This is a genomic window from Gemmatimonadaceae bacterium (assembly GCA_036003045.1).
Lineage (GTDB): Bacteria > Gemmatimonadota > Gemmatimonadetes > Gemmatimonadales > Gemmatimonadaceae > JAQBQB01.
Genome location: DASYSS010000037.1, coordinates 57,672 through 106,904, shown reverse-complemented (window position 1 = coordinate 106,904; position 49,233 = coordinate 57,672). Strand labels below are relative to the sequence as shown.

General features: G+C 66.0%; 41 protein-coding genes (1 of these 41 cut by a window edge). 17 read left to right on the top strand and 24 right to left on the bottom strand.

Annotated elements, in window-relative coordinates:
- Positions 1-590 (top strand): penicillin-binding transpeptidase domain-containing protein (locus VGQ44_09380; protein HEV8447023.1); only part of this gene is annotated, 590 nt, incomplete at its 5' end.
- Positions 591-816: 226 nt separating this feature from the next.
- On the opposite strand, the gene VGQ44_09375 is transcribed toward VGQ44_09380, so the two are convergent.
- Positions 817-1,785, bottom strand: coding sequence for a hypothetical protein (locus VGQ44_09375; protein HEV8447022.1), 969 nt, complete (start codon positions 1,783-1,785; stop codon positions 817-819).
- 274 nt (positions 1,786-2,059) lie between these two features.
- Here VGQ44_09375 and VGQ44_09370 point away from each other — a divergent pair, with 274 nt between their 5' ends.
- The 8 genes from VGQ44_09370 to VGQ44_09335 are packed head-to-tail and all read left to right on the top strand — an operon-like array spanning position 2,060 to position 13,089.
- Complete coding sequence (locus VGQ44_09370; protein HEV8447021.1) at positions 2,060-2,917, top strand: fatty acid desaturase; 858 nt, start codon at positions 2,060-2,062, stop codon at positions 2,915-2,917.
- A gap of 12 nt (positions 2,918-2,929) precedes the next feature.
- A complete protein-coding gene (locus tag VGQ44_09365) occupies positions 2,930-3,514 on the top strand; it encodes a CDP-archaeol synthase (protein ID HEV8447020.1) in 585 nt (194 codons plus the stop codon).
- Positions 3,511-6,126, top strand: a complete 2,616-nt coding sequence (locus VGQ44_09360; GenBank protein ID HEV8447019.1) for a PEP/pyruvate-binding domain-containing protein — start codon at positions 3,511-3,513, stop codon at positions 6,124-6,126. The genes VGQ44_09365 and VGQ44_09360 overlap by 4 nt, the downstream gene beginning before the upstream one ends.
- Entirely contained in the window at positions 6,113-6,772 is a 660-nt protein-coding gene (locus VGQ44_09355; protein ID HEV8447018.1) for a hypothetical protein, read from the top strand. Before VGQ44_09360 ends, VGQ44_09355 begins: the two co-directional genes overlap by 14 nt.
- On the top strand, positions 6,712-7,755 hold the full coding sequence (locus tag VGQ44_09350) for a class I SAM-dependent methyltransferase (GenBank protein ID HEV8447017.1): 1,044 nt from the start codon (positions 6,712-6,714) through the stop codon (positions 7,753-7,755). The genes VGQ44_09355 and VGQ44_09350 overlap by 61 nt, the downstream gene beginning before the upstream one ends.
- Complete coding sequence (locus VGQ44_09345) at positions 7,752-8,543, top strand: lysophospholipid acyltransferase family protein (GenBank protein HEV8447016.1); 792 nt, start codon at positions 7,752-7,754, stop codon at positions 8,541-8,543. The genes VGQ44_09350 and VGQ44_09345 overlap by 4 nt, the downstream gene beginning before the upstream one ends.
- A complete protein-coding gene (locus VGQ44_09340) occupies positions 8,540-10,390 on the top strand; it encodes a fatty acyl-AMP ligase (protein HEV8447015.1) in 1,851 nt (616 codons plus the stop codon). Before VGQ44_09345 ends, VGQ44_09340 begins: the two co-directional genes overlap by 4 nt.
- A complete protein-coding gene (locus VGQ44_09335) occupies positions 10,387-13,089 on the top strand; it encodes a thioester reductase domain-containing protein (protein ID HEV8447014.1) in 2,703 nt (900 codons plus the stop codon). The genes VGQ44_09340 and VGQ44_09335 overlap by 4 nt, the downstream gene beginning before the upstream one ends.
- Here the strand turns inward: VGQ44_09335 and VGQ44_09330 are convergent.
- The 4 genes from VGQ44_09330 to VGQ44_09315 form a co-directional block, all read right to left on the bottom strand.
- Positions 13,057-15,771, bottom strand: coding sequence for an ADOP family duplicated permease (locus VGQ44_09330; protein ID HEV8447013.1), 2,715 nt, complete (start codon positions 15,769-15,771; stop codon positions 13,057-13,059). The genes VGQ44_09335 and VGQ44_09330 overlap by 33 nt on opposite strands.
- Before the next feature lie 3 nt (positions 15,772-15,774).
- Positions 15,775-16,134 carry a PadR family transcriptional regulator gene (locus VGQ44_09325; GenBank protein ID HEV8447012.1) on the bottom strand — a complete coding sequence of 120 codons (360 nt, stop codon included), beginning with the start codon at positions 16,132-16,134 and terminating at the stop codon, positions 15,775-15,777.
- A 177-nt stretch (positions 16,135-16,311) separates the two neighbouring features.
- Entirely contained in the window at positions 16,312-17,619 is a 1,308-nt protein-coding gene (locus VGQ44_09320) for a DUF1501 domain-containing protein (GenBank protein HEV8447011.1), read from the bottom strand.
- A 34-nt stretch (positions 17,620-17,653) separates the two neighbouring features.
- Positions 17,654-19,534, bottom strand: coding sequence for a DUF1800 domain-containing protein (locus tag VGQ44_09315; GenBank protein HEV8447010.1), 1,881 nt, complete (start codon positions 19,532-19,534; stop codon positions 17,654-17,656).
- Positions 19,535-19,711: 177 nt separating this feature from the next.
- Here VGQ44_09315 and VGQ44_09310 point away from each other — a divergent pair, with 177 nt between their 5' ends.
- Together VGQ44_09310 and VGQ44_09305 are read left to right on the top strand one after the other, a co-directional pair.
- Positions 19,712-22,798: an AAA family ATPase gene (locus VGQ44_09310; protein ID HEV8447009.1), complete on the top strand. Its 3,087-nt coding sequence runs from the start codon at positions 19,712-19,714 to the stop codon at positions 22,796-22,798.
- Positions 22,799-22,952: 154 nt separating this feature from the next.
- Positions 22,953-23,630: a hypothetical protein gene (locus tag VGQ44_09305; protein HEV8447008.1), complete on the top strand. Its 678-nt coding sequence runs from the start codon at positions 22,953-22,955 to the stop codon at positions 23,628-23,630.
- Between the two features lie 62 nt (positions 23,631-23,692).
- Here VGQ44_09305 and VGQ44_09300 read toward each other — a convergent pair whose 3' ends face one another.
- Positions 23,693-24,403, bottom strand: a complete 711-nt coding sequence (locus tag VGQ44_09300) for a response regulator transcription factor (GenBank protein ID HEV8447007.1) — start codon at positions 24,401-24,403, stop codon at positions 23,693-23,695.
- Positions 24,404-24,507: 104 nt separating this feature from the next.
- Between VGQ44_09300 and VGQ44_09295 the strand changes: the two genes are divergently transcribed.
- The gene (locus tag VGQ44_09295) at positions 24,508-25,020 is read left to right on the top strand and encodes a hypothetical protein (GenBank protein HEV8447006.1); all 513 of its coding nucleotides are present in this window, start codon (positions 24,508-24,510) and stop codon (positions 25,018-25,020) included.
- A gap of 187 nt (positions 25,021-25,207) precedes the next feature.
- Complete coding sequence (locus VGQ44_09290; protein ID HEV8447005.1) at positions 25,208-25,747, top strand: hypothetical protein; 540 nt, start codon at positions 25,208-25,210, stop codon at positions 25,745-25,747.
- 147 nt (positions 25,748-25,894) lie between these two features.
- Here VGQ44_09290 and VGQ44_09285 read toward each other — a convergent pair whose 3' ends face one another.
- Complete coding sequence (locus VGQ44_09285) at positions 25,895-26,290, bottom strand: VOC family protein (protein ID HEV8447004.1); 396 nt, start codon at positions 26,288-26,290, stop codon at positions 25,895-25,897.
- 170 nt (positions 26,291-26,460) lie between these two features.
- Between VGQ44_09285 and VGQ44_09280 the strand changes: the two genes are divergently transcribed.
- Entirely contained in the window at positions 26,461-26,709 is a 249-nt protein-coding gene (locus tag VGQ44_09280; protein HEV8447003.1) for a hypothetical protein, read from the top strand.
- 36 nt (positions 26,710-26,745) lie between these two features.
- Positions 26,746-28,854 carry an elongation factor G gene (gene fusA / locus VGQ44_09275; GenBank protein HEV8447002.1) on the top strand — a complete coding sequence of 703 codons (2,109 nt, stop codon included), beginning with the start codon at positions 26,746-26,748 and terminating at the stop codon, positions 28,852-28,854.
- 36 nt (positions 28,855-28,890) lie between these two features.
- Here the strand turns inward: fusA and VGQ44_09270 are convergent, their stop codons facing one another.
- Genes VGQ44_09270 through VGQ44_09255 form a run of 4 tightly spaced genes read right to left on the bottom strand, consistent with a single transcriptional unit; the run spans position 28,891 to position 34,339 of the window.
- A complete protein-coding gene (locus VGQ44_09270) occupies positions 28,891-32,616 on the bottom strand; it encodes a carboxypeptidase-like regulatory domain-containing protein (GenBank protein ID HEV8447001.1) in 3,726 nt (1,241 codons plus the stop codon).
- Positions 32,617-32,655: 39 nt separating this feature from the next.
- Positions 32,656-33,432, bottom strand: coding sequence for a PDZ domain-containing protein (locus VGQ44_09265; protein ID HEV8447000.1), 777 nt, complete (start codon positions 33,430-33,432; stop codon positions 32,656-32,658).
- Positions 33,423-33,785, bottom strand: coding sequence for a hypothetical protein (locus VGQ44_09260; GenBank protein ID HEV8446999.1), 363 nt, complete (start codon positions 33,783-33,785; stop codon positions 33,423-33,425). The genes VGQ44_09265 and VGQ44_09260 overlap by 10 nt, the downstream gene beginning before the upstream one ends.
- Complete coding sequence (locus VGQ44_09255; GenBank protein HEV8446998.1) at positions 33,782-34,339, bottom strand: RNA polymerase sigma factor; 558 nt, start codon at positions 34,337-34,339, stop codon at positions 33,782-33,784. Before VGQ44_09255 ends, VGQ44_09260 begins: the two co-directional genes overlap by 4 nt.
- Before the next feature lie 325 nt (positions 34,340-34,664).
- Between VGQ44_09255 and VGQ44_09250 the strand changes: the two genes are divergently transcribed.
- Positions 34,665-35,711 carry a hypothetical protein gene (locus tag VGQ44_09250; GenBank protein ID HEV8446997.1) on the top strand — a complete coding sequence of 349 codons (1,047 nt, stop codon included), beginning with the start codon at positions 34,665-34,667 and terminating at the stop codon, positions 35,709-35,711.
- A 90-nt stretch (positions 35,712-35,801) separates the two neighbouring features.
- Here VGQ44_09250 and VGQ44_09245 read toward each other — a convergent pair whose 3' ends face one another.
- The 13 genes from VGQ44_09245 to VGQ44_09185 all read right to left on the bottom strand — a co-directional run bounded on the left by VGQ44_09245 (position 35,802) and on the right by VGQ44_09185 (position 48,605).
- A complete protein-coding gene (locus tag VGQ44_09245; GenBank protein ID HEV8446996.1) occupies positions 35,802-36,992 on the bottom strand; it encodes a KamA family radical SAM protein in 1,191 nt (396 codons plus the stop codon).
- On the bottom strand, positions 36,985-37,566 hold the full coding sequence (locus VGQ44_09240; GenBank protein ID HEV8446995.1) for a GNAT family N-acetyltransferase: 582 nt from the start codon (positions 37,564-37,566) through the stop codon (positions 36,985-36,987). Before VGQ44_09240 ends, VGQ44_09245 begins: the two co-directional genes overlap by 8 nt.
- A gap of 1 nt (position 37,567) precedes the next feature.
- Positions 37,568-38,650, bottom strand: coding sequence for a hypothetical protein (locus VGQ44_09235; GenBank protein ID HEV8446994.1), 1,083 nt, complete (start codon positions 38,648-38,650; stop codon positions 37,568-37,570).
- Positions 38,647-39,813, bottom strand: coding sequence for a hypothetical protein (locus VGQ44_09230; GenBank protein ID HEV8446993.1), 1,167 nt, complete (start codon positions 39,811-39,813; stop codon positions 38,647-38,649). Before VGQ44_09230 ends, VGQ44_09235 begins: the two co-directional genes overlap by 4 nt.
- A gap of 173 nt (positions 39,814-39,986) precedes the next feature.
- A complete protein-coding gene (thyX, locus tag VGQ44_09225; GenBank protein ID HEV8446992.1) occupies positions 39,987-40,745 on the bottom strand; it encodes an FAD-dependent thymidylate synthase in 759 nt (252 codons plus the stop codon).
- A gap of 57 nt (positions 40,746-40,802) precedes the next feature.
- Positions 40,803-42,344 carry an FAD-binding oxidoreductase gene (locus VGQ44_09220; GenBank protein HEV8446991.1) on the bottom strand — a complete coding sequence of 514 codons (1,542 nt, stop codon included), beginning with the start codon at positions 42,342-42,344 and terminating at the stop codon, positions 40,803-40,805.
- A 102-nt stretch (positions 42,345-42,446) separates the two neighbouring features.
- On the bottom strand, positions 42,447-43,298 hold the full coding sequence (locus tag VGQ44_09215; GenBank protein ID HEV8446990.1) for a hypothetical protein: 852 nt from the start codon (positions 43,296-43,298) through the stop codon (positions 42,447-42,449).
- A 187-nt stretch (positions 43,299-43,485) separates the two neighbouring features.
- Positions 43,486-44,682 carry a hypothetical protein gene (locus VGQ44_09210; GenBank protein ID HEV8446989.1) on the bottom strand — a complete coding sequence of 399 codons (1,197 nt, stop codon included), beginning with the start codon at positions 44,680-44,682 and terminating at the stop codon, positions 43,486-43,488.
- Between the two features lie 808 nt (positions 44,683-45,490).
- Positions 45,491-45,673 (bottom strand): hypothetical protein, encoded by a 183-nt coding sequence (locus tag VGQ44_09205; GenBank protein HEV8446988.1) that lies wholly within the window; start codon positions 45,671-45,673, stop codon positions 45,491-45,493.
- Positions 45,670-46,236 carry a ribonuclease H gene (locus tag VGQ44_09200; GenBank protein ID HEV8446987.1) on the bottom strand — a complete coding sequence of 189 codons (567 nt, stop codon included), beginning with the start codon at positions 46,234-46,236 and terminating at the stop codon, positions 45,670-45,672. Before VGQ44_09200 ends, VGQ44_09205 begins: the two co-directional genes overlap by 4 nt.
- A 34-nt stretch (positions 46,237-46,270) precedes the next feature.
- Positions 46,271-46,492 carry a hypothetical protein gene (locus VGQ44_09195; protein HEV8446986.1) on the bottom strand — a complete coding sequence of 74 codons (222 nt, stop codon included), beginning with the start codon at positions 46,490-46,492 and terminating at the stop codon, positions 46,271-46,273.
- A complete protein-coding gene (locus VGQ44_09190) occupies positions 46,489-47,646 on the bottom strand; it encodes an ArgE/DapE family deacylase (GenBank protein HEV8446985.1) in 1,158 nt (385 codons plus the stop codon). Before VGQ44_09190 ends, VGQ44_09195 begins: the two co-directional genes overlap by 4 nt.
- The gene (locus VGQ44_09185) at positions 47,637-48,605 is read right to left on the bottom strand and encodes a hypothetical protein (protein HEV8446984.1); all 969 of its coding nucleotides are present in this window, start codon (positions 48,603-48,605) and stop codon (positions 47,637-47,639) included. The genes VGQ44_09190 and VGQ44_09185 overlap by 10 nt, the downstream gene beginning before the upstream one ends.
- A gap of 110 nt (positions 48,606-48,715) precedes the next feature.
- On the opposite strand from VGQ44_09185, the gene VGQ44_09180 reads away from it, so the two are divergent.
- On the top strand, positions 48,716-49,233 hold the 5' portion of the coding sequence (locus tag VGQ44_09180) for a trehalose-6-phosphate synthase (protein ID HEV8446983.1). 970 nt of this gene lie beyond the right edge of the window; 518 of the gene's 1,488 nt are visible here — the first part of the coding sequence; the start codon lies at positions 48,716-48,718; its stop codon lies beyond the right edge, outside the window.

The window sequence follows — 49,233 nt, the reverse complement described above, 5'->3', positions numbered from 1 at the left end:
CGCAGGAGTCGGCGGCGACGATTCCGGCGATGGATCCGCGTGACGCGTTCGAGCTGACGGAGATGTTGCAGGGCGTCGTGAACTACGGCACGGGCAAGGGAATCCGCGACTATGGGATCACCGGTCCGATCGCCGGCAAGACCGGCACGACGAACGATGGCATGGACGTGTGGTTCGTGGGATACACGCCGACGCTGATCCAAGGCGTGTGGTTCGGCTACGACATGCCGCAGCAGATCGGCATCAATGCGAGCGGCGGCCGTCTCGCCGCTCCGGCGTGGGCGGAGATCTACCAAGCCGGCTGGCGCGAGCCTCGCGGCGCCGATTTCGCCGTGCCTGCCGGAATGATCTCGAAGGTCGTCGATCCGACGACCGGTCAGCTCGCGACGCCGTGGTGCCCGGTCCGCACGACGCAATGGTTTCGCATCGGCGCCGAACCTGCCGAGACGTGTGCCGTGCATACGGGTCCGCCGCCGGGACAAATCGCGATCGACGCGAATGGGAACATCATCAACGTGCCTAGCCAGAATCCGCTCGAGCAGGCGGGGCGGAGTATCACCAATCTGCTCAAACGAATCATTCGTTGGTGATCGAGCTCGTGTGGCGTAGTGGCTTGGTTCCGGCCTGTCAGTACTTACGACTAGGGAACTGCAATTTCGCGGAAAAAGCCGGATTGACGCGGATACTGCAAAAAGCTGGGAATTGAAGAGCAACCGCAGACAAGATTGGAGAGATCGACGGCCTCAGCAGAGGTTGTCGATCTTTCCGTTTGTTTCCGCGCAATCCGGCTTTTCTTCCGCGAAATCCGCGGCAGTATCAGGGCTTCACCACTTCGAACGCGCTCGAAGGGACGCGCGCCAGTGTCGCCAACTCGTCGTCGCTCCAGCGAGAATCGGGAGCGCCGCTCACGTACCAGCCGGAGCCGTTGTCAGCGACGAGCATGCCGTAGCGCATCATCGCCCGCAGGATCACGCGGACGTTCGGTGAGAACGAGGTCGTGTCGAAGTTCGACTTGAGGCGGACGCGCATGCCCATGGGAGGGAGCGCGCTGCTCGTGTCGCTGCTGGCGTAGTGGCGCGCGGGTGAGACGTACGCTTTGCGTGTGCGCGGGCAGGTGAAACGGAGGGCGTGGTCGATGTGGCCCTGCGTGACGGCTTCGTCGTAGCGCACGAGGCCGGGGAAGATCGGCAGTCCGGCGGCGTCGGCGGACGTCCAACCGGCGGGGCGAAGGGCGTCGGAGCTGAGATCGAAGATGGCACCCGATCCCGCCGTCCAACTCCTGCCGCCATTGACCGGGTGCGCATCGTAGAGCTCGTAGAGCTTCCACGCGTCGATGTCGATCACGAGCACATGGCGGTCGCCGCTCGACGATGAGCCGCCTTCGATCGGCGCGTCGGGTGGAATCGGATATGGGCCAGGGTCGCTCTCGTCGGAGTAGTCGAACGAGACGGGCACTTTCGCCTGCGACGAATGCACGACGATGTACGGAATGCCGTTCGGCGCGCCGTCCCAAACGGTGCCGAAATCCGGATGAAGATTTCGCACGCCGCACGCCGCGATGAGCGTCGACGAATTCGGGTCGACCGTCGCGCTGGTGACAACGGTGTTCCAGGCGTTGTCGTCCGGGAACGGCCGCTTTCCGTTGAGCGACTCACCGCCGGTCGCCGGCGGGGACTGCGAGCCCCCCGGATCGGTGGAGGTCATGGTCCCCGGAGTCTCCGACGCGCTACACGCGAGGAGTGTGAGCGCGGCGAGCAGGCGCGTCGTGCCGAGGCGGTGGTGCATGGGGAAGTCTCGCAAAGAGCGGCACTTAGCTCCGTGCCCCCGGTCACCGCTCATCTGCCAAAGATTGCGGCGAAGTCTCCTACGCATACGTTAACTGACGTATTCGCCTGCGCGCCGTCGCTGCCTAATCTGGCTTCTGCTCATCGAAGCGCCGGAGGCCGCCGTGCATCACGCTGCCGCAGTCGCTGCACCTCCAAAACCGAGCGAGCTGACACACCTACGGCCCTCGAACGTCGCGGGTGCGTTGTGTTTCGCTGCGTGCGCGGGCATCACCGTGGCTGGATTTTGGCTCTCGCTCAACGGTTCGGTTTGGACTTGGGCGATCGGGCAGATCGTGCTCGCGCTCTCGTTCGTGCAGTGGTTCGCCGTGCTGCACGAGTGCGGGCACGAGACGATGTTCCGCACCAAGCGCCTTCACGCGGTGCTCGGCCAGGTCGCCGGATTTTTCTCGATCATCCCGTTCTACAACTGGAAGCGGGTGCACGGACGCCACCACAAGTGGACCGGGTGGCAGGACGTCGACCCGACGACGGCGGCGCTCGTGCCGCGCGAGCTCGGGACGTTGGAGCGAATTCTCGTCAACGTCTGCTGGCGATTCTGGATTCCGTTGTTCTCGGTGCTCTACCGGGTGAACAACTTCTGGAATTGGCCGCGGCTGCTCGAGCTGTTTCCGAAGCGTGAGGATCGTCGCAAGCTCGCATTGAGCTCGCTCGCGCTGGTCGCCGCGTATGTCGCGATCGTGGTCGTCGTCGGACCGATGACCGTGCTGCGGACTGCCGGCGTCGCGCTGCTGCTGACGCTCGTCGCCGAAGACCTGTTGCTGCTCAGCCAGCACACGCACATCCCGCAGAATCTGAGTCACGGCGAACAGGTGCGCCCGTTCCCGACGATCGAGCAGGAAGTGTTCACGCGATCGCTGGTCTTCCCGCGGTGGCTGTCGTCGCTGCTGCTCCACATCGACGCGCACGAGCTGCACCACATGTACCCGTACGTGCCGGGCTATCGCCTGGGCGAAGTGCGGTACGAGACGGAAAACGAGATCGGATTGTGGGCGTGGATTCGCGGCGCGCGGGCGCTGCCGGGCGAGCTCTTTCTCTTCCACAACCGGCTCGAAACGGGCGCCGACATCTAGGCGGCGCGATACATGACCCTCGATCCACTGAGCTGCGCGCTCTTTCTCACCGTCGCGTTCATCGTCGCCGGCCTCGCCCACTCGGCGTGGCTGCGCACGTCCGCTTCGCGCCGGCTTCTCCTTCCGATCGACGGCGGCGCGCGATTCCGCGGCAAGCGTGTATTCGGTGAGAACAAGACGGTGCGCGGGTTCGTTGTGATGGTGCCAGCGACGGCCGCGTCGTTCGCGCTGTTTCACGGTGTCGTCTCGCGCGTCGCGCCGGCGATCGCGAGCGATTTATGGCGGCTCGACACGGTCGGCTACGCGGCGCTCGGTGCGTGGGCGGGGCTCGGCTTCATGCTCGGCGAGCTGCCGAATTCGTTCGTGAAGCGGCAGCTCGACATCGCGCCGGGGATGGCGCCGCCGAGTCGAGTTGGGACGGCGGCGGTGTTCGTCATCGATCGGGTGGATTCGATCGTCGGGATGCTGGCCACGATCTCGCTCGTGGTGCCGACGCCGTGGATGACGTGGGCCTACGTGCTGCTGATCGGGCCAGGCATCCATCTGGCCTTCAGCGCCCTGTTGTACCGGATGGGCGTCAAGGCTCGGCCGGCATGACGACCATGTCCGTGACGCCGGTGAGCGGCGTTGACCGCGTGACCGAGCTGTGTGTGCCGCTCAGTGCGGCGACGGATGAGAGTCTCGTCGGGGCGAAGGCGTGCGCGCTCGGGCGTTTGATGCGGGCGGGCGTCGCGGTGCCTGAGGGATTCGTGCTCACGACCGGCGCGCTCGATGAGCATCTCCGTTCGGCAGGTGAAAAGCAAACTACCTCAACGCCGAGACGCGGAGACGCAGAGGAACGGCGACAACGAGAGAGTTTGTTGGGACTGCCTCTCGGGGTGGAGTTGGTCGAGGCGTTGCGGGCAAATGGAGCGGGGCTCTTGGCGCTTGGTGGGGAGCCCGTGGTCGTTCGGAGCTCGGCGATTGGGGAGGATGGCGCTGCCGAATCGTTCGCGGGTCAGTTGGAGTCGGTGTTGGATGTCGCCGATGAGGAACAGCTCGAGCGAGCGGTTCGGAAGGTCTGGGCTTCGCTCTGGTCGGAGCGGGTCGTGGCGTATCGAGCGGCGCGTGGTGTACCGGTGCGCGGGATGGGTGTCATCGTGCAGCGGCAGATCGACGCGCGCGTCGCCGGGGTGATGTTCACGACCACGTCGACCGGTGAGATGCTCGTCGAGTACGGCGCCGGCGTCGCGGACAAGCTGGTCGCCGGCGACGTCGATCCAGGGCGGGTGGCGATCGATCGAGCGAGCGGTATGGCGCGCGTGTCGAGACACAGCGCGGAGTGCGCGCTCGACGACCGTGAGATCGACCGCCTGCGTGTGGTTGGACTCGCGATCGAGACGGAGTTCGGCGCGGCGCAGGACGTGGAGTGGGCGATCGGCCGGAGCGGCGTGCTCTACGTGGTGCAGTCACGGCCGATCACCGCCCCGGTGACGATGCCCGGGCCGGCGATCAAAGGGCGACGTATTTCGTGGTCGAACGCGAACGTCAACGAGAACTTTCCGCGGCCTATCTCGCCGCTGCTCTACTCGATCGCAGCCGTAGGATACACCGAGTATTTCCGGAATCTGGCAGTGGCGTGCGGCGTGTCGGCCGCGCGGGTGCGTGCGATGGAGCGGGCGTTTCAGCGGATCATCGGCGTGCACGGCGCGCGGATGTATTACAACCTGACGTCGATTCATTCGGTGCTTCGCCTCGCGCCGTTCGGCGACGCGCTCACGAGCAGCTTCGACGCGTTCGTCGGCGCCGATGGTGGATCGGTCGAGACAAGCGACGTCGCGCGGCGCGGCAAGATTCGGCAGGCCGGCGAGGTCGCGGTCATCGTTGCGCGGGCGACGACGCTGCTGTTGCAGCTCGGGCGACGGATCGAGCGGTTCGAGAGAACAGCAGCCGACTTCGCGGCGCGCTCGGAGCCATCCCGCCTAGAGCAATTATCGCTGCTCGACCTTCGCGAGTTGCTGGCGGAGTTCATCGAGATCCGCTGCCACAAGTGGTTGGATGCGTCGCTCGCGGACGGCGCGGCGATGATCAGCTATGGCGCGCTCGAGCGACTTCTGCGCGGCGCCGGAATGGACGCGTCGGTCCACACGTCGCTGCTCAAGGCGATCCCGGATGTCGTGAGCGGCGGACCGGTCCTCCGTCTGTGGGATCTGTCTCGGCTCGCGCGGCAGGATCCCGCGCTGAGCGCGCTCCTCGAAGACGGCGACGCGCGCGCCGTGCTCCATACCGTCGACATCGATCCACGCTTCGCCGAGTTTCGCGCGGGGCTACAGCGATTTCTCGACGAGTGGGGGTTCCGGTGTTCGGAGGAGCTCATGCTCACGACGCCGAGCTTCCAGGAGGATCCGGCGCCGGTCGTGGACGTGCTGCGGGCGTACGCGAATTCCGAAGGTGAGTCGCCACGCGACACGATTCGTGCGCAGGCGCAGGCAAGAGAGCGGGAAACGCGCGCTGTGGCGTCGCGGCTCGGGTTCGTGCGCGGCACAATCCTCCAGGTTCTCCTTCCACGCGTTCACGCCGCCATCCGGTATCGCGAGCGCGCGCGGCTCAAGCAGGCGCTGCTCTACAGCCGGTGCCGGCGAATCGCGTTGGCGATGGGAAGGGAGCTCCGACGACGCGGGACAATCGCCGAGCGTGACGACGTGTTCTTCTTCACGTGGCAGGAATTGCTCGAGCTGACGGGAGGCAGCGCGATGTTCCCGGGCTCGGTGCGTGCTCTGATCACGGCGCGAACGGCGGAACACGCGCGTCTCTCGGCGACGCATCCACCGGATGCGTTCACGTTGGAAGAGGGTGAGTACTTCGACGATGCCGTCGGCGGCACCGACGGGTCGACAGGTGAACCAGGCGCCGCTTTGGCCGGGACGAGCGCGTGCGGCGGTCGCGTCACCGGTCGCGCGACGGTTCTCGAGAGCGTGACCCAGGCGTCACAGCTGACGCGCGGCGACGTGCTCGTGACGAAGCAGACGGATCCGGGGTGGGGAGCCGTGTTCCCGCTCATTTCTGGCCTCGTGATCGAGCGAGGCGGGATGCTGTCACACGGCGCGATCATCGCTCGCGAGTTCGGCATTCCGTGCATCGTCGGCGTGAAGGACGCGATGAGCCGAATTCCGTCGGGCGCCACGGTCACGGTAGACGCCGATCGAGGAGAGGTTCATGTCTTGGCGTGAGCTGATCGTCCGGTACGCGCGAGAGCGTGGGCGCTTGGGCGGGTTTGTTCTGCTCGCGGTAATCATGGCGGCCGTTGGTCGGTGGACCGGTGGCCCGGTGGAGCGGTGGACCGGTAACGGCTCGGCGTTCGAGTTGGCCGTAGGGACGCTTGCGGCGCTCGTGTTCATGCTTGCGTTCCGCATCTGGGATGACTTGGAGGATCGGCCGCGCGACGCGCGCGACCATCCGACGCGCGTGACCGTGGTCGCGGATTCACCCAAGCCGCTCGCTGCGCTGGCGATCGGGCTGGCGGTGGTGGGCATGTCGCTCGTCGTGATCGGACCGCGCGCTCTTGGGCGGCTTGCCGCGTTGGTCGCGGCTGCGATGCTGCTGGGTGCGTGGTATCGATGGCGGGGGACGCGCACGAGTGCGGTCGTGAACGGACACGTCGTGCTGCTCAAATACCCGTTGATCGCGTTTGCCGCGACGGCGTCGCCGTCGTTCGCCGCCCTTGCGTCGCTGTATCTGGCGCTCTGCATCTATGAGGTCGTCGACGATCCCGCGCTGCGCGCTTCCATCGTCGCGCGGCGGATCGCGATCTCGGAATGCGCGATCGTGTCCGCGATCGTCGTGACAGCGGCGTTGCTCGGCGGAAGGACTCCGTGACGGCGATCGCGTCGACGGCCCACGAGCGGCCGACGCTCACGCCCCCAACCGCCGACCAGTTCGAGCGGGTGAGCTGCTATCTGTGCGGCGCCGCGGACTCGTCGCCGTTCATCACCGCGGAAGACGATCTCACGGGCAAGCCGGGGCGCTTCACGTTCGTCACGTGCGTGAGATGCGGGCTGTGCTATCAGAATCCGCGCCTCACGGTGGAGCACATCAAGTCGTACTACGACGACGAGTACATCGCGCACCGCAAGAAGACCGACTGGGGTCCGCTCACCGGCTTCTTCAACTGGGCGATGGACCGTCACGATCGGCAGAAGGACAAGATCGTGAGCCGGTACGTGCGACTCGACGACGAGAGCGAGGTGCTCGACGTCGGGTGCGCCGTGGGGACGTTCCTTCAAAAGATGCGCGCGCGTTATGGGGCGCGCGCCACGGGCGTCGACTTCAAGGACCTGAGTGCCAGTCCGATGCTCGACGGCGTCGAATTCCGGTGCGGGTTGTTCTACGAGCAAGACTTCCGCGGCAAACGGTTCGATCTCGTGACGATGTGGCACTTCCTCGAGCACGACTACGACCCGATGCGCACGTTGGCGACGGCGCGCGATCTGTTGAAGCCCGACGGCCGGTTGATCATCGAGGTGCCGAGGCTGGACAGCACGACGTTCCGCGTCTATCGAGATCGTTGGCCCGGGCTCCAGGCGCCGCAGCACACGGTGCTCTACGACCGCACGACCTTCCTGCTCGCGATGGACAAGGCCGGGCTCGACGTCGTCGAGTATCTGCCCTACGGCGCGTTCCCGGCGTTCTTCTATTTCTTCGCGGGCGCGGCGTTCAAGGTGCTGCGCGGAAAGGGACTCAACCTGTCGCGCGCCATCTATCCCTATTTCCTGGGACAGATCCTCTTCTCGCCCGTGCTTGCGTTCGAGAAGCAGCTCAACTTCGCGATGCAGACCGTCGTGTGCCGGAAACGCACATGAGCAAGCTCGGCACGCAACTGCGCCTTGCCGCCACGTTTCTCTTTGTCACGCTAGGCGCGCTGGTGATGCTCCTCGTCGCCGTCCCGACGTTGTTCATCGCACGTCGGTTCTACTCCGAGGTCATGGCACGCTGGCTGGGTGAGATGGCGCTTCGCATCTGGGGTGTGCGCTATCGCGTGCACGGCGAGCCGCAGCCGGCCGACGTCCAAACGATCTACGTGTCCAACCACACGTCCACGCTCGATTTGTTCGTGCTGATCGCGCTCGCGCTGCCGCGCACGCGATTCTTCCTGAGCGGTTTTCTCAAGACGCTGCCGCCCATCGGCATCGTCGGGACGCTGATCCGGATCTTCTGGACGGTGCCGCAGGAATACCCGGAAAAACGAGTCGCGATCTTCAAGCGCGCCGACCGCATTTTGCGCGCGACGGGCGACTCCGTGTATCTGAGCCCGGAGGGCATGCGCATCACGAGCGGCGAGATCGGGCACTTCAACAAAGGGTCGTTCCATCTCGCGACGAGTCTGCACGCGCAAATCGTGCCCATCTACTTCTCGATTCCACGCGAGATCAATCCGGGGATGGGCTACGACGCCAAGCCCGGCCTGATCGACGTCTACTTCCTTCCGCCGATCGACACGTCGCGCTGGGCGATCGGCGATCTCGAACGAAATCGCGACGCCGTCCGCGATCTGTTCGTGCGCGTGCACGACGCGATGCGCGCGACGGGCCGGCTGCCCGAGTCGCTGGCGATCGAAGCGGACGCGCCTTTGCCGGCGGTCCTCGTATGAGCGCAACGCACCGCACGCTCGTCGACCTCCTTCGCGCACGTTCGGCGGAGCAGGGCGGCGACGTCGCATTCACTTTTCTCGTCGACGGCGAACACGAGGGAACGCGCTACACATTCGCCGAGCTCGACGCGCGCGCCCGCGCGGTCGCGGTGGCGCTGCGTGAGCGCGGCGTGGTTCCGGGCGAACGTGCGCTGCTGCTCTATCCGCCGGGGTTGGACTTCATCCCAGCGTTCTTCGGCTGCCTCTACGCCGGCGTGATCGCGGTGCCGGCCTATCCACCGCAGCCGTCGCAGGCGTCGCGCACACTGCCACGGCTGCTGAGCATCGTGTCCGACGCCGACGTCGCGATCGTGCTGGCGAACGCCGCCGTCGTCGACGCGGGCGCGCGCATGATGCGCGAGGCGCCCGGACTCGGCGCGATTCCGTGGCTCGCGACCGACACGCTGTCCGATGATTGCGCGGATGACTGGCGTCAGTGTGAAATCGGTCACGATAGTCTCGCGTTCCTCCAGTACACGTCGGGCTCCACCGCGTCGCCGCGCGGCGTGATGGTCTCGCACGCCAACCTGCTCCACAACCTCGCGTACGCCAGTCACGCGGCGGATCGCGATCGCTCGACGCGGTCGGTGTCGTGGCTTCCGGTAATCCACGACATGGGGCTCATCGAGGGCGTGCTCGGTCCCGTGTTCGGCGGATACTCCGCGTACCTGATGGCGCCGGCGTCGTTTCTGCATCGCCCGATTCGCTGGCTCCGCGCAATCACGCGATACCGCGCGTCGACGAGCGGCGGACCCAATTTCGCCTACGACCTTTGCGTGCGGAAAATCAACGACGCGCAGCGCGCGGAGCTGGATCTCAGCTCGTGGCGCGCGGCGTATAACGGCGCCGAGCCGATTCGCGCCGAAACGCTCGATGCGTTCCACGCGCGCTTCAAGGACGTCGGCTTCCGATGGCGGTCGTTCTATCCCGTGTACGGCCTCGCCGAGTCGACGCTGCTCGTGTCGACCGGCGGGCGAGACTACGAACCGGTGATCCACGACGTCTCGAGCGATGCATTGGCGCGCGGGCAGCTCAAGCCGGCGCGGACACGATCGAGCGCGCAGACGCGTCCACTCGTGTCGAGCGGGCCGGTGTCGTTCGGAACGCGCGTTCTCATCGTCGACTCGGCGACACGTCAGCAGTGCGGCGACGGCCGCGTCGGCGAGATCTGGGTTGCATCGCCGAGCGTCGCGCACGGATACTGGCGCCGCGACAGCGAGACGCGCGAGACATTCCATGCTCGTCTCGCATCCGGCGAGGGTCCGTTCCTCCGCAGCGGCGACCTGGGCGCGCTGCACGCCGGGGAGCTGTTCGTCGCGGGCCGGCTCAAGGATCTGCTGATCGTCCGCGGCTTCAAGCACTACCCGCAGGACCTCGAGCACACCGCCGAACGACAACATGCGGCGATTCGTCCCGGCTGCTCGGCGGCCTTCTCGATCGACAGCGATGGCGGCGAGGCGGTGGTGCTCGCGTTGGAAGTCGATCGCCGCCAAGCGCCACAGCTCGATGAGCCGGCAGAGCGCGACGCGTTCCTCGCGTCGCTCGTCGACCGCGTTCGATCCGCGATCGTGGAGCATCACGGCATCCAGCTCGCGGCGGTCAGCGTGTTGTCGCACGGCGCGGTGCCAAAGACCTCGAGCGGCAAGCTTCGCCGGCGCGCGTGTCGCGACGCGTTCTGCAACGGCTCGCTGGACGAGATCGCGCGCTGGGTCGCCGATCCACAGCTGGCTAGCCCGCTTCTAGCCGGCCGTTCGGCGAATCTCAGGTCGTACGAGCGAAGCGGCGTCGCGATGGAGACCGGCACGTGACGACCGGCGTCGCATCGCGGACCGAGCTTCGCGATCGCTTGGCGGCGGTCGTCGGTGCGACGTTGCGCGTGAACGTCGGGCACATCGGCCCGTTCGACTCGTTGTCCTCCCTCGGAATGGACTCACTCGCGGCGGTCGAGCTGACGGCGGCGATCGAGGACGAGCTTGGGATCGAGCTGTCGCTGACGGTCGTTCATGAGCATCCGAACCTCGACGCGCTGTGCCGGTTCATCGAAGGGGACGACAGCGACTCGCCGCGCGAGCGCGAGATGGATCGTATGCGAGGCGACGCGATCCTGCCGCCGGACATCGTACCTTGTCGAGGCGGTTGCCCGGCGATGCGTGACGCGCGTCGTATTCTCTTGACCGGAGCGACCGGATTCCTCGGCGCGCATCTCCTGCGTATGCTGCTCGACGAAACGCCGGCGACCGTGTATTGCCTGGTTCGTTCCGGCGCGGGGGCAGGCGATGGCCTCGATCGGGTTCGGCGCAACCTCGCGGCTTACGACCTGTGGTCCGATTCGGAGGCAGCTCGTGTGCGTGTCGTGTCGGGAGATCTGCGCCGGCCGCTGTTGGGACACGATCCACGCTCATTCCACGAGATGGCGATCGAGATCGACGCGATCGTGCATGCGGGCGCCGAGGTGAACTGGGTACGCGGATACGAGAGTCTGCGCGACGCGAACGTGTACGGCACGCGCGAGCTGTTGCGATTGGCCTGCGACGGAACGGCGAAACCGCTGCACTTCGTTTCGAGCGTGAGCGTCTGCCATTCGACCGCGGGGCCGCCGATCGTCGACGAGGGCACCGAGGTCTTCGCCGGGTTGGGCGGCCTTTGGCTCGGCTACGCGCAGAGCAAGTGCGTCGCCGAGTCTTTAGTCCGCGAGGCGGGAGCGCGTGGCTTGTCGGTGACGATCGTGCGTCCGTCGCTCATTACCGGCGACGCGTCGCGCGGAGGACGATCGAACGTGGATGACCTCACGTCGCGCTTCATCGCGGGCTGTATTCGGATGGGTGCGGCGCCCGATCTCGATTGGCGGATGGACTGCGTGCCGGCCGACGACGCGTCGCGCGCGATCGTGCGGCTCGCGCTTTCTCACGACGCCGGAGCCGCGGTTCATCACGTGGCGTCGTCGCGTCCGCGGCATTGGCGCGAGTGTGTTCTCTGGATGAGGCTTCGCGGCTACGAGGTCGAGCTCTTGCCGTACGCCGAATGGGTGGAGCGCCTCCGCGTCACGGTCGACGCGACGCATCCGCTATCCGGACTGCGTCCGTTCTTCATGCGGCGGCTTTCCACCGAGAACGGTCTCACGCTGCCCGAGCTGTTCGAGGAGTCACGCCGGTCGCGCGTCGACAGCACGAAGTCAAAAATGGCCCTTGATGCGCTCGGGGTGCGCGTGCACGACGTGGACTCGCAACTCCTGTCTCACTATTTCGACGACTTCGTTCGCCGTGGCACCGTCCCAGAGGCCGGCTCCTCTCGAGTTGCTCGACCGGCGGATGAATCACCTGTTCTCGTTCCCGGTGAAGCGTTGGAGAAAGGCCTGAGTGATTGGCTCGGCGAACGTGTTCGCGTGGAAGGAGTGTCGATTTCACCCGTCGCGACCGAAGAAAGCATCGTCGCCGAACTGACCGCGTGGCGCTCAGGTACGCAGGCCGGGCTCTTTCACGCGACTGTCAACACGCGCACCGATGATGACACGCCGCGAAACGTTCGGCTTTTCGTCAAGGCCAAATCGCCGGATACGGAATCGATCGACGTGGCGGTCGCGCTCGCGGGTCTCGCGTCGCCGACGCTCAGGGAGGAAGTCCGGCGCTTCAGCGCGGATCTGGGGCTTACGCGTTCCCACCTCCGCGAACTGGCCATCTATCAGCTCGACGATCCGCGGATTCGGGCACACACGCCCCGCTGCGTTCTCATCGACCGCGACGACGCGCGCCGGCGCTGGGTCGTCGTGCTCGAATCCATCGATGACGTGGCGCTGATCAACGCCAACGACCCTTCCGCCTGGAACGACGCCTCGATCGACGCCGCGCTGAGCGGCCTCGCGAGCATTCACTCCGCCTGGCTCGCCCGAAGGTCGGAGCTGCTGCACGAGCCCTGGCTCGCGCCGCCTCGCGATAACAGGAAGTGGGTCGAGATGTCGCCGCTCTGGCACGCGTTGGCCGAGCATGCGCACTCGCGATCGCCGGCGTTCGCGGTCAGAGGGCTCCGCCGCGTTCATCGAGAGATTTTGGAGGACATCGCGTCGTGGACCGATGCGATCGCCGCGGCACCGCGAACGTTGATCCACAACGATTTCAACCCGCGCAACGTCGCGCTTCGCCGCGACGCGAACGGGCCGCGACTGTGCGCCTTCGATTGGGAGCTGGCGACGATCGGTGCGCCGCAGCGGGACCTCGCCGAGTTTCTGTCGTTCGTTATGCCGCCGGACGCGCCGCAAGAGGCCATAGCGCGCTGGATCGAGCGATATCGATTGCTGTTGACCGTCGGGTCGGGCACCGTGTTGCCGCGCGCGGAATGGGAGGCCGGCTTTCGCGCCGCGATGTGCGAGCTACTGGTCGACCGCCTCGCGTTTTACGCCATGATCGACCGCGTGCGGCCGCAGTCTTTTTTACCACGCGTCGTGCGCAGCTGGATGAACGTGTTCGGCGGCGCCCGGCCATCACTCCGCGCCGAGCAAGGACGTGAGGGATAGTCGCCCGAACCGTCGCACCGGCGCCCACGCGGCGATGCCGGCCGTGCACAACACGGCGGCGCACACTGCCGCGTAGGCGAGCGGCCACCGAGCCTCGACACCGAACAAGAATTGCGTCAACTCGACGGACGCCACGTATGCCGATGCCGCGCCGACGAAAACGCCTATCGTCGCGGCGACCAGCACATCGCGCGATGCGGCGCGGGCCAATCGACTCATGGTCGCCCCGAGTGCAGCGCGAATCGCCAGCTCGTGGCGCCGCTCGGTTACGACTCGGGCGACGACGACGACGAGGCCGACGACGGTGAGCAGCAGGGCGATCGAGGCGAAGGAGAACGTCGCTAGCGTGTAGAAGCGTCGGTTCGCCACTTTCGCGTCGACGATGCGATCCACCGTCGTGAGCTTCATGGCCGGAGCGTCGGCGTCGACGTCGTGGAACGCCCGCCGAATCGACGGCGCCACCGCGGAGACGCCGATCCGCGATCGGGCGACGATGCACAGGAGCCGGATGGGATTCTGGGCGAGCGGTACGTACACCGCGGGCATCGGATCCTTCTCCGCAGCGACGTAGCGAACATCCGCGACGACACCGACGACTTCCACCCGCTCATCGGCCGCGAGGAGCTTCCCGACAGGGTCGACGTCGCCGAACTGCTTTTTCGCGTACGACTCCGACACGACCGCGACGAGCGGCGCGCCGAGCCGATCCGCGTCCGCGATCAACCGACCGCGTAGGAGCGGGACGCGCAACACCCCGAAATAGCCGGGATCTACGAATCGCTGATTCGCGAAGATGGGTCCCGTCGTTTTGGTCCCGAAGACGCGCACGAAGTCCGTGCCGCGAAACGGCACCGCCGACGTCAACGAGGCTTCGGTGATGCCGGGAATCGCGCGCACGCTCGAGACCAGATCCGTTTGAATTCGCTCGAGCTTCGCGGTGTCGCGGTATTCGGGACCAAGCAGTCTCGTTTCGACGGCGATGACTTGGCTACCGTCGAAGCCGAGTGGAACGCGACCGAGCCGCCAGAGACTCGTGAGTAGCAGGAGCGCCGAGACGAGCAGCATGGTTGCGATCGCCGTCTGTGCGCCGACGAGTCCCTGCCGCCAACGCACCGTTCCGCGCGCGGCCGTCGCGCGCATCGACGCGCGGATCAATGAACTCCCCGCGTCGTCGCGCGTGCCGCCGAGGGCCGGCGCCACCGCCGCGAGCAGGGTCGAGACGCAGGCCATCAAGATGCCGAATCCGATCGTCGATGCGTCCACGCCGATCTCGCCGATTCTCGGCACGCTTTCCGGAAGAAGGCGTCGCAGGACCGGCTGAAGCGCGATCGCGAGGCAGGTCCCCAGCACGGCACCGGCGAGCGACAGCACGGCACCTTCCGTGAGCAGCTGACGCACCAGCCGACCGCGACCCGCTCCCATCGCCGTGCGGACGGCAAGTTCCTGACGTCGCTCGGCGGCGCGGGCCAGCAGGCCATTGGCGATGGTGACACAGGTGACCAGCAGGAGCATCGCCGCCACCGCGCCCAGAAGACGAAGCGACGGGCGCGTATCCGCGACGATCCAGTCGTGAATCGGCTCGAGCGCAATCGCCGGACGATCTTCCGGCTTCTGGTTCGGAAACTCCAAGCCCGTGCGGAACAGACTCGCGCGTTGCTGGGCTTGGGCGACCGTGATTCCCGCTTTGAGACGCGTGACCGAGACGAACGCGATCTCGTTGCGCCCGTAACGTTCGACGAGCGACCACGGCATCATCGCCCACGCTTCGGTCTCTTCCGGGTACGTGAAGTGAAACTCCGGCGGGAGAACGCCGGCGACGACGAAGCGTCGCGGCGCTCGATCCTGCGAACCGACCGTGAGCGTGATCGAACGTCCGACGAGGCCGGTGTCCGCTCCGAACGATCGCTGCCACAGTGAATGGCTCAATACGATGATTGCCGACGCGTTCGACTCGTCGGTCGCGTTGAACAAGCGTCCCCGTTCCGCGCGCACCCCGAGAATGTCGAAGAAATTCGACGTCACGAGCGCGCCGTTCAGACGCTCGGTTCGTCCATCGCCGACCAAATCGAACGCCGCTTCGGAATTGTTCTCCCACGAGACAGCCGCGGCGACATCGCCGAGCTCCGCTGTCATTTCCTTCCGCCAGCCCATGAGCTCTTCGGTCGTCAGCAGGCCGCGGTATCGTTTCGATCTGACTTGTCCGGGTGTCGGTTTCTCGTTTGGGTAGACTCGCCAGAGCATTGCCAGCGCCGAGGGGTCGCGATATGGCAGCGGTTGCAACAAGGTCGCGCGCAGAATGCTGAACACCGCGCTGTTGGCACCGATCCCCAGTGCCAACACCAACGCGGACGCGGCGTAGAAGCGCGGCGAGCGGCGAAACAGGCGGGCAGTGAGTCGCAGGTCGGTCGCCACGCTGGCGAATCGCTCGCGTCGGTCCATGCGGGCCTCCCGGTTGCGGGCTGAGACATAGATGCGCTCGAGGGCGCCGTTCCAATCGCCGAACCTCGCGCGCGCTTCCTCTTCGGCGCGATCGCGCGGTAGTCCTCGCGAGACGAGGTAGTCGACGGCGAGAGTGAGGTGCGCCTCGATCTCCTCGCGCACCTGCGACTCGAGCGCGGCGCGCGATCTCGCGCGCAAGCGGAACCAACGCGCGCCTCGGCGTGGAATTTCGTCCGACGCCATGCCTTAGCCCGAGGCTGGGCGCGGGTCCACAGTCATGATCGCGGTGACGACCTCGCTGTAACGAAGCCAGACGTCGGTCTCTCGAGCGAGGCGTGATCGGCCCGCGCGGGTGAGCTTGTAGACACGCGCGCGCCGGTTGTTTTCGGTCACGGTCCACTCGGCGTCGACGAGCCCGCGCCCTTCGAGGCGATGCAGGACCTGGTAGGTGAAGCTGTCGTCGAGGCCGAGCTGTCCGCTGGAGCGCGACTCGAGCCAGAGGGCGATGCCGAAGCCGTGCATCGGTCCGCCGCTCAGGGCTTTCAGAACCATCATGTCGAGCGTGCCCTTCAGGAAGGCGAGCGGCTCAGCGGACGGTTTAGCCACGCGACGACTCTCCCCGTGTAGTGTACGGGGAGCAAGCTACGGCCAGGGCGCCGGATCCGCCAGATCGAGGTGACGGTCGGGCTCGCCTGTGCGGCCCGTCGCCCAAAACGAGAAATCGGACGTCTGATTTCTGACATCAGACGTCCGATTCCTTGCGTTACCGGCGTTTGCCGCCGTTTAGATGAGGCCCAACCACTTCGACTGATCCCCTTTGAATCCCGGGAACACCGCGTCCATCTTGGCCGCGCCGAGGTGCTTGAAGGCGACCTCGGAGAACACGGAGCGGAAATCGGTCGTGAGCGCGAGGTCGCGGCCCTCGTTCAACTGCTCCGGCTCGAGTCCCGGCCACTTGCCGTGGACCTTCTTTCCCTTGACGTCACCGCCGATCACGAACATCGATGTCGCGTGGCCATGGTCGGTGCCGGCGTTGCCGTTCTGGCGTGCCGTGCGGCCGAATTCCGACATCGTGAGGATCGTGACGTCGGCCATGCGGTTGCCGAGGTCCTGCACCATCGCGGCGATCGACTTGGAGAAATCGTCGAGCCTCTGCGCGAGTTGTCCCGTCGCGCCGCCCTGGTTCACATGGGTGTCCCAGCCGCCGACGTCGGCGAACGCGATCTCCAGGCCGACGTCCGCCTTGATCAGCTGCGCGATCTGCTTGAGGTGCTGACCGAACGGCGAGCGCGGATAGTCTGCCGAGTTTTCGGCGACGTACTGCTGCGGGTTCGCCGCCTTGAGGATCTTCATCGCCTCGAACATCTCGCCGCCCGCCGCGTGGACGACGTCGGCGCTGCCGGTGCGATAGAGCGCTTCGATGCGTTCCGCTTGCGTGCCGTTCGTTCGGATCGTGAACTCGTCGATGCTGTTCATCGCGACGGTCGGCGAGTCGCCCTCGAGAATTCGCGGCGTTTGCGGCGTCATTGCGACCGCCTGGAAGGGCGACCCCTTCGCCGGCGCCGCGCCATTCTGCGTGTCGTCGTGCAGCTTGCACTCGTCGCACGTGCCTTTCACGGCGAGATACCGGTTCAGCCACCCGTCGCGCGTGCCTTTGTTGTCGGGCGTGCCGCTCTCCATGTAGTCCTGCGCGTCGAAGTGCGACCGGGAGTTGCTCGGCGATCCGACGGCGTGCACGGGAGCGAGAATGCCGTCGTCCCACAACCGCTTGAACGGCGAGAGCGACGGGTGCAGACCGAAGAACCCGTCGAGATCGATCGCGGTGTTGGCGGCGCCGGAAACCGGACGCGGAATCGCGATCGTCGGGCGCATCGCGTAGTAGGCGCGCTCACCGTGCGGAACGACGACGTTCAACGCGTCGGCCGCGCCGCGCTGGAAGAGAACCACGAGCACCTTGCCGCGTCCGTTCCCTCGCAACGCGGCTCCCTTGAGCAGGTCCTGCGCGAACACCGTACGCCGCAGGAAGCTGGGATTCAGTCCCATCGTGGCCAGCGCCATGGCGCCCGACTTCATGAAAACTCGACGATTCATATCTCTATCCTCTGATGCTCCAATGCTCTCGGGCCTATCGCCGCTGGAATTCGGGGGCGCCGAGCGCGAGACCGACGACTTGTGGCAAACCCTGGAGATTCACCGGACGACCGAAGCCGGGAATCTGCGCACCCGGGCCGCGCGGGAATCCTTTTCCGTCCGGCTTCGCCTGCTGTTGAGCGCCACGCCCCCCGCCGGCGCCCCTGCGCCCAAAGTTCATCGCCGAGCTGTCGGCCATCGCGTTCGCGTCGGCCGTCGACAACATGGGATTTTCGCCGCTCATGAGAACCTGGCGCGTCTCGGACGACACCTGTCCGCCGAGCATCGACTTCACGACCGCGTCCACCTGCTGCGTGCGCGGCTGCGTGCGCAGCGATGAGAAGTCCGACCAGTTCGTGAGTGGCGCGCCGGGAATCTGACCGGCCGCGAGGGCGAGGCCGAAGTTGATTCGGTTGAGAATCGCGCCGGTATTCATCCACGCGTCGCCGCGATCGGGCCATCCATCGGGCGTCTGCCGGCCGAAGATCGGTTGACCGAGCCGTGCCACGAGCTGCGCCGTACGAGGCGTGGGATCCGGCGACGCGTTCACCGCGCGCAACGCGCTGGCCACGACTTCGAACGGCGTCTTCACCTTGGCGCGATACGCCGAGCGGCTGAAGAATTCCGGGCTCGTGACGACGCAGCGAAGCGTCTCGCGGATGTCGCCGGCTGTCTTGCTGAACGTGCTCGCACAGCGATCGACCAGCGACTTGGGCGGATCGTCGCTCACGAAATGGCGCGCCAGCTTCGTGACGATGAAGTGCGCCGTCGACGGATGACTCGCCACGATGTCGAGGACGCGCTCGCCTTCGTCTTCGCCGCGTCCCGCCGGGAATTTCTGCCCAAGGATGGTCTTTTCGCCGGCGTCGTGGATCATGGGATTGAACAGGAACTCACCGGACTGTCGGTTGAACGTCCACCCCGTGAGCGCGCGCGCCACTTCCTGGACGTCTTTCTGTGTGTAGCCGCCGTCGACGCCCAGCGTGTGCAGCTCCATCAGCTCGCGGGCGTAGTTCTCGTTCAACCCGCGCCGCGCGCGCTGCTGCTGTTGCTGCGGCACGGGACGCGGTGGAGGCGCGAAGATGCCGAATCTCCCCGGACGACGCATCGCCATCGGTCGGCGGGCCTGAGCGAGCGTCGGCTGCGTGCTGTCCGCGGCGCTTTGCCAATTGTCGAGGAAAAAGAGCATCGCCGGGCTGTGCGCCACCGCGCCCAGCAAGTCGCGGAATTTCCCGAGCGCGTGCGGACGAATGACGTCGCGGTCGTACTGCGCGAGATACAAACGCGTCTGGCCCTTTCCGGCGAAGACGCTGAAGTGATTCTCCCAGAAATCGACCATGATCTCGTTGAGCTGCCGCTCGGTCGAGATGGCGCGCGCGAGCTGCGCCGATTGGATCTGGCCGACCATTTGTTGATTGCGTTGCGCGGCCTGCATGAGCTGCGGATTCTGCGCGAGCACTTCACGACGCTCTTGCTGCTTGTTCATCGTCGTGTCGTTGCCCGCGTCGCGCTTTGCTTGCCGCTGCAGCCGCTGAAGCTCCTCGAACTGGCGCACCATGTCGCCGGTCGGCGTCGAGAAAACGGAGTAGCTCTTCAGAACATCGTCGCCCGATGGATCAGGAATTCGGTCGGGATTGAGCTGAAGGTCGATCCACTTGTCGATGCCTATCGCGCGGACTCTCTCGGCATCGCCGGGGCGCGGACCGAAGGTCAATCGATTGAGGACCTGCTGGATTTGTTCGTCGGGGAGCAACTCACCTTGCGGCGCTGAAATGGAATTGGGACTTCCTGGCGCGGCAGGACTCTGACTTCGCGGCGCCTGGGCGGCTGCCACGGAGGCGATCAGGGCGGACGACAGCAATACGAGGTGGCGCATAGGTAATCCCGGAACGGTAAGCCGCTTGGGTAGACGCCGGCCGACCCGCCTCGTTAACCATACCCGCGATCCTGGTTTGGTGCCCCAACTTCTGGTGCAAAAAGATCTTGCGGGGTTCGTTCCCGCTTCCTACGGTTGAGAACCCCCGGTTCGCCCACTCGTCCTCCTAGGAACAGAATGTCGCAGCTGTACCTGGACGCCAACGAGCTCGACGCTGCCGCCAGAACCGTCGTGGCCGAGGCAGGGCGTCGTGGCGGGGGCCCCGGCCCGGTGGCGGTATTGGTCGCCGAGATCGACGTCGAGCCGCCGCCCAAGCCGGCTGCCGATGGCGAGCCCTGGTCGCCCGATCACCTCGACGCGCTGAACCGAGAGGTGTTCGAGCTGATCGGCGCTTCGGTCCGCGGTGCGGACCTGGTCGGGCGCATCGGCGAGCGCGTGGTGGTCGTCCTCAACAACGCAAGCGCGGACGATGGACGGTCGGTCGGCGACCGCATCTGCGCCGCGGTCCGAACGCACCGTTTCTCGAACGGCTTTGGCGCCAGGACGCTTTCGATTGGTGCGGCAGCCGCACCGGATCACGGGGTATCGTACGAAGCGGTTCTCGACGCGGCGGCCGCGGCCCTCGCTCGCATTCAGTCGCAGGGGCGCGACGGTGCGGCGGCGATGCCTCCCGCGCATCACGAAGCGCTTCGCCGTCCACTCTCCATCGACCGGTTCGCCGGGCGCGTTCAGGAGCTCGCCTCGCTGAGACAATGGCTCGACGAAGTTGGCGCTGGACAGCCGAGGGTGGTGGCCGTGACGGGCGCGTCGGGTACTGGCACGGCCACGCTGCTCAGGCAGCTCGAGTCTGAGGCGAGGCTGCGCGGCGGGCTGTTCGCGTCGGTCGCGGCGCCCAAACGCACTCTGCCCAAAGCGTACGGCGTCTGGCGCGCGCTGCTTCGCGCGACGCACGTCTTCCAGCCCGCGCCCGAGCGGGAGTGGGCCGAGCTTCAGCACCTCGAGCCGGCACTCGGCGAGCTAGCGGTCGTGGCGCGCCCCGGAAGCCAGTTCCGCTTGCTCGGAGAGCTTGCCGACTATGTGCGTCTGCTCGCATCGGACCGGCCGTTCGTGCTCGTGCTCGACGAGATGCAGTGGGCGGATTCGTGGTCGTGGGACGCGCTCGAACATTTGATCGGCCAGCTCGACCGCGACCGCATCATGATCTGCCTGGCGTTCCGGACGGAGACGAGCGGTCTTGGGAGCGGCCCGCATGACAGCACCTGGATGCGACGAGCGAGCTCGCGACCCGAGCTCGCTCGACAGATCAGCATCGCGAATCTCACGCGCGATGAAGTGAAGCAGTGGCTCGACGCGGCTTTCCACCGGCAGGCAGTCGGACGCGAGCTGCTCGCGTTCATCTACCGCCACACCGAGGGGAATCCGCTCTTCATCACGCACCTGCTCCGATCGCTCGTCGAAGACGGGTACGTCTGGCACAACGGCATGCGATGGGAATGGACGCCGGTGTCGGAGCTGCGAATCCCCGCCGGGCGTCCGGCGCTGATCGGACACCGACTCGAGCGATTCTCCGCGAGCACATACGGCGTGTTGTGGACCGCCGCCATCGTCGGGCGCGAATTCGACGTTCGGCTGTTGGTCGCCGCGGGCGCCGGCAGCGAGCCCGCCGTCCGGCTCGCGCTGTCGGAGGCGTTGAGCGCGGGGCTGGTTCACCCGACGCGCGAGCGGAATCGCGGCAGCTACGCATTCACGCACGACGACGTGGCCGAGGTGTTGATCGACGGACTTCCGTCGCAGCAGCGACGACAGCTCCATCTGCGCGTCGCGCAGGCGTTGGAAAGGCTGCGACCCGATTCGACCGACGACATCGCCTTGCACTACGACGCGGCCGGCGAGCAGGCGGACGCCTACTGCTGGGGTCAGTTCGCGGCAAAGACAGCCGAGCGAGTGTACGCGTCCGGCGCGGCGAGCTCGTACCTGCAGCTTGCGGCGCGCAACGCGACGAGTCCGGGCGAGCTGGCCGAGATTCGCGTCGCGTTGGCGCATTTGTCGGAGACGCGCGGCCGTTTCGACGAAGTCGAAGAGCTCTGCGATCTCGCCATCGAGTGGTTCGACGGTCAGGGCGACGAGCGCCGGTCGCTCACGCTGCGCCGTCTGCGCGAGCGCGCGCGGATGGAGCTCGGCCAGCCGGCGCTCGTGACGCTCGAAGCGCTCAAGGTGCTCGAGGCGGAAGCGAAGCGGCTCCGCTTCGACCACGAGCACGTGGCGGTGCTGCTCATGATGTCGCAGACCTATGGCCGCCTTGGCGATCGCCGGACGTCCGAGCGCTTCGCCGCGGAAGGAGTGGCGATGGCGGAGCAGGTCGGCGACACGCTTCTCCTCGCCGACGCGGTGAATCGCTTGGGCGGCGCGATGTTCAGCGAGTCGCCGAGCCGGGCGTATTCGATTCTCGAGCGCGCGCTGTCGTTGTACGAGACGGTGGGCGATGCGCGCGGACAGGCGAGGACGTACGGCAACATGGGAGTCGTCGCGCAATTCGAGTCGCGTCTCGACGTCGCGTTCGAAGCGTACTCGAAGGCGATCACCGTCGGTCGCGCCGGCGGAATTCCCGACCTGTGGGGCGCCGCCGCTCTGAACCTCGGCGTGTTGTTGCAGCGTTGCGGCGATTACGAAAAGGCGCGCGATCTGTTCAGCGAAGCGCTCGGGTTGTTCGTCGCGGTGAAGCACAGCGAGTATCAGCTGGCCGCGCTGTTCAACATGGCGCACGCGGAGCGAGAGGTCGGACGCTGGGAATCGGCGACGCAGCTCTACGAGACGACGGTCTCGCTCGCGCAGCGGATCGGGCAAGCAGACATCGAGGCCGGGGCGACGGCCGGTGCCGGTCTCTGCGCGCTCGAGCTCGGGAAGGAGGATGAGGCTCGTTCGGCGATACGCGCTCTGCGAAGCCGCACCAAAGATCGAACCGACTGGTTCGTGGGGCGCGAGGTCGTGGAAGCCCTCCAAATTCGCGGTTACGCGGGTGATGACGAACAGCGCGATCGCGCGGTTGAACGGTTAGCCCGGTCGGTTGAGCTGGCCGAATCCACGGACATGTATTGCGCCGCCTGGCTCATCACCTCGTGTGCTGAGGCCGTCGGCCGAATCGACCGAACTCGTGTTGGCGAACTGCTGCGAGCGTATGGGGATCGAGTCAAAAAGCTCGGATACCCGGAGATGACGAGACGATTTGACGTATTGGAAGCCAGCCTGGAGCGACCACAGCAGTAGCTTTGACGCTAGCACATCCGTAGCACCGAGCTTAGCTTCGACTAACGCTCCGCCGACGGACGTGTTTGCTGGTTGTTCTAAAAAGAGATGGCTGGTGCTTATGCGGCGCTTCCCGAGGACGCTCCCGATTGCGGGAGCCGCAGTACTCGCGGTCATGTCGATCAGCTGCGATCAATCGACGACTGCGCCGAGCGCGTCAAGGCTCATAACGGTCGCGACCGATAAGCCTTCGCTCGACTTCAATTCCGGCTCGTCTTTCACCGGACTCCGCACGACATCGTTTACGGTGACGTCGGCCGGCGGGACGTTCCAGATTGGCGGGCTGTACGCTCTGAGCTTCCCGGCGAATTCCATCTGTGATCCGGCGACGAGCTCGTACGGTCCCGGCACGTGGAACGACCCGTGCTCGACGCTGGCCGACGGACAGTCGGTCACGATCACGGCGACGTACGGATTCACGAGCACCGGCTTCACGATCGACTTCTCGCCGGCGCTGCGATTCAATCCGAATACAAAAGTTCTCATCGCGACGAGCGTGTACGCGAACGCGATCACGTCGAATGCCGACTATTATTCGGCGAATCCGTCGGCGCTCCACTATCTCGGCATCTATTACCGCCCGGGTCTCGACGCGTCGTCGCAAACGGATGCCGGTTTCGACGGCAGCCTGGTCACCCATGTGAACCTCAAGAACGGCGTTGTCTGGCGGCGGATCAAACATTTCAGCGGCTACAACGTCTACACGGGTTTGCCCTGCGACCCGTCACCCGACGATCCGGACTGCATCGACGATGGCGGCCCCGACATCGACGGCGGCACCGGCGGACCCTGAGTAACGACACGAAACACGACGGCCCCGGCTCGAAAGCCGGGGCCGTCGCGTTTTCGCCGTGATCATCCGTGGGTCGCCGGAGCGCGGAGCATGTAGCCGACGCCGCGCAGCGTGTGCAGCATCGGTTCTTCGCCGTCGGCGTCGAGCTTCTTGCGCAGGTACGCGACGTACACGTCGACGATGTTGCTGTCCCCGCCCTCCACGGTCTCGTGCCAGACGTAGCGCGCGATCGCGTTGCGGCCCAGCGGCTGGCTGGGGTGCCGCATGAAGCACTCGAGCAGCTCGAACTCGCGCTGCGTCAGGGCGAGCGGCCGCGTACCGCGTTCGGCCGTCCGCGCGACGGGATCGAGAACCACGTCGCCGACGCGCAGGATGGGCGCACGCTCCGGCGTGGCGGCGCGCCGCAAGAGCGCGCGCACGCGGGCGACCAGCTCGTCCACGTCGAACGGTTTGATGAGATAGTCGTCGGCTCCCGCCTCGAGGCCGGTGACGCGGTCGGCGACTTCGCGCCGGGCGGTGAGCATGAGCATCGGTGTGCGAATGCCGTGACGGCGCAGCTCCTTCACGACGTCAAAGCCGTTTCGTCGCGGCAGTCCGACGTCGAGGATGATCAGATCCGCGGCGTTCTCGAGCGCGCTTTCGAGTCCGGCGTCGCCGTCTCGGGCCGAGCGGACGTGGTACCCCTGCTCGCGAAGGGCGCGGTCGAGCATGGCGACCAGTCGCGAGTTGTCCTCGATGATCAGAATGGAGTGGTGGTGAGCCGAGTCCGGCATCGTGGACTCAAGATCCGTGTTCGAGTGGACGCGAGCAAGCGCTGCCGCGAGGAGTGGCGCGACGCCACTTGAGTCGATGACGGGGGCCCGCTTGCTTTGGGTGCGTGAACGATCCAGTCGCGATACAAAGCCCGACGTCTCGACGTGTCGTCGCGCCGACGATCGTGGCGGGTGGTCTCGCGGCCTCGGCGTCGACCGGCGCGCTGATCGCCATCGGGCGCCGCCTCGGAAGCGTCCGACTTCCCTTCGCCGCCATCGGCGCGACGCTTGCTCATACAACTATTTCGAGTGGGTCGACGTCGCTGGTCATCGTCGGTTTGGTGGGCCATGTCCTGCTGAGCTTCGTGTGGGCGATCGCGTTTGTGGCGCTGGTCACACGAGGCTGGCGGTTGGCCGCGGCAGGAATCGTAGTCGGGTGTGCCGAGTTCGCGCTGTCGTGGATCACCGCGAGCGTGACCGGAAACGGTCTCGCATCGGTTGTGCAGCTAGGCGATTGCGTGGTGCTGGCGATCGTGATCGCGGTGTCCCTGGTGGTCGGAATTCGAGTGGCGGTCGGGCAAAACGCGTTCGATTCTCGCGCAATGCACAATTCATCGCAGGGCGAAACGCGAATGTGACCGACCGTGGTACGCCACGGTTGTAGAAGGAACATCGGATCGCGAATCGGGTTCGATTTCTTGAAGGGCCCGATGACTCGTTTGAAACTCGGAAGCACCTCGAGGCGTCGGGAAGGTGGGAGCAGTGGATTCGGAGGACAGCGGGGCAGTCCCGCAGCACCCGAAGTACCAATACCAGGAGGGGGAAATGGACATCCTCGTGATGCTCGAGGAGAACCCCGATCACTCGCCGGTATTGGCGCACGTGAACTCCGTTCCGTCGCCGTTGCATTCGTCAGAGCGGCCGTCGCGGGACATTGTGACGCTGTACGGAGAACCCAATCCGGAGTCGCTTGCGCTGGCTCTAGCGGCAGCAGTTGAGTCGCACCGAACGAGCGATGGACAGGTCGACGCAGTCCGCCATCTCGGCGTGTGGCCTGAACGGGGAGCAGTTGGAGATGCGGCATGGAGGGACCCTTCGGGGAGACTCGTAACGAGCGATCTCGAGATTCCGCTCGAGACGCTCCACTCGACGGCGAGGCAGTTGTTGGCTGAGTGCGGTCAGTTGATCCGGCGGTTGGTAGCGGGGCTGTCGATGCCGGATTGGCCGGAAGGAGCCCGACGGGCGATCAGTATCTCGATCGGGCCGATCGTTGGAATCACAGGACCGGTGTTCACCCCGCTCGAGTCGATGATCGAGCGACTCAGACTGGCAGACGCACTGGCGTTCGAGACCGAAGGAGATTGAGACAAGACCCTACCTTGTCAGAATGAAGCGGGGCGGCCCAATGGGCCGCCCCGCTTCGCGTTTGGGCGGAGGAGTACGGAGGCGGGGTGCGGCGAACTGGAACGAGCGCGGGGGCGGCTCTTCACACCCCGCCACGCACCCGCGCTCTCAACTCTTCATCTGCACCAAGTCCCACAAGTTTCCATAGAGATCCTGGAAGACGGCGACCGTCCCGTACTCTTCCTCCCTCGGTGACCTCACGAACACGACGCCCTTCGCGATGTACGCGTTGTAGTCGCGCCAGAAATCATCCGTGCGCAGGAAGAGAAACACGCGGCCGCCCGTCTGGTTGCCGATGCGCGACGTCTGTTCCGGACCGACGCCGCGCGCGAGCAGCAGGCGCGATTCCGCGGCGCCCGGCGGAGCCACGACCACCCAACGTTTTTTCTGCTCGGGCACGGGCCGGTCTTCGACGACCGAAAAGCCGAGCACTCCTACATAGAAGGCGAGTGCCTCGTCGTACTCGCGAACGACCAGAGCGACCAGCCCGATCGATTGCCGCATTGCGGGGTACCCATATGAAAGGGGCGTGTCCGTTCAATTTCGACGGGCCCTAGCCACCTCGGCAGGTCAAAAGTTGACAGTTGAGAGCGCCGCGGTACGGAGGGCAGCCTGACCCCCTTGACGCGCCCGGTCTCCGGGAAGCAGTGTCACGGAAACAGGTCCGTCACGGAATGACCAGGCTGTCCGCCAAGAGCACCCCCCAGCGCCCGAGTAGTACCGTCCGCGTGTTCGCCGACGCGATTGGAAGACTATGGAGCGCTGCCGCGAGCGGCGGTGTCCTCGTCTTCAACTGCGCCACTGAAACGCGCCAAGCGGCTCGGGCCATCGCCGTGGAGCTCTCGACGCTCGACGACTCGATCACCGACGACGCCCTGCGAGCGTGGCTCGACCAAGCCCCGCGCATCGGAACATTGTTGTAGCCCACCGCGCTGCGGTGGGCGGGAGACTCGACGCGTATGAGGGAATACAAAGGGTCGGAGATCCGCAACATCGCGGTCGTGGGACACGGGGCGAGCGGCAAGACCAGTTTGGTCGATGCGCTCGCCTTCGTGTCAGGAAGCTCGAAACGGCACGGTTCGGTGAAAGACGGCACCGCTCTCACCGATCACGCCGCCGAAGAGATCGAGCGCGGCTACTCGATCAACCTGGGCCCGGCGTTCGCCGAGTGGCAGGACACCAAGATCAATCTGATCGACACGCCAGGATACCTCGACTTCCAGGGCGATGCGGTCGCCGGCCTGGCCGCCGCCGACGGCGCGCTCGTCGTCGTCTCCGCCACGTCGGGCGTCGAAGTCGGCACCGAGAAGATGTTCCGCGAGGCGGTCGCGCGGCGCGATCCGGTGCTCTTCGTCGTCTCGATGATGGACAAGGAGCACGCCGACTTCGACCGCATCTACCAGCAGATCAAGACCCGCCTCTCCAACAAGGTCATTCCGGTCGAAGTGCCGGTCGGCCAGGCGCACACCTTTCACGGCGTCGTCAACCTCTTCACCAAAAAGGCGCATCAGTTCAAGAAGGGCCTCAAGACCGGCGAGTACGAGGAAACGGAAGTTCCGGACGAAGCCAAGGAGATCTTCGACCGCTACTACGCCGAGCTGATCGAATCCATTTCGGCCACCGACGACACGCTGCTCGAGCACTATCTCGAGGGCACCGAGATCGCGCGCGAGGAAGCGATCGTCGCGATGAAGGAAGCGATGAAGCGGATGGAGCTCTTCCCGCTCTTCGTCGTGTCCAACGAATTGAACTACGGAATGCAGGCGATCCTCTCGACGATCGTCGAGCTGATGCCGAATGCGTTCGAGATGGAAGAGCTGCACGCGTTCAAGGGCGCCGAGGGCGACGCGACCGTCGAGATCCACGCCACCGATACGCTGACTCCCGTCGCGCACGTGTTCAAGACGATGTCCGAGCCGCACGTCGGCGACGTGACCTTCTTCCGTCTCTTCTCGGGCGTGATCAACAACGGCGACGAGTTGTACAACGCCACGCGGAGCGGGGTCGAGAAGCTGAATCACCTCTCGATCGCGCAGGGAAAGGAGCGCATCGAGATCCAGACGCTGCACGCCGGCGACATCGGCTGCGTCGCCAAGCTCCGGAACACGCACACCAACGACACGCTGTCGACGCGCCAGCATCCGGTACGCCTTCCGCTGGTCGCGTTCCCCGAGGGCGTGATCTCGATGGCAGTCCATGCCGCCAACCGCGCGGATGAAGAAAAGCTTCAAGCCGGTCTGCATCGACTCCACGACGAGGACCCGACCTTCGAGGTGCACTACAATGCCGAGACGCACGAGACGATCGTGTCGGGACTCGGCGAGCGGCATCTCGAGGTGGGGATGTCGAAGCTCAAGCGGAAATTCAGCGTGACCGCGGAGCTGTCGAAGCCTCGCATCGCCTATCGCGAGACGATCAAGGGCAAGGGCGAAGGGCAGGGGCGCCACAAGAAGCAGTCCGGCGGCCGCGGCCAGTTCGGCGACTGCTGGGTGCGATTCGCGCCGCTGCCGCGCGGCTCAGGCTACCAGTTCGTCGACGAGATCGTCGGCGGCTCGATTCCGAGGCAGTACATCCCGGCGGTCGACAGGGGTATTCAAGAGGCGTCCGTCCGCGGGATCCTCGCCGGATACCCGTTGGTGGACTTCCAGGTCGAGGTGTTCGATGGCTCGTATCACACCGTCGACTCGAACGAAATGTCGTTCAAGATGGCGGGCATCCTCGCGTTCAAGGCGGTGGCGCCCAAGTGCAAGCCGACGCTGCTCGAGCCGCTCGACGAGCTCGAGATCGATACGCCCGACGACTACATGGGCGACGTGCTGGGCGATCTCTCGTCGCGGCGCGGACACATTCTCGGCACGGAGCCGGCCGACGGCGGTACACGAATCCGCGCGATCGTGCCGCAGGCAGAGTTGCACGGCTACGCGAGCTCGATGTCGTCGATGACGCAGGGACGCGCGACGTTCAGGCGGCGGTTCAAGGGGTACGAGGAAGCGCCGCACGAGACGCAGCAGAAGATCATCGAGGAGTCGGCGAAGGTGAAAGACGAGGAGTTGGCGACGGCGCATTAGTCGGTGGACCGGTGGACCGGTGGACCGGTCCACCGGTCAGTAATTCGGGAAAAATCCCGCCACCGGCCGGATCGTCTTCAATCGATTGATGTCGAACGCCGAGCGCAGCGCCGGCGGGAACTCGTTGATCTGCTCCGGACTCAAGATCTTTCCCGCATCGCGCATCCCCTCGAGCGCGATGTCGAACATCTTCACCTGAACGTCGAGCACGCGCGCCATCACCTCCGACCGGCTGTACGACCCCGGCAGCGCGGCCAGGTACTGCACCAGCGGATTCAAAATCGAATCGCCCTGCGCCGTCACGCGGCGATCGAGCGCCGTGAGTTGCTTGAGCTGGTCGTTCGACAGGAACGAGAGCGAGTCCTTCGCCTGAAGCACGCCGTGCACCGCGTTGAACACGCCGTTCGAGACGCGATTCCGGATCTGCTGCGGCGTCAACTTATCGCCGCCGTTCGACCGACCCGGTGAGAGCACCTGGTCGACGATTTGTTCCAACCCGGGGCGGCCGAGCTGCAACCGCGCCTCGAGCGTGATCAGGAATGGCGCGCGGACCCCGGTGCGGCTCGGCCGCGTGTCGCCGAAACGAGGATTCACGCTGTAGAGATACCGCTGCTGCGCCGGATCGAACCCGCGGACGAAGAGCAGCGTCGGATCGGACGCTGCCGGCTGTCCCCAGCCCTGCAGATGCCCGGAACCGTGCAGCAGCTCGTCGAGACCCGCCGGAACGTTGGTCAGCGAGAGCGAGATCTGTGCGCGGTTCTGCAATCGGAAGAGCTCAGGATTGAGCGAGGCCACGGCGTTCATCGTCGCCGTCCAGGGACCTTCACAGCTGTTCCGCCCCGCGATCGCGCCCGCTTGGCGCAGCAAGCAGTCGCGAACGCGACTCGGCGCGCCGGCCAAGAGCGACGCCATGCCGTGCTGCACCGCGGTGTCGCTCGTCGCCGAAGGGAACACGAACGCACGGTCGTTCGCGAAGCCATCGCCGTTGATGTCGGCGCTGACCACCGGTGTGAACGGCAGTCCCGACGTAAGCCTCGCCGTCGTCGCGACCGAGAACAACGACCCGACTCGAGTCGAGATGGACGCCGTGATCTGGTGCCGGAAATCGCTCGTCGCGCGGCCCCAGGCGAGATCGCGCGGATCACCGGCTGTCGATCCGTTGAATCCGCGACTCTGCTCGCGAACCGACTGAAAGACGTACGTCACGTTCCACTGCGTGAAGCGTCCGAGCTGATCGCCCGGCGCCGGATAGACGTTGAACACGATCTGGCTCGAGTGCGACCGCAAATCGGTGCGCAGCGCGGATACGGACCCGAATCCCGTGTTCAGTCGAGAATCGTGGTTCGTCAGCTCGCCGGAGGGCGGGACGATGCTCGAGGCGTTCGCGTAGACCGGCCGTCCTGCTTCGCTCGCCAACGTGAATCCCTGCGCGCCGGAGAAGTTTCGGTCGAGCACACCCTGTTGGCCGAGGTTGAGCGAATAGAGTCCCTCGAGGCCGAAGCGGACGAGCTTCGGGATCAGGAACGTGTTGATTCCCAGACTGCCTCGCCACGCGTGTTGTGGCGAGAATCCGCGGTCGACGAACCAGACGTTCGGCTTGCTCGCCGCGAAGGGCGATTGCGCACTCGTGTCCGCGCACTGGCTCGGGATCGTCGCCGCGTTGGTCTCGAACGAGCTCCAATCCGGAGCGGGTACGGCGGATCCCACGCACTGAACCTGATGGACCGCGTCGGCCGAGCCGTTCGCGAGCAGCGCCGGCGCGATCAGAGTCGGCGCGACGTCGTTTCGGAAAAGACCGATGCCGCCGTGCACGTTGCCGCGCGGAGCGCCGAAGCCGGGAATTCCGGTCGTTCCGTTGTAGCCGAACTGTCGGAAGAACCCGATGCGCGGGCTGATGTCTATAGGAGTGGGCGCATAATCGGTTCTAGCACCGAACGCCGAATCGATCGCGGGATTGTAGGGCGCATGGTCGAGGAACTGGTTCGCGTCGACGCGAATGCCGTACATGATCGTGGCGCGCGGAACCGGACGCCAATCGTCGCCGATCGAGAATGCCTGCGTCAGTGCGCGGCCCGACGCTTCCTGATTCACGAACGAACGGGTGAAGCTGCTCGGCCGGTTTGCGCCGAGGTCGGCGATCGAATTGTAGAAGTACGTCCCGCGAGAGTTGCCGTACTGCTCCTGGCTGAAGCCGTCCTCGCGCGCGTCGACCGTCACGCGAACGTGGTGCGTTCGGTCGACCGACAACCAGGTCAGCAGATCGTAGAACTCGGCCCCTGACGTTCTCACGTGTCGGGGCAGGGCGGAGTTCGCTCCGAATTGGAGAGTGCTCAATCCCTCGGTTCCGTCGGCGAACTGCGACGTGACGAGGACGCGCGCATCCGGAATCGTGAGGTAGGGCGTACTGGACGTCGTGTTGAGGTGTGCTCCCAGGCGCGCGTTGTTCAGAAAGTTGTTCGGGAGGTACGCCGCGAACTCGGCGAGCACGTCGCCACCGTTCGTCGCGATGTCGCCGCCGTGGCCAGGCGCCGCCGTTGGGCCGAGAAACGCCGCCGCCGAGTTGTTGTGACGTGCCGAAACGATCAGGTCGGCGCTCCGATCGGGCGGCCCCTGGGCGCTGGTCGAAAGCCAGTCGATGCGTCCGAGTCCGGAGACGTTGTCGATGGTTCGCTGCGAGGGCACGAGCGACACGGAGACGGGAAGCTGAAGGGCGCTCGCGGCGCGGAGCGCCTGCGACACCGAATCCTGCGCGACGCCGATGCGCTCCCATGCCAGGGGGTCGCTCGTGAGAAGCGACTGCAAGTCGCTCGTCTTTCGGCCGACCTGGAGCGACGTGCTGTAGAACAGGTGATCCACGACGATCGGACCGGCGGCGGCTCCGCTGATCTGCGTGTTCGCGTATGGCGCACCCAGCCTCCGGCCGGCGGCGTCCGTGAACTGGAACGACCGTTCGTCGAGCGTCGCATGGAGCAATCGCGTGTGGAAGTTGCCGCCGGGGTAGGTGAGGACGGACAGTTGTCCGCCGCTGAAGCCGCCGCGGGATACATCGTACGTGATCGGCGTGACACGGACGTCGGCGATCGCATCGCGCGGTACGTCGCCACCGCCGAAGCTCAACCCGTTCATCGTGACGCGATTCTGATCGCCGGACAAACCCAGTACGGAGAAGCTGGGGATGCCGGTCGTGGCATCGGTCGAAAGCGTAATGCCTGGAATCGACGAAGCCATTGCCGCAAGATTGCCCTGATCGGCAACGGCAATCGCACCGCCGAAACCGTCGATGAAGCGGTCCGCCTGCGCACCGGCGCGGTCCTGCGCGACCAGCTCCGGCGCGGCGCGGGGTCGTTGCCGGGCGACGACCTTCATCGTGTCGAGCACCGCGGGATTCGCGACGAGCGTGACGTCGACGATGATCGGCTTGCGAGGCTCACCGCGCTTCGCGGTCGTCTCGGCGGGCTTCATGCCGATCGCCGTCACACGAATCGCATAGTTGCCGGTGCCTTCCTGAACGGCGAGCAGCCACCGTCCCTCGACATCGGTCCGCGCGTTCTGCGGGGGCGTGCCCTGCGGCGCTCCCACGTTCGTCACGCTCACAACCGCGCCGCGCACCGGGCCGGCGGGTCCGGTGACGTGGCCGGCAAGGACGTCGCGCTGGATGTCCTGTGCACGGAGAGACGTCGCGAAGAGCGTCGCGACGGCGGTTCCGGCGACGATTCGAGTGACTCGTCGAGTCGCGTCGACGAAAGCGTGGCGTGTGATCACGGGTGTGCCCTGAGAGAAGATCGAATATCAGATCGCGCTTCAGTTCGTCGGAGGCGTGCCTCCCAGCCGGCCGCGACCTCTGCGCAGGATGCCGACGGGTGAGTCTCCGGAAAGGCGGATGACCGTGTTGCCAACTCTCAGAATCGTCGCGCCGGTGGAGTCGGTCGATTCCACGACGCGCGCGTCGCTCCACACGTCGACGCGGGTATCCCGAGCACGCGTCGTGAAGTTGGGTGCGTTGGCCGCGGGCGGCTCGACGAGACTGCCGCCGCGTCCTCCGCCCCGACCCACGACGATATTCACGTCGACCGTCTTGCCGGCGCGATCGAGAGAGAAGCTCGCAGTGTCGCCCGCGCGGAGCTCGCTGAATCGCCGCGAGCCTTCGTCGGTCGTGATCGACATTCCGTCGACGGCGAGGAGCACGTCGCCTTCGCGAATTCCCGCGCGGTCGGCGGCGCCTCCCGGCACGACGGCCGCGACGCGCGGGTATTCGTCGTAACGCCAGACGGCCAATCCACCGCCGCGCGCGGCGCCGACGAATTCACCGCGCCCGCGTCCCGCGGTCCCCCCCTCCCCCGAGCCCCCGCCACTCATTCCGCCGCCGCGGCCGACGGCGCCGCATCGCGTACACTCCAAAGCAAAACCAAAGAGCATCGGTCGCGGTCCGGCGGACCGCGCGGCGCCGCTTTCGAAGATGCCCCGCCCCCCCCAGCCTGCCTGGCCGCCGCCGCCACCACCCCGACCATTCTGCGCCGAAGACGTCGTCGCGACACCGGCGATGAGCACGCCGATCGAGATGCCTCGTGTCAGTACCATACGACGTGCCTCGTCGCCGGAGCGGGCTGTGGTATCGAGTCGATCGGCGCGGCACCCCGATTCGCGGCAAACGAGACGGGAATCGTCGTAGCCGGCACCGGTTTGCGCTCGGCCGCCGAGTATCCGACCGCCGCACCGGCGGCGAAGACGGCTGCCGCGGCGACCAAACCGCCCACGACCAAACCCGTCGACGGCGTGCGACGTCCGAAATATCCGCGCTCGCGAAGCACCCGCACGGTTCGTCGCTTGAGCTCAGCCGGAGGAATCCGGTGCGCGCTCAGCGCCGCGAATCGCGCGCACTCCTCGGCGGTCCATTCGTTCTCGTCGAACGGTCGATCCTCATTGTCGATCATGTCGTCTCCTCGATCCTCGGCGACAGCCGCGCGCGTACGGCGCGTCTCGCCTTGAACAGCTGTGCCTTCGATGTCCCGGCGGCGATTTGCAGGCGCTCGCCGATTTCTTCGTGCGTGAATCCTTCGATGTCGTGCAGCACCAATACGGTCCGGTAGCCGTTGGGCAGCGACGCGATGGCCGTCTCCAGATCCAACCACACAGCGGCGTCGTCGTTCTCGTCGAGCGCGACGTCCACGTTCGCGTCGAAGTCGAGCCGCCGCTGCTTGCGGACGATGTCGATCGCGACGTGCGCCGCGATGCTTCTCAGCCACGATCCGAAGTCGCCTCCGCTCACGCGGGTGTCGAGCGACGCGATGGCACGGACCCACGTCTCCTGCACCGCGTCCTCGACGTCGGCGCGAGAGCCGCCGAGTATTCGCCACGCGGTCTGGTACGCCCGCGGCGTGTGCCGGTCGTACAGAATCCCGAACGCGCGCTCGGCGCCTTCGCGCCCGCGCCGGACGGCGCGAGCGAGATCGTCGTCAGTGACCGATCTGCCGAGGTCTTCGAGCATCGTTGTCAGATAGTCGCTGGGCGGCGCGAAAGGGTTTGCCGGCTCCCACCGCCCGCCTCAGAAGGTCCATGGCGGGCGCGCGATGGGCCAAGGTAGCCACCGCTGACCCGGCCGACGTGACGCCGCGCGATTCCCGCCACCGTCGCGTGTGGTTCGGAGAGAAGAATGTTCTGTCGTCTCGCGATCGCCCAGCATTAGAGGATCTTGTCTCTTCGTGCCAGGCAAGCCCGGAGTGATGTCGGCTTTGGAAACCCAGCGCCGTGCTACGGAGTGATCCCGTTGCGAACCTGACTCACCGCGGGGCACGACTGCCTGGAGGATTTCCGTGAAACTCGAGCCTGGATTCAATTTCGTCGACCTCAGCTCAGTGGGTCAGCCGATCGGCCAGTCAGCAGCGACCGCGATCAACGACGACGGTCTAGTCGTCGGATCGTACACGGTCGGGGGAATTTTCTCCGGCTTTGTGTGGGACACGAAAGCCGGAGGCGACCCGATCGTTGGAATCGGCTACAACGATCCCGCCGCGCAGAAACTCCTGAGCAACAGCGCGTACCTCGGCACCCGCCTCCTCGACGTCAATCACGAGCGAATCGTCGGCCGAATCGACTTCAAAGGCAATCCGATGGTCAGCTTCGCCTTCTGGATCTCGGTCGCGGCCGCGCAGAATGGGTCGGGCACGGCCGATTTCAACGTTCTCAAGCCGCACCCGGCCGACCTACCGACTTCACTCGACAACTTCTTCCACGCGCACGGCGTGAACGACAAGAACCAGATCGTCGGCATCTACAAGGACATGGCGTTTCTTGGAGCGAACGGAAAACCCCCGGGCACGGTGGGCTTCGTGTTCACTCCGGAGGCGAATAGCGCCGAGCCTTGGGGCGGAACGTTTCAGGCGATAGCGCCTGTGCAGGGCGGCCAGTTTACCCAGCTCTTTGGAATCAACAACCAGGGCGAGTTGATCGGCGACAGCGGGGTGTTCGCGAACGACGGCAGCATGAGGACGTTCGCCTACGTGTGGCCGGCGCAGAATGGCAACGCGATTCGAGCTCCCGAACTGCTGCCAGTTGTTCTCGCTGCGGGAGGAGCGCCGTTTGCCATCGGACACAAGATCAGCAACAATCACCGAGCGGTGGGCGAGGCGAATCAGGCCGTTGGCAACGCCGGCGGGCCGGCGAGTGGTTGGCAGGCGTCGCTCAAGCCACCGCCACAGGCTATCGTCGCCGGCTTCCAGGCGATCAAGGACGGGGTGGCGTATGGGAGTACGAGCGCCCTCGGGCTGAACGATCCCGGTTTGATCGTCGGATCCGCAACGCTGAATCCGGATCCCGCCAACCCGGGCAACGGATCGGAAGCGTTCGTCTACGTGCCGTAGTTGAAAGCGGTAGCGGCCTCTCCGGGGGTGGCCCGGCGAAAAAAAACGCGGCGAGCATCGCTCGCCGCGTTTCTTCGATCGAGATTCGACTCAGGTGCCCGTTTTTCGCTTTCTCGCGATCTTGCCGACGCGCTTGACCGCGTGCTTCCGCTTCTTCGTGCCGACCTGGATCGGGACGATGTCGGATTGGGCCGCCGCCGCGTCGCCACATGCCGACGCCGCGATCGCCGGTTGGCGCGGCTGTTTGTACACGTATCGCTCGCCGGCATAGTTCCGGAAAACGACTTCGTCCTCGTTGATCTCCTCGACGTATTCCGGTAGGAGCGGCACCTTGCCGCCGCCGCCCGGCGCGTCGATCACGAAGTGCGGCACCGCGAGGCCCGACGTCCAGCCGCGGAGTGCCTTCACGATCTCGAGACCCTTCTCGACCGTCGTACGGAAATGCTCGCCGCCCGCCACCTGGTCCGCCATATAGATGTAGTAGGGTCGGACCCGCGCCTTGAGCAGCTTCTGCATCAGCTCTTTCATGATTGCCGGGTCGTCGTTGACGCCGCGCAGCAGCACGGTCTGACATCCCAGCGGCACGCCCGCGTCCGCCAACCTGGCCAGCGCCGCGATCGTCTCGGGCGTCAGCTCGGCCGGATGGTTGAAGTGGGTGTTCATGTACACAGGATGGTACTTCTTGACCATCTCGCAGAACTCGGGGGTGATGCGCTGCGGCAGGTGCGACGTGATCCGGCTGCCGATGCGGATGATCTCGACGTGCGGGATCTCGCGCAGTCGCTCGAAGAGGTACTCCAGCCGCCGATCAGAAAGCATCATCGGGTCGCCGCCCGACATGATCACGTCGCGGATTTCGGTGTGCTGCCGGATGTATTCGAACGCCGACTCGTATTGGTTGAGCGGGATCTTCTCGGGGTCGCCGACCTTTCGTCGCCGAGTGCAGAACCGGCAATACGATGCGCAGACCGGGCTGACGAGGAACAACACGCGGTCCGGGTAGCGGTGCGTGATATTCGGGACCGGCGAGTCGCCGTCCTCGTCAAGCGAGTCGATCACGCCGTCCACGACGTCGAGCTCCGCGACCGTGGGCACGTATTGCTGCCACATCGCGTCGCCGACTTCCCCGATCGTCGCCAGCGAGTTCGGCGTGATCCGCATCTGGAAGTTGTCGAAGGCGGGCTTCAGGCCGTCGACGTCGATGACGTCATCCCCGAATCGCTCGGCGAGCTTGTCGAGCGTGTCCACGCCTGCGTGGAGAATCTTTTGCCAGTCACTCATTGCGCGACGACTCCAAGGCTCGGTCGTGAAAGTGCGCTGCCCGTTCGTGCTGTGGCTGCGTGAGACGCTTCGTGTAGATCACGCGAGAATCGCCGGGTGCGTAGAAGTCGGCGATTCTCGCGACGACGGTGTAGCCGTGCGCGTCGTAAAAGCGTCGGGTGGGCGCGTAATCGTCGCGAGACGAGGTTTCGACGACCAGCAATCGCGCTTCCCGTTGACGTAGACGGCGTTCCACTTCGTCAAGTAACTGCGATCCACCGCCGCTTCCCTGAAAATCGGGGTGCATGGCGATCCAATAGAGGTCGTACGTGCGATCCGTTCCCGGCGTCGATCCATAGCACACGTAGCCGACGAGTTGTCCCCCTCCGTCCGCCGCGAACGATCCGACGAATTCGTAATCCGCGACGCCGTCGCCCACGTCGTACGGCGCGCGTGTCTGACCGACGGCGAACGTTTCGTCGAACAACTCGAGTGCCACCGCGACCTCTTCTTCACGAAAGACCGTCGTCGCGTAGAGAATGTCGCGAATGCGATTCCGATGCCCGCGCTGAAGAGCGCCGAGTCTCACGCGCATGTCAGTGCGGGTCGCTGGCCGTGAATGCCGAGCCGACGTCGCCGAAGAGATCCAACTCGGTCGGTTCCGGCTCGAGCCCAGACAACTGATTGACGAGCGCCCAATTCTCCTGCGCGACCTTCACGCGTGACCGCTCCAGCCCCAGCTCGCAGACGGTGCGGATCAGGGCGGGGTATTCCATCCCCGCGACCTGCGCCATCGTCGCGAACCCCGCGTTGTGCATGATGTCCGGGTTCGCGTTCACCTCGAGGATCCACGGGCGGCCGTCCTGGTCGATCCGCATGTCGACGCGTCCGTACCCGAACCCGTCCACGATCTTCCACGCCGCGGCGGCGACTCGCCGAACCTCGTTCGCGACCTTGGCCGGCATCTTCGCCGGGCATCGCGGAACGGCGGCGAGGTCGTCTTCGCTCCCCGTGACCCACTTCGACTTGTACGTGACGATGCGCCAGCGGCCCGGCGGCGTCTTTCGGAAGTCGATCTCGGAGATCGGCAGCACCGTTTTGCCGAGGATGCCGACGTTCACCTCTCGGCCGTCGATGTAACGCTGGACGATGACCTCGGGCCACAGCTCGAGCATCGCCTCCACGCGTTCGGCGAGCTGGCGCGTGTTCCGCACGACGGATCGCTGTTCGACGCCGAGCGATGCGTCTTCGGCGGCGGGCTTCACGATGGCTGGGAATCCGACGCTGACCAGCGGGTCGCCGCGCGAGATCGTCGCGAATCGCGGGATCGGCAGCCCGGATTTCTCGAGGATCGCGTTGATGAGGGGTTTTCGGAGGCAGATCGACGTCGTGTAGCTCGACGCGCCGGTGAACGGGATCTTGAACAGCTCGAGCACCGAGATCACGGAGGATTCGAGCGTGGCGACGCCGTCGATGCCCTCGCACATATTGAAGGCGAGGTCGAACTTGCCCCGGCGCACTTTGTCGATCCACTTGCCGTCCTGGTAGACGGGGATCCAAGTGACGGTATTGCCCTCGGCGACGAGCGATCGCTCGATGTCCTCGGCGGTGCCGATGATCAGGCGGTCGGGGTTGGCCGCATACGCCGATGCACCGTCGAGGAGGAGGGCGACTTTCATGCGACCAGGGTTGCGGTTCGCACCGGCGTCCGGACTGACACCGGTGCGTCGAGGTGGACGCCGGTCCGGTCCGCCGCTGCCGCGAGCGCGCTCTGAATGAGCGCGTCGTAGCTGAGTCCCGCCGCGCGCGCCGCTTTCGGCAGGCACGAATTGTCGGCGGGGTTGGGGAGGATGCCGGGGAGCGGATTCACCTCGACGATGTTCGGGGTGCCGTGCTGGTCGAGCCGTACATCGATGCGCGACCAGTCACGACAACCCAGGATGCGATAGGCTCGGAGCACCACGTCTTCGACCGCGTGCTGGAGCCGCAGGTCGACCCGGGCCGGACACTCGAACATGTCGAGCGGGCGGTCCGGCGTGTCCCAGACCCATTTGGCTTCATATCCATAGATAGGAAGCGCGCCGGCGGGGAGAGACCCGAAGTTCATGCCGACCAACGGGAGGACGCGCGCCGTTCGGCCGTTGCCGAGGACGCCGCACGTGAACTCGGCGCCGGGTAGGAAGGCTTCGGCGATGACGGGTTGGTCGTAGGTCGAAAGGAGGAATCGCGCCGTGGCTTCGAGCTCGTCGCGCGTCCGGACCAGGTTTCGCTCGGTGATTCCTTTGGACGACCCCTCTTGCACCGGCTTCAGGAACATCGGCGCGTCCGTGGTCGGTCGCGGCGCCAGCGGTGACTCATGGGAAAGCAGCGACGCCAAGTCGCTCTCCGATTCGATCATCGCGAACGGAGCTGTCGCGACGCCGTGCGCACGGAGGACGTCCTTGGTTCGGGCCTTGTGGAGACAGAGAGACAGGGTGAACGGGTCGCTGCCGGAGTAGGGGACGCCGAAGAACTCGCAGATCGCCGGGACGTGCGCTTCGCGGTTGGGACCGTGGAGTCCCTCCGCGATGTTGAAGACGATGTCGGGGCGTTCGGTGCGGAGGCGGTGGGGAAGGTCTTCGTTCGCTTCGATGCGAATCACGTCGCCGAAAGGCGAGAGCGCGTTAGCGACGGCGTCGATGGTTTCTGCAGCGTCCCATTCCGCATAGACGTCATCGTGCGCCGGAATGGGACTGGGAGGGTCGTCGCTCGAGCGCGACTCGTGACGAGGCGCGCCGGCGATCCTTCCTCCTACGGTTGCCTTCTCAGGTTTTTGGTTGTACGCGAACCCGATGCGCGTCATCCCGTCCCTGGTTGTCGTCCTCTGGCGTCGTGCAGGCCAGACTCTCGACCGGCGAGAAGTGCGTCGTGTGTTTCGCTTTCCTGACCGACGCGAGGGCGCAAGACAGATGCCGACAATTCCTCGTCAGTGAAAATAGGAGCACATTTTTTTTCGCGCAATGTTTTTTTTCGCGATCAGACCTTGTGATACGCGATGCGCGCCGCTTCTCGACGATCGTCGGCGGCGTAGATCTCGAAGTCGGAGAAGAATCCGGGCGCTTCCGTCCGCAGCAATCGCAGGAGCGCGACCGCGCACCGACGGATCTCCAACTCCGCGCCCTCGCTCGATCGCAGCTCGAGCATCGTACGCCATGCGCGCGCGTTGGCGGTGACGACGATCTTGGTCTCGGTCGCGTTCGGAAGCACGGACCGCGCCGCTTCACGCGCCATTTTGCGTCGATGCACCTTGTCGGCGACCCATCCGTATCGCTCCATCAACTGCGCCACGAGCTCCACGTAGCGCTTCTGCGCGGCCTCGGTCTGCTCCCGCCACGCGCTCTCGAGCGCCGCCTCGCCGATGATCGCCGGTGGAACGACGAAGCTCGCTTCCGACTCGTCGACGTACCGCTGCGAGAGCTGCGAATACGCGAATCCCGCTCGGTGACGCACCAACTCGTGGGTCAGCGAACGGCTCACGCCCTCGAGGAGAATCGAGTAGTTCGCGTGCTCCAGCACGCTCCCGTGTCCCTGCTTCTTGATGTTCTCGAGGTACTCGCGCGTCTCCCGCTTGGCCGGATTGTGCTGACTCATGTAGCACAGTCGGCCGGCGAACTCGGCGAGTTGTTCGCCGCCGGTGCTCTCGCCGATCCAATTGATGGGAAGATGGTCCGGCATCGTAAACGCCGGACGGGCGAGAAGGGTGACGACGGGTTCGGCGTAGTAGCGGGTCGGCATGATGAGCGCGAAATCAACGGGATCTCGCCGCTCGAAACAAGCCGCAGCGTTCGTCGGTTACGCGCCGCCGAGTAGATCGAGACGCGACCGCGCGTACGCGCGCCGGGCGTCGACCGTTTCGAGCGCCGAACGTGCCCGTGTCGTCAGCGGCGCGAGATTCGGATCGTATTTGATGTCGCCCCCCCCGAGCGGCGATTCGCCCGCGACGGGCACTTTCACTCCCGGATTCAGGATGCCCGCCGGATCGAACGCGCGCTTGACTTCGCCGAATCGACGAAGCGCCTCCGTGCTCCACACGCGGGGCATCAACGGCGTACGCAAACGGCCGTCGCCATGCTCTCCGGTCAGCGTTCCGCCGAGCGAGGCGGTCAGATCGGTGACCGCGTCGAGAATTCGCGCGACCCGATCGCGCCAGTCGGAACGACGCACGTCGACGAGCGGATTGACGTGAACGTGCGCATCGCCCGCATGTCCGAAGATGACGCCCCGCGTATCGTTGTCCGCCAAGATGCGCCGAACTCCGCGAACGTACGCCGGAAGCGCCGACGGCGGGACAGCGCAATCTTCGATGAACTGCATCGATTTTAGATTCGGATCGAGGCGCGAGAGAATCGGGCTCGCGGCGTGGCGCAGCTCCCAAAGCTCGGTCTCGGTCGGCCGGTCGAGCGCAACACGGACGCCGATCGCGCGCGATTCTCGGAAGAGTTGCTCCACTCTTCGCGCCGACGATCCCGCCGTTTCGGCATTGGTTCCCTCGATTTCCGCCAAGAGGGCGGCTTCAGCGTCCGCAGGAACCGCATTCGCACCGATTCCAGCGCCGGTTGCTACGACGTCGAGGAAGGTTCGGTCGAGCAACTCACACGCGACGGCACCGGCGTCGCGCGCGCGGATCGCCGCCGTCACCGCGTCGTCGAGCGTCGAAAATGCGCCGAACACGCTGCTCGTCGCACCCGCCGCCGATGCCAGCATGATCTCGATGCCCGTGAAAAACGCCAGCGTGCCCTCGCTGCCTACCAGAACATCCACGAGATCGCCGGACGCGGCGAACTTCGCGATACCGTAACCGGACGAGTCCTTCGACACGCCGGCGTGAACGGAAGGCGTCGCTCCTTCGGCACTCTTGAGCTTCTCGGCGATCGACGCGAATCGATCGATCGCCGGCACGCCGGTCGGCCACGGCACACCGCGACGCACTTCGGCGCGCGATCCGTCGTCGAAGACGCAATCGATGGCGCTGACCCACACCCGCATCGATCCGAAGCGCATCGAATGCGGACCGGCCGCGTTCGTCGCCGTCATCCCGCCGACGGTACAAAAGGCGCCGCTCGACGGATCCACGGGGAAGCGCAATCCGTGCGCGCGCGCCGCGGCTTCGACCTCGTCGCGAAGCACGCCAGGTCCCACCCGCATCGTCGGAGATCGCGCGTCGATCGCCGAGATGTCGCGCCATCGGCTGAGATCAACGATCACCCCGTCACCGATTGCGCCGCCGGGCATGCTGCTCCCGGAGCCGCGTGCGATCAACGGCAGCGACTGCCCTCGCGCCCACCGCACCAAAAGTGAGAGATCATCGACGTCGGCCGGAACCGCGACCGCCATCGGAATGCTTCGCGCGATTCCGGCGGATTCCGAGTAGACGTCGAGTGCGTCCGGGTCGGTCCGGAAGACGCCGCGGAATTGGTTGGGTTTAACGGCGGCCAGCTAAAATCTCCGCGTCGGAATCGCCGTCGCGGCCGCGACGATCGCGCCCAACAGCGCGTCGGCACCGCCACGACGCGAGACGTCGCCGCGCTCGAGGCGATCGAGAAGTTGCTCGAGGGCGAGCTGAGCGCGCGGAAGGACCCGGTTGTGCGCCGCGCGCGCGCCGGCGACGCCGAAGATCGGCAAGGCGATCACCGGCACGAGCGCGATCGGCGGAAAGACGTGCATGGCGAGCAACGACGCCGTCGTCGCCGCGCCGAAGAAGGAGGTTGCGCCGATCTGTCCCGCCGCCAAAGAGCGATGCGTTCGAAAATCGGCGTCGAGCGCGACGTGCGTTCTCGTGTCGTCGACCGGAATCGCCGTCGCGGCGACCTCGAACGCGCGCGATAGTGCGTAGTCGCGACCGCCCGCCTTGAGCGCGCGCTTCAAGCCGACGAAGAAATCGCGGCGCGGCTCCCAGACGATTCGGTCGCCGTGATGCCGCTTCACGATCAGCAGCTCCTGCCGTTGCATCCACGCGTCGATCGCCTGCAGCACGTCCGCTGGTTTACCGTCCACCGTCCGCGCCGCGGCGACGCGCGTCGCGCCGATGATCCGAGCGAAAACGCCGCCCTCCTCCTCCTCCGGCAGCACCGACCGCGTCCGCTCCTCGGCGAGTGCCTGACGAAGATTCTGCGCCGAAAGCCCCACCTCTTTCCCGAGCTCGATCAGCTGTTCTTCGGTGAACTCTTCGCTGGGATCGGCGTCCGCCGACTTGCCTTGAAGCTCGGCGGCGCGCGCCAGCACGCGCTCGAGCGCGCTACGATCGATGCGCGAGGAGGAAGACGGGCGGGGTGCCGGTACGTCGGACATACCGAAAGTTACCTTCGGTTCGAAACGATGATACAGCTTTACCGCCCCGCCTGTCTCCCTGTTTCAAGCCCGCGCTCGACTGACCACCGGCCAAGCGACGCGAGGTCTTGTGGCGGTCGAGCGATCACGCGCCGAGCCGCCCGACGTCTTCCGCGGAGGACAGTCTCACCCTGAGTACCGCGACCAGTCAGATACCGCCGAGCACGACGTCGATCTGACGGGCGATCGCGTCGACGATCGACTGCGGCAGCGGGAACGTGCTCGCGAAGGTGGCCGACGGTTCGCCGGCGATGCCCGCGACACCGGCCGTGGCGAGGTAGTAGCGCATGTACGCCGGGACGAGCTCCGGCGCGATGCGCTGTATCAGGATGGCGCCGCCCCGCACGGCTCCGTTGCCGACATAGCCGCCGGTCGCGCCGGATCGCTGTTCGGCAGGCGTCGTGTTGTCGTGGATCGCGTCATCCACGACGCTGGCGACCGCCTCATGGGCGACCGCGAAGAGAACCGTGGACGCGGCATCGACGGTTTTCGGGAATTCGACCGCGATGATGTTCGACTGTTTGCCGTTATTCACGGTCCGCCCCTCGCCGCCCAACGGGAGCGACAAGAAGACTTCGCCGGATCCTTGCTGCGTATTGTTGAGAAAACGCGTCAGCTTCGGGTACCACGTGCTGTTCCACTGCGACACGGCCTGCGCGAACGCGGCGCCTCGCGTCTGCTGCTCCGCGGTCCAGTACTCGTGATAGAATTTTTTGTCCTCGTCGTCGAGGCTCTGCACGAAGAGACGGAGCCATTTGCGATCGGCGTCCGTACGAAAATTCGCGGCCAAGAGCGCGATCTGCTGCTGGATCGCCGGGACCGCGGACGCGCGCGGATTGCCGCCCGAACGGATGAAATAGTCCGTCGCGCTCACGATCTCCTGGAACGACGAGAAGTACATCGCGAGGAATTGCGCGTTGGCGAGCTCCGGGTTTGTCGCGAAGCGCGCCGAGAGCTCCGCCCGATTCGCGTCGAGCAGCGAGAACACGTTGCGCTGCTGCTTGAGGGCGGTGATCTGCTGCTTGTATCCGCGCGCGAAGAACGGCACCCGACCCGTGTCGCTCGTGAGCAGCGCGAAGCCGTGCAGCCACAAATCGACCTGCTCCGCGGTGGTTACCCGCCATCCGCGCTGTTGCGTCAGCTGCGCCGTCTGAGTGGCCGCGCGATTTCTCCGCGGCGCGGCGCGGCGCGCGTTGCGACTCCCACCCCCGGCGGTAGCGACGCACGCCGTGGCGGCAAGCAGGAGCGCAATACGCCCGGCGGCGCGCATTTGCGCAAACCGCGGGTTCCGCGGCGATTCTACTTCGCCGCGGCGGGCCGTCCGCATGAAGGACAAAACTTCCATCCTAGCTCCAGCTCCGCGCCGCACGCCGGGCAGTTCAAGGTCGTGACGTTCTGGCCGCAGTGTGGACAGAACGTAATAGGACGACCGGTCGGCAGCGGTTCACTGCATGAACGACACCGATCGCCCGCCTGGGGAACAACGACTCTTACCCCGCCGCTCGTTTTTGTTGTCGTTGTGGGCGTGGGCATCGATGCCGGCGTCGCCTTTGGCGTAACTGCCGGCGCGCGGGAGGCGGGCGGTGAAGCAGCGGCTGCCGCCGGCGGAGCTGGCGGCGGGGCAGGCGGCGCCGCGGGCGGTGCGGCAGGCCTCTGTTTCGGTCGTTCAGCCGGCGCCGCGGCTCGCGGGGGCTGAGCAGAGGGCGGGGGCGGGGGCGGAGGCGGAGTCGACGAAGGCGGAGCCGGTCCGTTGGCCGGCGCAGGGTTCGCGCTTTCATCCAGCCCGATGTCGAGACTGCGCAGCGCGCTCGGCGAGAGGGCGACCATCGCCTGCGCGAACTGTTTGAACGCCGACGGATCCGGATTCACATTCGCCAGCGCCGCGCCCAGTGTGTCGCGCAGCCTGTCGTCGACGATCAGGTAGTCGCGCGAACCCGAGACGAGCTCCGTGAGCGTGATCTCATAGTCGTCGTTCGTCTCGAGGCCGAGCTCGCGACGGTGCAGACGATACGGAAGGATCGTCTGATTGAGATCGGCGACGGAAAACGGTTGGGCGAGATGTTGTGGGAACCGCGAACGAATGACCCTCACCAGATGTCGGTACATCCGATCGAGGTTGTCCATGAGGCGGGGCGGGGGTGGGGGTCGGGTCGTTACGGCTTGCTGGCGTCTTCGATGCGTTTGTCCTGCGCGGCCTGCGCGTTCTTCAGATTGGTCGCACCGAATTTATCGAGTACGCGAAGCGCGACCGAGGGCTTGCCGTCGCTCCCTTCACCGTACCCCCAGTGATACCCCATCGCGAGCCCGACGATCAACGCCACGATTGCTTTCTTCATTTGACCCGTCCCTTTTCGCGTTCTGCCGCCAGCCATTCATCGAAATGCGAATCGACGATGCCCTTCGACGATGACTGTTCCTTGGCGGCGCGTACGGCGAGATCGTTCGCGTACTCGTTCTGCGGGTGTCCCTCGTGGCCGCGCACCCAATGCCACGACACCTGATGCCGGCGCGCCTCCTCGACGAGCTCCTGCCACAACTCCAGGTTGAGGATCGGCCCGTCCTTCTTCCGCCACCCGCGCGCTTCCCAGCCGCGAACCCACTCGCTCATCCCTTTCACCAAGTACTGTGAGTCGCTCGTGAACGAGACGCGGAACCGCACGCCCTTCCGAGAAATGCCGCGCAGCGCCTCGGTCGCACTGCGCAGCGCCATTCGGTTGTTCGTGGTGGCCGGCTCCGACACCCAGTAGTCGTGGCGCGAGAGCCGCCCCGAGGGGCTCACATACTCGATGACGCCCGCCGCCCCGCCCGGGTTACTCCCTTCGCGGCCGTTTCCCAGGCACGATTCGTCCGCGAAGATGGCGATCGGCCGTAGCGGGCTTCCGGACCCGTCGTGGGTCATCGACCCCGCCCGCCGCTCACGTCCCTCGAGTGACTCACGTAACTGCCTCGATTCGTTCCACTTCGTCCAGGTAGATGGTCAGCTCGTCGCCGGTGGTGGGGTTGCGAGCTTTGATGACCTCTCGGCCGTCATTCACCGAAAGCGAAAGCGGGACCAGCACGATCTCGCGCCGGCCGGGTCGGCTGATCGCGACGCGCGTCCCTCGCGACACTGCCCGCTCGAGCGTGTCGTACTCGCGGTGGGTCAGCTGAGTCACGAGATACGTGCCGAGCACCACCGTTTGGCGAGCGACGCGAGAATCGTCGTCGCGCGCTCGATCTCGAAGATCGGAACGTACTCCTCCGCCGAATGCGCCAGCGCGATGTCGCCCGGACCGAAGCAGATCGCGGGAATGCCGGCGGCGTTGAGGATCGCGGCATCGGTCCACGCCGACATTCCGGCGATGCGCGGCTCGTCGTCGTCGTCGCAAATGGCTTGTGAAAGCGCGCGCACGATCGGCGCCTCGACCGCTACGTCCGACGGCTCCTGCGAAAACGTGACGCGAACGCCGGCTTGGAAACCGGGCCGGTACTCGACGACTCGCGCGCACGCTTCGCGCAGCTCGCGCTCTACGTCCGCCGGCCTCTCGCCGGGAATCGTACGGCGCTCGATGCGGATCGTGCACCGATCGGGGTAGGTGGACATCCCGGTTCCACCTTCGATCAGCGACGCGTGCACCGACGGACGTCCGAGCAGCGGGTGCGCCTTCTGGGTCAACTCCTCCGCGTCGATGCGATCGAGCTCGGTGAGGAAGAAGCCCGCGTGACGAATCGCGTCGACGCCGAGCTCCCAACGGCTCCCGTGCGCGGCGCGGCCGAACACCGTCACGTCGGCCCACACGAACCCCAGGTGCGCCGGCATGACGGCGAGCCCGGTCGGCTCGGTGACGACCGCGGCGTCGGCGCGAACCCCCGCCGCGACGAGCGCGCGCGTGCCGATGCTCTCGAATTCTTCGTCGACGACCGCGGTGATCACGACTTGTCCCTCGAGCTCGTCCGCGGCGCGCGCGGCCGCCGCGCACATGGCGGCGACGCCGGCCTTCATGTCCGCGGATCCGCGTCCATAGATGCGTCCCTCGCGCTGAAACGCATCCCATGGCGCGTGGGACATTCCTTCCACGCCGACGACGTCGAGGTGTCCGTTGAACATCAGCGTTCGCCCGCCGGATTTTCCGGCGCGCGCGATGACGTTCGGCCGCTGCGGAGCGGCGTGCTGCAAGTCGACGCGCATCCCCCAGTCTTGCAGCACCGTCGCCAGCGCTTTCGCCACCGCATTCTCGCCCGGTCCCCCGGCGACGAGCGACGGATTCCTCGAGTCCACGCGCACGAGTTCTCGCGTCAGCGCGACCGCGTCTCCGCGGGCTATCGACAAAGCTGGACTCCCTGTTCGTCGATGGCGAACGGCAGGATCTCACCCAGCGGGGCGACCACGCTTTTCACTTCGTCGGCGCGTCCATCGCGCGCGATGAGCAGCACGCATCCTCCGCCCGACGCCCCGAGCGCTTTCGCTCCGGTCGCCCCGGCGTTAGTGCCCCTTTCTATAATCTCGTCGATCAACGGCGTCGGAATCGCCGGATGCAGCGAGCGCTGGTGCATCCACTGTTCGGCGACGAGCGCCGCGAGTGCGTCGACGTCTCCCGCCGCCAGCGAATCGGCCATTCGTTCGGCGGTTTCGCGCATACCGGCGAGCGCGGACATGACGCGCGGCTCGTGGCGGGCGTAGGCGCCGAGCACCGCGTCGATCGTCTCGCCCGAGATGCGGCTCTGCCCCGTGTAGATCACGATGCACCGTCGCTCGAGCTCGGCGCGCGTTTGTGAGCTGAGCGGAATGTCGCGCACGTCGACGCCGTCGCGCGAAAACCGAAGCCCGAGTGCGCCACCATAGGCGGCCGCGTAGTGATCCTGCCGTCCGCCGGGGATGCCGAGGTCGCCGATTTCGATGGATCGGCTGAGTTCGGCGAGCGCGGTGCGATCCATCGACTCGCCACTCGCAGCGGCGAGCGCGGACACGATAGCGACGCCGACCGCCGAGGAGCCGCCCAGTCCAGCGCCTGCCGGAAAATCGCTCTGTACGTCGATGTGCGCGTCGGACAATCGAAATCGGCGCGCCGCGGCGAGCGCGATCGATTGGTCGCCGGCTGACGTCGATGCGCTCGCCGGTCCGCCGCCGCCGTCCGACGCGTCGCGTTTCGTCACCTCCACGGTGGCGTAGCGGCTGATCGCGACGTTGCACACGAAGCCCCCGACTTCGTCCGAGTACGGTGGCACGTCGGTCCAACCGCCGCCGAAGTCGATGCGCGTGGGTGCGCGCGTGATGATCGTTTCACTCACCGGGGACAAATGATCGTTCGGCCCGCCGCCGCGCGCCAGTTCCGCGACCCGCGAAACCGCGGTCGCCGTAGGTTGAATCGGGCATGGCTGTTGCAACCCTTTCGCCTCTAATGCTCGATTTCACGAACTATCTCGCCGACTGCAAGTTCATTCTTGTTTCGAACCGCGAGCCGTACGAGCACGTGGAAGGCGTCGAGGGCACGCCCGAAGTAAAGCAACCCGCCGGCGGTTTGGTGAGCGCGCTCGATCCCACGATGCGCCGCACGCACGGCACCTGGGTCGCCTGGGGGTCCGGCTCCGCCGACCGCGAAGCCGCCGACGAAATGGGGCGACTGGCGGTTCCACCGGGCGAAGATTCGTACACGCTGCGGCGAGTGTGGCTCGACGAGGCGGACGTCGAAGGCTACTACCATGGATTCGCCAACCGCGCGCTCTGGCCGCTGTGCCACATGCTCATCCAGCACTTCGAGTATCGCGCGGAGTACTGGAACCGCTATCGCGACGTGAACCTCCGCTTCGCGCACGCCGTCGCCGACGAGGCGGAGCGGGCTCCGGGAAAAGTCGCCGTCTGGATTCAGGACTACCACTTCTCGCTCGTTCCCGCGCTGCTTCGCGCGATGCGCCCGCA

Coding starts and splice junctions, on each gene's coding strand:
- VGQ44_09345 (HEV8447016.1), top strand. CDS start 7,752: ATGAGCAAGCTCGGCACGCAACTGCGCCTTGCCGCCACGTTTCTCTTT.
- VGQ44_09220 (HEV8446991.1), bottom strand. CDS start 42,344: ATGGCGGTCGCGGTTCCGGCCGACGTCGATGATCTCTCACTTTTGGTG.
- VGQ44_09340 (HEV8447015.1), top strand. CDS start 8,540: ATGAGCGCAACGCACCGCACGCTCGTCGACCTCCTTCGCGCACGTTCG.
- thyX (HEV8446992.1), bottom strand. CDS start 40,745: ATGCCGACCCGCTACTACGCCGAACCCGTCGTCACCCTTCTCGCCCGT.
- VGQ44_09365 (HEV8447020.1), top strand. CDS start 2,930: ATGACCCTCGATCCACTGAGCTGCGCGCTCTTTCTCACCGTCGCGTTC.
- VGQ44_09215 (HEV8446990.1), bottom strand. CDS start 43,298: ATGTCCGACGTACCGGCACCCCGCCCGTCTTCCTCCTCGCGCATCGAT.
- VGQ44_09355 (HEV8447018.1), top strand. CDS start 6,113: ATGTCTTGGCGTGAGCTGATCGTCCGGTACGCGCGAGAGCGTGGGCGC.
- VGQ44_09210 (HEV8446989.1), bottom strand. CDS start 44,682: ATGGAAGTTTTGTCCTTCATGCGGACGGCCCGCCGCGGCGAAGTAGAA.
- VGQ44_09200 (HEV8446987.1), bottom strand. CDS start 46,236: ATGACCCACGACGGGTCCGGAAGCCCGCTACGGCCGATCGCCATCTTC.
- VGQ44_09320 (HEV8447011.1), bottom strand. CDS start 17,619: ATGAATCGTCGAGTTTTCATGAAGTCGGGCGCCATGGCGCTGGCCACG.
- VGQ44_09330 (HEV8447013.1), bottom strand. CDS start 15,771: ATGGCGTCGGACGAAATTCCACGCCGAGGCGCGCGTTGGTTCCGCTTG.
- fusA (HEV8447002.1), top strand. CDS start 26,746: ATGAGGGAATACAAAGGGTCGGAGATCCGCAACATCGCGGTCGTGGGA.
- VGQ44_09350 (HEV8447017.1), top strand. CDS start 6,712: ATGCGCGATCGTGTCCGCGATCGTCGTGACAGCGGCGTTGCTCGGCGG.
- VGQ44_09360 (HEV8447019.1), top strand. CDS start 3,511: ATGACGACCATGTCCGTGACGCCGGTGAGCGGCGTTGACCGCGTGACC.
- VGQ44_09205 (HEV8446988.1), bottom strand. CDS start 45,673: ATGAAGAAAGCAATCGTGGCGTTGATCGTCGGGCTCGCGATGGGGTAT.
- VGQ44_09310 (HEV8447009.1), top strand. CDS start 19,712: ATGTCGCAGCTGTACCTGGACGCCAACGAGCTCGACGCTGCCGCCAGA.
- VGQ44_09230 (HEV8446993.1), bottom strand. CDS start 39,813: ATGACGCGCATCGGGTTCGCGTACAACCAAAAACCTGAGAAGGCAACC.
- VGQ44_09255 (HEV8446998.1), bottom strand. CDS start 34,339: ATGCTCGAAGACCTCGGCAGATCGGTCACTGACGACGATCTCGCTCGC.
- VGQ44_09280 (HEV8447003.1), top strand. CDS start 26,461: ATGACCAGGCTGTCCGCCAAGAGCACCCCCCAGCGCCCGAGTAGTACC.
- VGQ44_09285 (HEV8447004.1), bottom strand. CDS start 26,290: ATGCGGCAATCGATCGGGCTGGTCGCTCTGGTCGTTCGCGAGTACGAC.
- VGQ44_09315 (HEV8447010.1), bottom strand. CDS start 19,534: ATGCGCCACCTCGTATTGCTGTCGTCCGCCCTGATCGCCTCCGTGGCA.
- VGQ44_09260 (HEV8446999.1), bottom strand. CDS start 33,785: ATGATCGACAATGAGGATCGACCGTTCGACGAGAACGAATGGACCGCC.
- VGQ44_09375 (HEV8447022.1), bottom strand. CDS start 1,785: ATGCACCACCGCCTCGGCACGACGCGCCTGCTCGCCGCGCTCACACTC.
- VGQ44_09305 (HEV8447008.1), top strand. CDS start 22,953: ATGTCGATCAGCTGCGATCAATCGACGACTGCGCCGAGCGCGTCAAGG.
- VGQ44_09245 (HEV8446996.1), bottom strand. CDS start 36,992: ATGAGTGACTGGCAAAAGATTCTCCACGCAGGCGTGGACACGCTCGAC.
- VGQ44_09235 (HEV8446994.1), bottom strand. CDS start 38,650: ATGAAAGTCGCCCTCCTCCTCGACGGTGCATCGGCGTATGCGGCCAAC.
- VGQ44_09265 (HEV8447000.1), bottom strand. CDS start 33,432: ATGGTACTGACACGAGGCATCTCGATCGGCGTGCTCATCGCCGGTGTC.
- VGQ44_09290 (HEV8447005.1), top strand. CDS start 25,208: ATGGACATCCTCGTGATGCTCGAGGAGAACCCCGATCACTCGCCGGTA.
- VGQ44_09240 (HEV8446995.1), bottom strand. CDS start 37,566: ATGCGCGTGAGACTCGGCGCTCTTCAGCGCGGGCATCGGAATCGCATT.
- VGQ44_09300 (HEV8447007.1), bottom strand. CDS start 24,403: ATGCCGGACTCGGCTCACCACCACTCCATTCTGATCATCGAGGACAAC.